This is a genomic window from Hymenobacter lapidiphilus (assembly GCF_003417065.2).
Classification (GTDB): domain Bacteria; phylum Bacteroidota; class Bacteroidia; order Cytophagales; family Hymenobacteraceae; genus Hymenobacter.
The window spans coordinates 1-55,836 of record NZ_QVLT01000021.1 but is presented as its reverse complement, the minus strand read 5'-3'; the positions used below and the strand labels follow the sequence as shown (position 1 = coordinate 55,836).

General features: G+C 62.7%; 50 protein-coding genes, 1 tRNA gene, 1 other RNA gene and 1 pseudogene. 18 read left to right on the top strand and 35 right to left on the bottom strand.

Going from position 1 to position 55,836, the window contains the following annotated elements; all coding sequences use genetic code 11:
* The first annotated feature begins 47 nt into the window (after window positions 1–47).
* Window positions 48–497, top strand: coding sequence for a type I restriction enzyme HsdR N-terminal domain-containing protein (locus D0N36_RS13160; RefSeq protein WP_116942155.1), 450 nt, complete (start codon window positions 48–50; stop codon window positions 495–497).
* Between the two features lie 150 nt (window positions 498–647).
* Here D0N36_RS13160 and D0N36_RS13155 read toward each other — a convergent pair whose 3' ends face one another.
* The 14 genes from D0N36_RS13155 to D0N36_RS13095 form a co-directional block, all read right to left on the bottom strand.
* Window positions 648–1,637 (bottom strand): aminotransferase class I/II-fold pyridoxal phosphate-dependent enzyme, encoded by a 990-nt coding sequence (locus D0N36_RS13155; RefSeq protein ID WP_242478912.1) that lies wholly within the window; start codon window positions 1,635–1,637, stop codon window positions 648–650.
* Complete coding sequence (locus D0N36_RS19680; RefSeq protein WP_242478911.1) at window positions 1,555–1,803, bottom strand: hypothetical protein; 249 nt, start codon at window positions 1,801–1,803, stop codon at window positions 1,555–1,557. Before D0N36_RS19680 ends, D0N36_RS13155 begins: the two co-directional genes overlap by 83 nt.
* A gap of 29 nt (window positions 1,804–1,832) precedes the next feature.
* Entirely contained in the window at window positions 1,833–2,096 is a 264-nt protein-coding gene (locus D0N36_RS13150; protein WP_116942153.1) for a hypothetical protein, read from the bottom strand.
* 100 nt (window positions 2,097–2,196) lie between these two features.
* A complete protein-coding gene (gene bioB / locus D0N36_RS13145; RefSeq protein WP_116942152.1) occupies window positions 2,197–3,204 on the bottom strand; it encodes a biotin synthase BioB in 1,008 nt (335 codons plus the stop codon).
* 160 nt (window positions 3,205–3,364) lie between these two features.
* A complete protein-coding gene (gene yiaA, locus D0N36_RS13140; RefSeq protein ID WP_116942151.1) occupies window positions 3,365–3,802 on the bottom strand; it encodes an inner membrane protein YiaA in 438 nt (145 codons plus the stop codon).
* Window positions 3,803–4,172: 370 nt separating this feature from the next.
* Window positions 4,173–5,300: a 23S rRNA pseudouridine(2604) synthase RluF gene (gene rluF / locus D0N36_RS13135; protein ID WP_116942150.1), complete on the bottom strand. Its 1,128-nt coding sequence runs from the start codon at window positions 5,298–5,300 to the stop codon at window positions 4,173–4,175.
* A gap of 225 nt (window positions 5,301–5,525) precedes the next feature.
* On the bottom strand, window positions 5,526–5,864 hold the full coding sequence (locus D0N36_RS13130) for a hypothetical protein (RefSeq protein ID WP_116942149.1): 339 nt from the start codon (window positions 5,862–5,864) through the stop codon (window positions 5,526–5,528).
* Between the two features lie 20 nt (window positions 5,865–5,884).
* On the bottom strand, window positions 5,885–6,283 hold the full coding sequence (locus tag D0N36_RS13125; protein WP_147320868.1) for a hypothetical protein: 399 nt from the start codon (window positions 6,281–6,283) through the stop codon (window positions 5,885–5,887).
* A 42-nt stretch (window positions 6,284–6,325) separates the two neighbouring features.
* Window positions 6,326–7,390 (bottom strand): proline iminopeptidase-family hydrolase, encoded by a 1,065-nt coding sequence (locus tag D0N36_RS13120; protein WP_116942147.1) that lies wholly within the window; start codon window positions 7,388–7,390, stop codon window positions 6,326–6,328.
* Between the two features lie 130 nt (window positions 7,391–7,520).
* The gene (locus D0N36_RS13115) at window positions 7,521–8,579 is read right to left on the bottom strand and encodes a serine hydrolase domain-containing protein (protein ID WP_116942146.1); all 1,059 of its coding nucleotides are present in this window, start codon (window positions 8,577–8,579) and stop codon (window positions 7,521–7,523) included.
* 192 nt (window positions 8,580–8,771) lie between these two features.
* Window positions 8,772–9,506: a YebC/PmpR family DNA-binding transcriptional regulator gene (locus D0N36_RS13110; protein ID WP_116942145.1), complete on the bottom strand. Its 735-nt coding sequence runs from the start codon at window positions 9,504–9,506 to the stop codon at window positions 8,772–8,774.
* Between the two features lie 107 nt (window positions 9,507–9,613).
* A complete protein-coding gene (locus D0N36_RS13105; RefSeq protein ID WP_116942144.1) occupies window positions 9,614–10,465 on the bottom strand; it encodes an SDR family NAD(P)-dependent oxidoreductase in 852 nt (283 codons plus the stop codon).
* A gap of 65 nt (window positions 10,466–10,530) precedes the next feature.
* Window positions 10,531–10,989 carry a hypothetical protein gene (locus tag D0N36_RS13100; protein WP_116942143.1) on the bottom strand — a complete coding sequence of 153 codons (459 nt, stop codon included), beginning with the start codon at window positions 10,987–10,989 and terminating at the stop codon, window positions 10,531–10,533.
* A 57-nt stretch (window positions 10,990–11,046) separates the two neighbouring features.
* A complete protein-coding gene (locus tag D0N36_RS13095; protein WP_116942142.1) occupies window positions 11,047–11,463 on the bottom strand; it encodes a SpoIIAA family protein in 417 nt (138 codons plus the stop codon).
* A 175-nt stretch (window positions 11,464–11,638) separates the two neighbouring features.
* Here D0N36_RS13095 and D0N36_RS13090 point away from each other — a divergent pair, with 175 nt between their 5' ends.
* The gene (locus D0N36_RS13090) at window positions 11,639–12,553 is read left to right on the top strand and encodes an arginase family protein (protein WP_116942141.1); all 915 of its coding nucleotides are present in this window, start codon (window positions 11,639–11,641) and stop codon (window positions 12,551–12,553) included.
* Between the two features lie 43 nt (window positions 12,554–12,596).
* Window positions 12,597–13,520 (top strand): DUF4097 family beta strand repeat-containing protein, encoded by a 924-nt coding sequence (locus D0N36_RS13085; protein WP_116942140.1) that lies wholly within the window; start codon window positions 12,597–12,599, stop codon window positions 13,518–13,520.
* Between the two features lie 181 nt (window positions 13,521–13,701).
* Here the strand turns inward: D0N36_RS13085 and D0N36_RS13080 are convergent, their stop codons facing one another.
* Window positions 13,702–14,691 (bottom strand): MBL fold metallo-hydrolase, encoded by a 990-nt coding sequence (locus D0N36_RS13080; RefSeq protein ID WP_116942139.1) that lies wholly within the window; start codon window positions 14,689–14,691, stop codon window positions 13,702–13,704.
* A 169-nt stretch (window positions 14,692–14,860) separates the two neighbouring features.
* Between D0N36_RS13080 and D0N36_RS13075 the strand changes: the two genes are divergently transcribed.
* A complete protein-coding gene (locus tag D0N36_RS13075; protein ID WP_116942138.1) occupies window positions 14,861–15,364 on the top strand; it encodes a cupin domain-containing protein in 504 nt (167 codons plus the stop codon).
* A 328-nt stretch (window positions 15,365–15,692) separates the two neighbouring features.
* Here D0N36_RS13075 and D0N36_RS13070 read toward each other — a convergent pair whose 3' ends face one another.
* From D0N36_RS13070 to D0N36_RS13020, 11 genes are all read right to left on the bottom strand, one after another.
* Window positions 15,693–18,662, bottom strand: a complete 2,970-nt coding sequence (locus D0N36_RS13070) for a M16 family metallopeptidase (RefSeq protein WP_116942137.1) — start codon at window positions 18,660–18,662, stop codon at window positions 15,693–15,695.
* Between the two features lie 87 nt (window positions 18,663–18,749).
* The gene (locus D0N36_RS13065) at window positions 18,750–19,823 is read right to left on the bottom strand and encodes a PLP-dependent cysteine synthase family protein (RefSeq protein WP_116942136.1); all 1,074 of its coding nucleotides are present in this window, start codon (window positions 19,821–19,823) and stop codon (window positions 18,750–18,752) included.
* Between the two features lie 122 nt (window positions 19,824–19,945).
* Complete coding sequence (locus D0N36_RS13060) at window positions 19,946–22,162, bottom strand: protein-disulfide reductase DsbD family protein (protein ID WP_116942135.1); 2,217 nt, start codon at window positions 22,160–22,162, stop codon at window positions 19,946–19,948.
* 192 nt (window positions 22,163–22,354) lie between these two features.
* Window positions 22,355–23,545, bottom strand: coding sequence for a TlpA disulfide reductase family protein (locus tag D0N36_RS13055; RefSeq protein WP_190242663.1), 1,191 nt, complete (start codon window positions 23,543–23,545; stop codon window positions 22,355–22,357).
* A 183-nt stretch (window positions 23,546–23,728) separates the two neighbouring features.
* The gene (locus tag D0N36_RS13050) at window positions 23,729–25,054 is read right to left on the bottom strand and encodes a RagB/SusD family nutrient uptake outer membrane protein (RefSeq protein ID WP_116942133.1); all 1,326 of its coding nucleotides are present in this window, start codon (window positions 25,052–25,054) and stop codon (window positions 23,729–23,731) included.
* Between the two features lie 12 nt (window positions 25,055–25,066).
* On the bottom strand, window positions 25,067–28,690 hold the full coding sequence (locus D0N36_RS13045; RefSeq protein WP_116942132.1) for a SusC/RagA family TonB-linked outer membrane protein: 3,624 nt from the start codon (window positions 28,688–28,690) through the stop codon (window positions 25,067–25,069).
* A gap of 68 nt (window positions 28,691–28,758) precedes the next feature.
* Window positions 28,759–30,045, bottom strand: a complete 1,287-nt coding sequence (locus D0N36_RS13040; RefSeq protein ID WP_116942131.1) for a FecR family protein — start codon at window positions 30,043–30,045, stop codon at window positions 28,759–28,761.
* A gap of 105 nt (window positions 30,046–30,150) precedes the next feature.
* The gene (locus D0N36_RS13035; protein ID WP_116942130.1) at window positions 30,151–30,744 is read right to left on the bottom strand and encodes an RNA polymerase sigma-70 factor; all 594 of its coding nucleotides are present in this window, start codon (window positions 30,742–30,744) and stop codon (window positions 30,151–30,153) included.
* 670 nt (window positions 30,745–31,414) lie between these two features.
* Window positions 31,415–32,422 carry a hypothetical protein gene (locus tag D0N36_RS13030; protein ID WP_147320867.1) on the bottom strand — a complete coding sequence of 336 codons (1,008 nt, stop codon included), beginning with the start codon at window positions 32,420–32,422 and terminating at the stop codon, window positions 31,415–31,417.
* Entirely contained in the window at window positions 32,419–33,132 is a 714-nt protein-coding gene (locus D0N36_RS13025; RefSeq protein ID WP_116942128.1) for a hypothetical protein, read from the bottom strand. Before D0N36_RS13025 ends, D0N36_RS13030 begins: the two co-directional genes overlap by 4 nt.
* An 84-nt stretch (window positions 33,133–33,216) precedes the next feature.
* Window positions 33,217–33,693, bottom strand: a complete 477-nt coding sequence (locus tag D0N36_RS13020; protein ID WP_147320866.1) for a hypothetical protein — start codon at window positions 33,691–33,693, stop codon at window positions 33,217–33,219.
* Window positions 33,694–33,915: 222 nt separating this feature from the next.
* On the opposite strand from D0N36_RS13020, the gene D0N36_RS13015 reads away from it, so the two are divergent.
* From D0N36_RS13015 to D0N36_RS13000, 4 genes are all read left to right on the top strand, one after another.
* Window positions 33,916–34,806, top strand: a complete 891-nt coding sequence (locus tag D0N36_RS13015; RefSeq protein ID WP_147320865.1) for an alpha/beta fold hydrolase — start codon at window positions 33,916–33,918, stop codon at window positions 34,804–34,806.
* A gap of 213 nt (window positions 34,807–35,019) precedes the next feature.
* On the top strand, window positions 35,020–35,826 hold the full coding sequence (locus D0N36_RS13010) for a phosphatase PAP2 family protein (RefSeq protein ID WP_116942125.1): 807 nt from the start codon (window positions 35,020–35,022) through the stop codon (window positions 35,824–35,826).
* A gap of 58 nt (window positions 35,827–35,884) precedes the next feature.
* Window positions 35,885–36,607: a phosphatase PAP2 family protein gene (locus D0N36_RS13005; RefSeq protein ID WP_116942124.1), complete on the top strand. Its 723-nt coding sequence runs from the start codon at window positions 35,885–35,887 to the stop codon at window positions 36,605–36,607.
* A 147-nt stretch (window positions 36,608–36,754) separates the two neighbouring features.
* Complete coding sequence (locus tag D0N36_RS13000; protein WP_116942123.1) at window positions 36,755–37,174, top strand: EamA family transporter; 420 nt, start codon at window positions 36,755–36,757, stop codon at window positions 37,172–37,174.
* A gap of 23 nt (window positions 37,175–37,197) precedes the next feature.
* Here the strand turns inward: D0N36_RS13000 and D0N36_RS12995 are convergent, their stop codons facing one another.
* The 6 genes from D0N36_RS12995 to D0N36_RS12970 form a co-directional block, all read right to left on the bottom strand.
* Window positions 37,198–38,154: an alpha/beta fold hydrolase gene (locus D0N36_RS12995; RefSeq protein WP_116942122.1), complete on the bottom strand. Its 957-nt coding sequence runs from the start codon at window positions 38,152–38,154 to the stop codon at window positions 37,198–37,200.
* Between the two features lie 213 nt (window positions 38,155–38,367).
* A complete protein-coding gene (locus tag D0N36_RS12990; protein ID WP_116942121.1) occupies window positions 38,368–39,840 on the bottom strand; it encodes a flavin-containing monooxygenase in 1,473 nt (490 codons plus the stop codon).
* Window positions 39,841–40,093: 253 nt separating this feature from the next.
* Complete coding sequence (locus D0N36_RS12985) at window positions 40,094–41,146, bottom strand: J domain-containing protein (protein ID WP_147320864.1); 1,053 nt, start codon at window positions 41,144–41,146, stop codon at window positions 40,094–40,096.
* A 24-nt stretch (window positions 41,147–41,170) separates the two neighbouring features.
* Window positions 41,171–42,070, bottom strand: a complete 900-nt coding sequence (locus D0N36_RS12980) for a histone deacetylase family protein (protein ID WP_116942119.1) — start codon at window positions 42,068–42,070, stop codon at window positions 41,171–41,173.
* 25 nt (window positions 42,071–42,095) lie between these two features.
* The gene (locus D0N36_RS12975) at window positions 42,096–42,617 is read right to left on the bottom strand and encodes an MOSC domain-containing protein (protein WP_116942118.1); all 522 of its coding nucleotides are present in this window, start codon (window positions 42,615–42,617) and stop codon (window positions 42,096–42,098) included.
* 59 nt (window positions 42,618–42,676) lie between these two features.
* Complete coding sequence (locus D0N36_RS12970) at window positions 42,677–43,402, bottom strand: VIT1/CCC1 transporter family protein (RefSeq protein WP_190242661.1); 726 nt, start codon at window positions 43,400–43,402, stop codon at window positions 42,677–42,679.
* A 129-nt stretch (window positions 43,403–43,531) separates the two neighbouring features.
* Between D0N36_RS12970 and D0N36_RS12965 the strand changes: the two genes are divergently transcribed.
* Entirely contained in the window at window positions 43,532–44,158 is a 627-nt protein-coding gene (locus tag D0N36_RS12965; protein WP_116942117.1) for a Dps family protein, read from the top strand.
* A gap of 61 nt (window positions 44,159–44,219) precedes the next feature.
* On the opposite strand, the gene D0N36_RS12960 is transcribed toward D0N36_RS12965, so the two are convergent.
* Window positions 44,220–44,726, bottom strand: a complete 507-nt coding sequence (locus D0N36_RS12960) for a low affinity iron permease family protein (RefSeq protein WP_116942116.1) — start codon at window positions 44,724–44,726, stop codon at window positions 44,220–44,222.
* 248 nt (window positions 44,727–44,974) lie between these two features.
* On the opposite strand from D0N36_RS12960, the gene D0N36_RS12955 reads away from it, so the two are divergent.
* Together D0N36_RS12955 and D0N36_RS12950 are read left to right on the top strand one after the other, a co-directional pair.
* Window positions 44,975–45,056 (top strand) — tRNA-Leu (locus D0N36_RS12955).
* 131 nt (window positions 45,057–45,187) lie between these two features.
* Window positions 45,188–47,116 carry a DUF4153 domain-containing protein gene (locus tag D0N36_RS12950; RefSeq protein WP_116942115.1) on the top strand — a complete coding sequence of 643 codons (1,929 nt, stop codon included), beginning with the start codon at window positions 45,188–45,190 and terminating at the stop codon, window positions 47,114–47,116.
* Between the two features lie 224 nt (window positions 47,117–47,340).
* On the opposite strand, the pseudogene guaA reads toward D0N36_RS12950, so the two are convergent.
* Window positions 47,341–48,872 (bottom strand): annotated as a pseudogene (gene guaA / locus D0N36_RS12945) (glutamine-hydrolyzing GMP synthase).
* Window positions 48,873–49,152: 280 nt separating this feature from the next.
* On the opposite strand from guaA, the gene ffs reads away from it, so the two are divergent.
* The 5 genes from ffs to D0N36_RS12920 all read left to right on the top strand — a co-directional run bounded on the left by ffs (window position 49,153) and on the right by D0N36_RS12920 (window position 52,300).
* Window positions 49,153–49,249, top strand: an RNA gene (gene ffs / locus D0N36_RS12940) — signal recognition particle sRNA small type.
* Between the two features lie 238 nt (window positions 49,250–49,487).
* Window positions 49,488–50,144: a fructose-6-phosphate aldolase gene (gene fsa / locus D0N36_RS12935; protein WP_116942114.1), complete on the top strand. Its 657-nt coding sequence runs from the start codon at window positions 49,488–49,490 to the stop codon at window positions 50,142–50,144.
* A gap of 104 nt (window positions 50,145–50,248) precedes the next feature.
* Window positions 50,249–50,452, top strand: a complete 204-nt coding sequence (locus D0N36_RS12930) for a fructose-6-phosphate aldolase (RefSeq protein ID WP_116942113.1) — start codon at window positions 50,249–50,251, stop codon at window positions 50,450–50,452.
* Window positions 50,453–50,588: 136 nt separating this feature from the next.
* Window positions 50,589–51,287, top strand: coding sequence for a cell division ATP-binding protein FtsE (locus D0N36_RS12925; RefSeq protein ID WP_116942112.1), 699 nt, complete (start codon window positions 50,589–50,591; stop codon window positions 51,285–51,287).
* Between the two features lie 122 nt (window positions 51,288–51,409).
* Window positions 51,410–52,300 carry a glycosyltransferase family 2 protein gene (locus tag D0N36_RS12920; protein WP_116942111.1) on the top strand — a complete coding sequence of 297 codons (891 nt, stop codon included), beginning with the start codon at window positions 51,410–51,412 and terminating at the stop codon, window positions 52,298–52,300.
* Window positions 52,301–52,420: 120 nt separating this feature from the next.
* On the opposite strand, the gene D0N36_RS12915 is transcribed toward D0N36_RS12920, so the two are convergent.
* The gene (locus D0N36_RS12915; RefSeq protein ID WP_116942110.1) at window positions 52,421–53,314 is read right to left on the bottom strand and encodes a DUF6565 domain-containing protein; all 894 of its coding nucleotides are present in this window, start codon (window positions 53,312–53,314) and stop codon (window positions 52,421–52,423) included.
* A gap of 228 nt (window positions 53,315–53,542) precedes the next feature.
* Between D0N36_RS12915 and D0N36_RS12910 the strand changes: the two genes are divergently transcribed.
* Both D0N36_RS12910 and D0N36_RS12905 read left to right on the top strand, forming a co-directional pair.
* Window positions 53,543–54,670, top strand: a complete 1,128-nt coding sequence (locus D0N36_RS12910) for a DegT/DnrJ/EryC1/StrS family aminotransferase (protein WP_190242660.1) — start codon at window positions 53,543–53,545, stop codon at window positions 54,668–54,670.
* Between the two features lie 66 nt (window positions 54,671–54,736).
* Complete coding sequence (locus D0N36_RS12905) at window positions 54,737–55,546, top strand: M48 family metalloprotease (protein WP_116942108.1); 810 nt, start codon at window positions 54,737–54,739, stop codon at window positions 55,544–55,546.
* Window positions 55,547–55,836 lie beyond the last annotated feature (290 nt).

Here is a 55,836-nt window from a genome sequence, read left to right as displayed (position 1 = left end):
GGAATGAAAAGCGGGAGACATACCCCGGGGCCGTACCTTTGTAGGTGATGCAAGAGTTGAATCTGCCGCCTTTCGAAGCCAAAGTTACACAAAGCGGCGAAAAGTTGCTAATCTGGGACGTGCTGCGCCGCCGCCACGTGGTGCTCACGCCCGAGGAGTGGGTGCGCCAGCATCTGGTGCATTACCTCATCAACCACCGCGGCTACCCCAAGGGGCTGCTGAGCCTGGAACGCGGCCACCAGTACAACCAGCGCCAGAAACGCACCGATTTGCTGGCCCTCGATGCCACCGGCCAGCCGCTGCTGCTGGTGGAGTGCAAGCGCCCCACCGTGCCCATCACCCCCGCCGTCGCCCACCAGATTGCCACCTACAACCTCACCATCGGCGCCCCACTGCTGCTGCTCAGTAACGGCCTGGAGCACTACTGCTGGCGCGTGGATGCGGTAAACCGCACAAACGAGCGACTCAGCGAAGTACCCGCTTATCTGAGTTGTTAGCGGAGAGCTAACCCAGGTTGGGAAGTAAGGGTGTCGGAACGACGTAGGGGCGGGGCTTGTCCCCGCCCGCCGTTGAACGATTATCGTTGAAGCGGCGTGAACGGCGGGCGGGGACAAGCCCCGCCCCTACAGCGCCCACCGCAACTTGGGTTAGTTAACAGCTAACCTTAGCACCGCCACCAACGCGTCAATTTCGGCTTTGGTGTTGAAGGAATGCACGATGAGCCGGAGCCGCTCGGTACCGGCGGGCACGGTGGGCGCTACAATGGGGCGCACATCGAAGCCGGCGGCCTGGGCGGCGGCGGCTATGGCGCGCACGGCGGCGGGGCCGGGGTTTTGGGTGAAGAAAACCGGGTGGATAACGTGGCTGGTGGCCGGCACGTGCAGACCCGGTACGGCATTGAGCGTGGCTTTTAGGTAGTCGGATAGCCGGAAAAGCTGCTCGCGGGCCGGCTGTAGCTCGGGCAGCAGCTCGTAGGCTGCCGCGAGGCCGGCTACGGTGGCGGGGGGCAGGGCCGTGGTATAGATGAAGGGCCGGCTGAAGTTGAGCAGGTAGTCGCGCAGCAGGGCGGAGCCGGCTACGGCCGCGCCCTGGCTACCAAGAGCCTTGCCGAAGGTGAGGATACGGGCAAATACTGCGTCCTCAAGCCCCAGCGCTGCTACCAGCCCTTCGCCGCGGGGGCCGTAGAGGCCGTTGGTATGGGCCTCATCGACCACTAAATACAGGCCCAGACGCTGGCAGAGGGCTGCCAGCTCGGCCAGCGGAGCTACGTCGCCGTCCATCGAATACAGCGCCTCCACGGCCACGAACACCGCCCCGGTGGCCCGCGCCGCCTTGCGTTCCAGGTCAGCCAAATCGTTGTGGCGGAAGCTCCAGGAGGTGGCCGGCGTGGCCCGGATGCCGTCCTTGACCGAGGCGTGGCTGGTTTCGTCGTAGAGAATGGTGTCGCCGCGCCGGGGCACGGCGCCGAACAATCCCAGGTTGGCCGCGTAGCCCGAGTTGAAGAGCAGCGCCGCCTCGGCCCCATGGAACTTGGCCAAGTGGGTTTCAAGGGCTTCAGCGGCGGCCGAGTTGCCGGTGAGCAGGCGCGAGCCGGTGCTGCCCGCGGGCAGTTGGGCCGCAGCCTGGACCGCCGCCAGTACCTGCGGGTGTCGGCTCAGACCCAGGTAGTCGTTCGAGCTGAAATCGACGAGGCCGGGTGCGGGCGGAGCGGGCAGGTGGCGGCGGGGTGGCGGCGGCCTCGCGCCGGGCCAGCTCGGCGGCCAGGCGCTGGTGCAGGGCAGAAGAAGCGGAGTCGGGCGGCATACGTAGTGGCGGAGCTATGCAGGGGGCAATCAGCCCGCAAACGGCCCCACCGAGAGCCACACGCTGCCATCCTGCCCGAAGGTGCGGGCGCTGATGACCAGCCACTCCGAATCTACCTCTACCCGGTCGCCGACGGCGGGCAGCACACCATGGCGCTGCATCACCAGCCCCAGGGCCGACCCAACCTTATCCTCCAGCTCCGAAATCAGGTCTTGGGCCTCGCGGGCCTCATGCTGCTGGCGGATGCTCTCGGCGTAGGCATAGTCAAGGTTGAGGTCGAAGGGGATTTCCATGGGAAGTGGTGAGGAAGAGAAGTCGGGAAGAAAAAACAGTGTTATGCTTTATCTGGCGCGCAGATAAAGCATAACACTGTTCTGGGGGCTGCTTCGGCGCTTACGCCTCTACCGGCGCCTTGCCGCGGCCCATCAGTACGGCGCCCTCGGGCACGTCCTTGAACGACTTGCGGGGCTTGAGGCCGAGCAGGGCGAACATCTGCTGGTCGGCGTCGAAGTCGGGGTTGGGGGTGGTCAGCAGCTTCTCGCCCGAGAAGATGGAGTTGGCACCGGCCAAGAAGCACAGGGCCTGCTCGGTAACGGGCATTTCCTGGCGGCCGGCCGAGAGGCGCACCATGGTGTTCGGCATCAGGATGCGGGCGGTGGCAATCATGCGCAGCATTTCCCACACGCTCACGCGAGGCTGGTCGGCCAGGGGCGTGCCTTCTACGGGCACCAGGGCGTTTACCGGCACGCTCTCGGGGTGGGCCGCCAGCGTGGCCAGCGTGTGCAGCATGGCTACGCGGTCCTCGTCGGTTTCGCCGAGGCCGATGATGCCGCCCGAGCACACCGAAATGCCGGCCTTGCGCACGTGCTCCAGCGTGTTCAGCCGGTCGTCATAGGTGCGCGTGGTAATGATGTCGTCGTACTTCTCGCGGCTGGTGTCGAGGTTGTGGTTGTAGGCGTAGAGGCCGGCCGTTTTCAGGCGCTCGGCCTGGTACTCGTTCAGCATGCCCAATGTGCAGCACACTTCCAACCCGAGGCCGTTCACCTGCTCCACCATGCCCAGCACGCGGTCAAAGTCCTTGTTGTCGCGGATTTCGCGCCAGGCGGCACCCATGCAGAAACGGGTGGAGCCGGCGTCGCGGGCACGCTGGGCCGAGGCCAGCACTTCGGCGTCGGGCAGCAGCTTGTGGGCCTGCACGCCCGTATGGTAGCGGGCAGCCTGGGGGCAGTAGGCGCAGTCCTCGGGGCAGCCGCCGGTTTTCACGCTCAGCAGGGTGCACACCTGCACTTCGCCGGTGGCCTGGGTTACGGCATGGATGGCGGCAGCCTGGCTGACGAGTTCCAGCACGGGCTGGTGGTAAATGGCGGTTACTTCGGCAAGGGTCCAGTCGGTGCGGAGCATGTTTTAGGCTATTAGCTGTTAGCTGATGGCTGTTAGCTTTCGGGGCATTGCTGTCAGGTGGAAAGCTAACAGCCAATAGCCAACAGCTAACAGCTAAAATGTAGCCGCAAGATACTCAGCGGCGCCAGAGTATCCGCTGCTTAGGTCGCCGAATTGCTGGCTATTCGGCGTTGAACCGGTTTTCCGGGGCCGAGGTGGCGGGCTGGTCGGAGCGGGCGTCGCGGGTGTTTTTCTGCACGGCAATGGCGGCAAACAGGCTCAGCAGAAACGACATGGCGTAAAAGCCTTTTTCGCTGAGCGTAAGCGTGGCGTTCCACAGGCCCACCGTGAGCAGGGCAATAGACAGGATGGTGGAAAACCAGCTCAGGCCGTAGTAAAGGTTGGTTACCGGAATGCCATCAAGCTGGTCGCGCACCGATTTCTGAAGCGAAATAGCCGAAAACAACCCGTACATCAGAATGGTGAAGTAGTAGCCTTTCTCGTTGAGCAGCATCTGAGCGTTCCAGAGGCCGATAATGAAGGCGGCCATGCCGGCAAGCAGGGCAAACCAGGAGGCGGCAACAAAGGCGTTGGAAGGTTTGGCGAGGGGAGCGTTCATGGTAATTGGTGTTAGAAGGATGGAGAGAGCAAATCCGGCGGTAACCCGTCCGACACCACAAACATACGCGGCCACCCCAGGCAAGTAGCCCCAAGGTTCAGCCATTTCAGACTTTACAATCATCCTTTATTCAGGTGATTTGGACGCTGATAAGTAGTTATGTGCAGAAGACAAAGGGTTCTATTGAAGGCCTGAAAGGTGTTTTGGCTGAAATAGAGCTTACTTTTCAGAGGGTTTGCTTAAAGTCATAAAACCGACTTCTTAATAGGCGCGATTCCTATCTGAATCGGCTCAATCGACGCCCAATATAGCGCAGATGCCCCCGACCTGTTGCCAGGTCGGGGGCGTCTGTGCTTAAATTCGGAAGAGGCTATCGGCTCCGGCTGGAACCGCGGCTGCCGCGGCTGCTGCTTTGGCCTTTGGCGGGGCCGCCGGCACCTTTAGCCGGACGCTTGGTGGCTCCTTTCGGACCACTTTTTGGACCGGCGGATTTGCCGGGGCGGGGACCGGCTTTATCAGTAGGGCGGCCCGAGCCGGCGGTTCGGCCGGCCGTAACCAGCCGCTTGGGCTTGGCTCCGGGACGGATGGAGTCTTTGTCGAGCCAGGTGCCGGCAGGGAGGGCTTTGGTTTTGCGCGGGGCCTCGTCGCCCATCGAAGGATCGGAGGGGAGGCGTACGATGTCGGGGCGGGTGGTAGCGCGGCGGGCGGTTTTGCGGCCCGGCTGGTCGCCCCACTGCTCGGCCGTCGATACCACTTTGCGGCGGCGCGGCGTGCGGCCGTCGTCGGTGCCGCTGGAGTTTTCAATCATCTCAAACAGCACCTTCAGCTCCTTGTCGCGTAGTTCGCGCCACTCGCCGGGCCCGAGGCCTTTGATGCTGATGTTCATGATGCGGATGCGTTCGAGCTGCACCACTTCGTAGCCGAAATGCTCGCACATGCGCCGTATCTGGCGGTTCATGCCCTGCACTAGCGTGAGCCGGAAAATGTAGGGCGTCTCCTTCACCACCTTGCATTTCTGGGTCATCACGCCCAAAATGGGCACCCCGTTCTGCATGGCCTCGATGAAGTCGTCCTTGATGGGCTTGTCCACCATCACCACGTACTCCTTCTCGTGCTGGTTGCCGGCGCGCAGGATTTTGTTCACGATGTCGCCGTTGCTGGTCATCAGCAGCAGGCCCTGCGACTCCTTGTCGAGCCGGCCGATGGGGAAGATGCGCACCGTGTGCTTGATGGCGCGGATGACGTTGTCCTTCACGCCCAAATCGGTGGTCGTGACGATGCCGGGAGGCTTGTTGTAGGCCAGGTACACCGCCTCTTCCTCGGGCCGGGGCTCGATGTGGGCACCGTTCACCACCACCCGGTCGCGGGTCGTTACCTGGTCGCCGATGGTGGCGCGCTTGCCGTTCACCGTCACGTTGCCCTGCTCGATGTGGCGGTCGGCTTCGCGGCGCGAGCACACGCCACTTTCGCTGATGTATTTATTGAGTCGGGTTGCCATGAGAGTAGAACGTAGTGCCGGGTACTTAAAGGGTGTCAGGGAATTGTCAGGCTGAGCCTGTCGAAGCCGCGTTTCTAGCAAATGCATTCCCGATTCCCGCTTTGGCCGGCGGCAAAAAAAAAGAGGCTGCCGGCCCGAGGTGGGTCAGCAGCCTGCAAAGGTACGCCGTATTCAGGACAGGGGTAGTGTCTCCTCATATAAGCAGCGGGCAGGCCCGGGCCGGGCTCACGCAAAAAACGCGAACAGTGCTGTTTCCAGCGCAGCAGGCAGCGTGGGTGGTGTGATGGTGCGCAGATGCAGCGTTGAGCCGCCCTCGGTGGGCGAAAAGGTGCCCTCGGTGGTGTTGAAACGCAGCTGGCCCTGCGTGAATTCGCGCAGGTGCTCGCCGGCTTCCGTGCTCATATCCTCGAAATCGAGCTGGCTGAGCTGGCCGCTGGCGTTATCGAAATACAGCCAGAAGTACAGGTGGCTGGGGTTCTTGCTCTGGATGTCGAGGCGCTTTACTTCGAAGATGGTGGCCGTATCGGCTTCAAACAGAAACAGGGAGCGGTAAGGGAAACTCATAGGGAAGGGGAAAATAGTGCTTACAACACGTACACGAGCAGCCCGAGCAGGGGCACGAAAACCAGCAGGCACAGTAATAGCGGCCGCCAGATGCTCCGGGCCGGGTGGTCCTGTTTGTTCAGGATAAACGAATCGGCGTAGGTATTGAGGCCGTAGCCGCCCGCCAGCCCGATGCCCGCGGCGTAGGCCCCGTAGGCAGAAGTATTGGGCAGAAAGGACACCAGCACCCCCATCAGGCCCATATACACCACACTCGCCCAGATAACCTTGCGCGCTTGCTCGGGCCTTCCTATTGCCCGCAAATTGCTAGCCGTGAGCGCACTGCCCGCTATGGTGGTGAATACGAGCGAAAACAGCCGGACACTACGCTGGGAATACAGAGGAAGGGTGGACGCGGAGTCGGAAGCTGGAACAGGCATCAGGAAAATTGGGCGTTTGCCGGAAAATGAGCGGCGTTCGGACTACAATTTTACCTCTTTTTTGCCCTGGTCCACGCCTTTCATCCACGTTATCAGGCCGCGCATATAGGTGGGCTGGTCGTCGTAGAAGCTCATGTGGCTGCCGTTGGGGCAGATGAGGGCGGTTCCGTGCTGCACTTTCTCGGCTACCATGCGCATGTGCTTGGGGTCCATGGTGTCGTGTTTGCCGCCGATGCTAAGCACCGGCACCGCCAGTTTCGGCAGGTCGGGCACGCGGTTCCAGTTCAGCAGCTTGCCGGATACGCCAAACTCGCTTGGTCCCTGCATGGTCACGTAGAGCGACTGGTTCATTTTGGCAAACGAGCGGTTCACCGGCTCGGGCCACTCGGCCAGGGGGCGGCGCAGAATATGCTGGGTGTAGAAGTTGGGCAGCAGCAACTCCATATAGCGCGGGTTCTGGTAATCCTTGCGCGCCTCAATGGCCCGGATTTCCTTGAGCACTTCGGGCTTGAACTGGGGCGCCAGCACTTCTTCGGCGTACTTGCCATAGGCCGGAATGCTCATCATCATGTTGGAAATAACGAGTCCTTTGAGGTGCTGCTGGTATTTGAGGGCGTATTCGGCCACCAGAATGCCACCCCAACTGTGGCCCAGCAGGTAGAAGTTGCTGCTGTCGAGCTTGAGGGCCTGGCGCACCTGCTCCACTTCCTCCACATAGCGCGGCAGGCTCCACATGGCCGTGTCCTTGGGGTTATCGGAATTGCCGCAGCCAAGCTGGTCGTAATAAATAAACTCGATACCCTCGCGGGGCAGAAAGCTTTCCATGCACTCGAAATACTCGTGCGTGGCCCCCGGCCCACCATTCAAAAGCAGCAGCTTGATGCGCGGGTTGCTCCCAAACCGCTTGGTCCAGACGTTGAACGTGCCTTTGGGCGTGGTAATGGGCACCATCTTCACGCCGCCATCGGCCAGCGCGGTGGTATCGGGGGTAGGAAAGTAGGTGGTGAGGGCCGGTGCGGCGGCGGCATCGGGCGCAGCTGTAGGGGCGTTGGAACAGGCGGCGACCGTGAAGCCCAGTAGGGCGGCGGCGAGGAGACGTTTCAGCATCCGGCAATATATTCAGTTGTCAGTTGTGGAGGGCGCTGTAGGGGCGGGCTGTCCCCGCCCGCCGGTGAACGGAGTCGTTGCAGCGGCGCGAGCGGCGGGCGGGGACAAGCCCCGCCCCTACGTCGTTCAATTACTCCGTCAGCCACTGGCTGGCCCGGTACTCACCCGGCCCGACGAACAGGCGCAGCAGGTCGTTGGTGAGTTGGAGGCCGTTGGCGCTGTTGGTGAAGAACAGCAGGCTCTCGCGACGGCCGGGCAAAACCATGAAAAAGCCCTTAAAGTCGCCGTTGTCGCCCCAGTGCCAGAGAGCGGGGCCGGTGCTGGTGGTGGCCAGGCCCAGGCCCGTAGCCCAGGCCACGAACGGGTCGGCGAGGCCGGGTGGCCGGCCGCAGCGGTCGGCCGGGTTGGCGGGGGTGGCCAGGAGTTGGGCAGTGGACTTCTTTAAGCCCCGGCCGGAGCGCAGAGCCTGCAGAAAGCGGTTGTAGTCGGGAGCGGTGGTGAGCAGGCTGTAGGCTGCGTAGGGCTCGGTGAAGCGGCGCACTTCGGTGGGCTGGCCAGATTTATCGTGGCCGCAGGCAGCGTTGCCCACGAACCGGGGCTGCCACCGGAAGCTGCTGCGGTCCATCTTCAGCGGCCCGAAAACCTCCTGCTGAGCCAATGCTTCCAGCGGCTCGCCGGTGAGGTGCTCCAGCGTTTGCTGCAGCCACACGAAGCCTTCGCCCGAGTAATTCCAGCAGCTGTCGGGCGCAAACCGGAACGCGAGGGGCGAAGCTGCCCAGGCGGGGCCGAGCGGGTTGTCGGCCCAGTTGGGCAGGCCGGTGGTGTGGGTGAGCACCATACGGGCCGTTACGCGGGCGGCGTGGGGCTGGCCCTGCACCCGCGGATACGGTGCGTAGCTGAGCAGCGGCCGGTCGAGGTCGAGCCGGCCCTGGTCGTGGAGCCGCAGCGTGAGGTAGGCCAACACCACCTTGCCCAGCGAAGCCGCCTGAAACACGGTTTCAGCAGTCACAGCCGCAGCTGAATCCTGCCGAAGGTGGCCCAAGTTGTAGGTCGTAACGCGGGAGCCTTTGGTATGCACAAGCTGGAGGCCCGGCACGTTGTGTTGGGCCAGCAGCGCCGCCAACTCGGTCTGCTGAGCGGCGGCAGTTAGGCTAAATAGCAGCAGGGACAGGAGAAGCAGCAGTTTCATCGGGACCAAGGAAGCCGGCCGCAGGTTTGCGGCCGGGACGGGTACTTCGGCAGATGTGGGAATTGGGACAGCGGTTGCCCATTTCAAAACTAAAACGGGCCGCCCCGAAAAGAGCGGCCCGCTAAATGAACTGAATCGGATACAACCGAGGGACAGCGCAGCTAAATCCGTGAAATTCGTGCTAATCCGTGATCAGCCCAACGTGTGGTACACGGCCTGCACGTCGTCGTCGTCCTCAAACTTCTCGATCAGGTTCATCACTTCTTCCAGTTCGTCGCCTTCGAGGTGCACGGTGGTGTTGGCCACGCGCTGCAGCTGAGCCGATACCACGTTGAGGCCCTTTTCCTCCAGCGCCTTCTGCATCTGGCCGAAGTCGGTAAAGGCAGTTTCCACCACGATATAATCCGCGACTTGGCCGTGCTCGTCTTCTTCCTGGTCGGCGTACACATCCTCCGCGCCGGCGTCAATCAGCTCCAGCTCCAGCTCTTCCAGCTCCAGGCCTTCGGCAGCCAGCTTGAACACGCCCTTGCGGGTGAAGATGTAGTCGGAGGAGCCGGCGGTGCCCAGCGCGCCGTTGCCGCGGTTGAAGTACATGCGCACGTTGGCCACGGTGCGGGTGGGGTTATCGGTGGCGGTTTCGACCACCACGGCCACGCCGTGGGGCGCGTAGCCCTCGTACACCACCTCCTGGTAATCCTTTTCCTCGCGTGAGGAAGCCCGCTTGATGGCGGCGTCCACCCGGTCTTTGGGCATGTTCACGCCCTTGCCGTTCTGCATGGCCGTGCGCAGGCGCGAGTTGGTATCGGGGTTGGGGCCGCCCTCCTTCACGGCCATCACAATTTCGCGGCCGATGCGGGTAAAATCTTTCGACATCCGGTCCCAGCGCTTCATTTTGCGGCCTTTCCGGAATTCAAACGCGCGTCCCATCTATGGTGATTTAGTGAAATGGTAAGTAGTAAGTGGTCGTTCGGGCGCGGGGCCGGAACGGGGCGCAAGTTAACAGAAAGCCGGCCGGGGCGCAACGGCAGCCCGGCTCACGCATTCCCTGGCTTCAGGCCCAACCCGCGCGCCAGCAGCCAGTCGAGGGCACGGGCGGGCAGCAGGCGGGGCACGATGTAGGCGCGGAACACGTCGGCGGCAATGGTGTAGCGTAGTTTGGGGCGGGGCGTTTCCAGAATCTGCACCAACCGGCCGGCCACATACTCGGGCGTCAGACCCTGCTCACGGGTTTTGTTGATGAAACCCAGGAAGCGTTGGGCCGGGCCGTGGTAGGGCGTGTGAGCGTAGGGCGCAAGGTCGATGCCCTTGTCCCAGATGGGGGTTTGCGTGACGCCCAGGCCGATGAGTACTACCGGAATACCGAACAGTTTCAACTCGCGCCGCCAGCTGCCCGTTACGCCTTCCAGCGCGTGCTTGCTGCCCACGTAAGCCCCCAGAAACGGCGACGCCACCTGTCCGCTCACCGAGCCCATGTTCAGCACCCGGCCGGGGCGGTCCGTAAAGCCGGGCCGCGCCCCCAGCAGCGGCAGAAACGCCTGCGTCACGGCAATCAGGCCCAGCACGTTCACCTCGAAATGCTGGCGGATTACCTCCAGCGGCTGGTGTTGCAGCGGCCCGCCAAAGGCCACGCCGGCATTATTGAGCAGGCCCGTCAGCGGCTCCGGACCCAGAGCCTGGGCCACCTCGGCGGCGGCCCGGGCCACGGCTTCAGCGTCGGTTACGTCGAAGATCAGGGGTGTGAAATCGGGGCCGAGCTCCGCCTGCAGCCGCGTGGCATCAGCGGCGGTGCGCAGGCTGCCGAATACCCGGTAGCCCCGGTCCAGAAATGCCCGCGCCGCTGCCAGACCCACCCCGCTCGATACCCCGGTAATAACGATTGACTGCATCAGATGAGAAGAGGTAAGCTGAAAGGTTACTCGTGTCGTAAGCAGCCCGGGCCGGGCGCCTGCCGCTACTGCCGCCGTAGCGTGTAGGTGCTCTGGTTGCCCACCGGGAAGCCCGCCACTACGATGGTAAGCTGGCCTTTATCCAGCCTAAAAGTGCCTTCGTCGGTGCGCGGGCGGCCTTTTTTGTCGGTGTGCGTGAAACTGATGCGGCCGGGCGCGAACGTATAGCGGCCGTCCTGGTCGAAGCGCATGGGGCCGCCGTTGGCCGTCAGCGTCAGGCGTTTCTGGTAGGTGCCGTCGGGGCGCAGCGTAAGGGTGCCGCCCACGCCCTGGGCCAGTATGGGCTCGGGGCTGCTTTCCCGGTCGAGGATGGTGTAGCTGAGGTAGGTGTAGGTGCCGAAAAACGCAGCAGGCGCAACCGGGCGGGGCGCTGGCTGCGCCCGAGCGGGCCGCTGGGCCGCTAGTGGCAGCGCCGACAGTAGCAGCAGTGAAAGTAGAGGCAGCAGGTGACGACGGACGTTCATGCCGAAAGATAAGCGCCCTTCAATGGATTGCGCACGTTAGGGTCGCCCGGCTGGCCTTCAGTCCTTGATACTCAATACCCAGGCCAGCGCGGTATCCGCCTCGTCAAAATCAAAGGTTTTAATGGGCAGTTCCTGCGTGAGCGAAACACTGCAGGCCACCGCGTCGCGGGAGGGCCAGTCCATGGCATTTATCCAGGCTACGGCCCGCACGCCGCGGGCGGCCAGGGCGGGTGCCAGTACCCGCCCAATCCAGTCGCCGGCCTCCAGCCACTCGCCAAATGCTTCGCTGCTGTCGTTAATCATGCGGTGCACGGGCTGCGTGGAGGGCAGGCTGGCCAGCATATGCAGGCACTGCTGCTGGGCCAACGCCGCATCGAAGCGGCCGCGCCACTGGGCCTGTACCAGCTTGTACTGGCTGCTGTAGCTCACCAGCAGCGTGGGCGTGTCGAGCAAGATCTGGTCAAAGTAAACCATGCTTCTCAGGGTAGGGGCGAGGGTAGAGGCGCCGCCGGCTGGCAGCCTGCGGGTACATACGGTACTTGGGGCCTAAAAGTAAGCGTCGCCGGGGGATTGATACAGGAAAAATGTGGCGGAGCGAGGCACAATAAACCTGGCGGTTTGATTGGCCGCCAATCCGTTACTTTGGGCTATGGCTGATTTTCTGCGTGAACTGATTTGCCCGGCTGCCGAGCTGCCCGTGGCCGACGTGTGTCTGGTAGGTCTGCCGCTCGATTTCGGGACGGTGCTGGAAGGCGGCCGGGGCGGGGCCGCGCACGCCCCGAACGCCATCAGGAGCGAGCTGCGGCGCTACCACAAAACCTACAACCTCGAACACAACACCGACCTGCGCCGGCTGCGCATAGCCGATGCCGGCAACTTACCGCTACGCGCGGCCCGCCACACCGATAACCACGAAACCATTGCCATCGAGCTGGCCCGGCTGCTGGCGCAGTATCCGCGGGTAGTGGTGCTGGGCGGCTCGCACGATGGCACCTACAGCACCGTGCGGGGCCTGCACGCCGCTACCGGCGGCCAGCCGCTGGGCGGCATCAACCTCGATGCCCACGCCGATGTGAAAGACCGTCCCGGCCTGCTCAGCAGCGGTACCCCCTTCGGAAATCTGCTGCGCGAAGGCTTGGTGGCCGGAGCGGGTTTCACTGAAATCGGGCTGCACTCCAACCTCAATATGCAGGCCGATATTGACTTTCTGCACCAGCACCAGGCCCACATAGTGCGATTGGCCCAGGTGCAGTCCGATGGTATGTCCGGGCATATGGGCCGGGCCCTGGCGCGGGCTACGGCGGCCGGGCCGGCCTTCGTGAGCTTCGATATCGACTGTTGTGCCCAGGCCTATGCACCCGGGGTAAGTGCGCCCAGCGCCGACGGCCTGACGCCCTGCCAGGCTACTGAGGCCGCCTGGCTGGCCGGCGGTGCCGCCGGCGTGCGCCTGTTCGAGGTAATGGAGCTTAATCCGCTATTCGACCGCGACCAGCAGACGGCGCGGCTGGCAGCTACCGTTGTGGCGGCGTATCTTACGGGAGTGGCCGCAGCAACGGGCCGGTAGCACCCGCTGCCCCGGCCGGCCTTTCGTCTCTTTCTGCCCTACTATGAAAACGACCCTGCTATTCCTTCTATTCGTGCTGGCGGCTGCGGGCCCGGCCATGGCCCAGAAAACGACGCCCCCCAAAGCCGCTGCCGCCAAAAAAACTTCTCCTACAACTGCTGTCCAGCCGGCCGGGCCTGCCCCCACCTTCCTGCTCGACTGCGCCACCGACCTGCCGCCCGCCGGCCCGCTGCAGAAAATGCACTGCGAAACCCGGCACCTGACGCTGCCCGCCCCACCCGCCGACACGCCCCTGACGGTGGACGCACGCACCAATGGCGGCATTACCGTGCGGGCCTGGGCCGGGACCAATGTGCGGGTGCGGGCTCGTATTACGGGCAAGGCTGCCACTGCCGAAACAGCCCGGGCGCTGGCCGCCGCCGTGCGCCTGAGTACCACCAACCATACGCTGCGGGCTGCGCTGGCCAATGGTTCGGTAGAGGGCTGGGCCGTGAGCTACGAACTGCTGGTGCCAGCCCAGACCAACCTGGTACTGACGGCCGTGAACGGGGCACTGACGCTGGAAAACGTGCGTGGCCAACTGCGCCTGACCACCACCAACGGACCGCTCGTACTACGCGGCGTTTCCGGCGACGTGCGCGCCCAGACCACCAACGGCCGCATCGACCTGAGCCTGAGCGGAGAAACCTGGACTGGCCCGGGGCTGGAAGTGAACACTGTGAACGGCGACATCAGCTGGGAGCTGCCGGCCGAATACACGGCTACGGTACTAGCCCGCACCACCCGGGGCCGGGTAGCCGCCGAACTCAACACCAAGCGCCTCAACCTGCTGCCCCACAACCTGGCCGCCACGTTGGGCAAAGGCGGGGTTCAGCTTAAGGCCAGCACCGTAAACGGCAATGTGCGGGTAACGCAGCCACGACCCGCCCCAGCCGCCGCCCCGGCAGACTCCCTCGACGCGGAGTAGCCAGGGCGGCAACCGCCTTCGTGGCCAGCTTGGTGTGCGCAGCTACCCCGGTTTGTGAGTAGCCACTGCCTGCACCCGGTTGGGCTCGCCACTCATGCCCGTAGTGCCATGCAAGCGCTCTTCAACCACTGCCAAACGCGTAAACAGCCACGCCGCCAACCCAAGAAAAATACCGGGCTCTTTAGCGCGCTACTTCTTCGGTGCGGAAGCGCTTGGGTTCACCGGCTTTAGGGCGCGGGTATTTGTTTTGTTGCTTTTTCTGGTACGATTTCACCAGCCAGGCTGCGCCCACCAGCCCGCCAAGGGCCGCCGCCGCCAGGCCAAACTTCGCCCGAATAGGGTCGTGGGGTGCGGGGGGCAGATAGGCTACGCCATTGGCATCTAGGCGGGCGGGGTGCTGTACGTAGCGCCCGTGGGCCGGTATGCGGAACTCGTCGGCCAGTTGGCGAAGGCCCGCGCCCGCACCGGGCCCTGGCATGGCCGGACCGTGGCCGCAGCCAATGGCCTCGGGGCGCAGGTCGGCTAGCTGCCGGATAGATTCGCCCACCTGTTGCCAGTTGTAGTTGAACGGGGCGCCGGCAATGCTGATGCCTTCCAGCTGCAGCAACACCGCCGGCACCGACTCGTGGTTACAGGTGGCAAAAGCGTCGGCCCCCAGCAGCGTACGGTCTTTCTCGCGGAACAACGCAATCTGGCCCGGGGCGTGGCCGGGTACGTGGTGCCACTGCCAGTCGGGCAAAAAGGGCGGGTCGAGGTCGTTGGCGGGCAGCTGCTGCACGTAGTCGGAGAGCTGAAACGACTGGGGCGGGAAAAACCGGGCCGCAAAGGCCAGCGAGCCACCGCCGGCCACCGTGGGGTCGGCGGGCGGATACACGGCCCGGGCCGTAAGGAAGGGCAGCTCCAGCGGGTGGGCCAGTATCGGTACCTTCCAGTGCTCGGCCAGCGCCTGCGCCGAGCCGGCATGGTCGAGGTGGCCGTGGGTGAGGATAATGGCCTCGGGGTGAGTGCCAGGATAGAACAGTTCGTTGGCGGCCGCCACTATGGCCTGCTCCGAGCCCGGCAGACCGGTATCAACCAACACCCACTCGCCGGGCCGGCCGGTTTCAATAAAATACACGTTAACAAAACGCTGAATAGTAAGCTGATGGACGCCGGGAGCTACTTGTTTCATAAGAGGGCTGTGAGGTAGAAGGACGCAATTAATACGCGTCCGCACCCGATTTTGATTTACCGTCCCGGCTCCGCAGATCAGTCTGCACAATGATTCAAATCGGACAATCCGCTACTTTAGTGCCTTCACCCGGCCGCCAAGTCCTCATATGGGCGGCTCTAAGGCATCTATGGTTACCAGTTCCGACAAAACAGCCCGCTTCCTGGAAACCCGCCAGCAGCTGGAATTTAATGGTTTCCGAATCAGACACGAGGACCCGGCCCGGCCCTGGGGCGGTTTCTTTGTGCTCGATGAAACGCAGACGCAACGGTTCGCTAACCAATATTTTGCCGGTATGGCTATAGACGAACTACGGATTGCTGGCCAGCTAAGCCCCAAAATTCTGCTGGTAGCCCCGCAGCAGCGCCTTTCGTGGCAGTACCACCACCGTCGGGCCGAAATCTGGCGCGTCGTCAGCGGTCCGGTGGGCATTATCATCAGCGACACCGACCAGGAAGGGGAGCTGAAAACATATGGTGCCGGTGACCAAATCACGATCCGGCAAGGCGAGCGGCACCGCCTCGTGGGCCTCGGCAACTGGGGTATCGTGGCCGAAATCTGGCAGCACACCGATGCCACCCACCCTTCCGATGAGGACGACATTGTGCGTGTGCAGGACGATTTCAACCGCTAAAACCACGGCTCCGGCCGGCTACCCAAACCAATAAGGCAGTACGCAAAAGCGCCCCGGCTACTACAGCCGGGGCACTTTTGTCTGGTAGCAGCGGGCCGCGCCAGCCCCAGTCATTTTCGACCAGGTAGCGCACAGTATTGAACCGGGTGTGCACCAACTTGCTGCCTTTGCCTTACTTCACCTTGCCATGTTATAATAAATTCCAAAACTGCGCGACACGGAAGAAGCGCTACTGATAGAAATTCCACCTATGGTAGGGGTGGTTGCTGAGCCGCTGCTTTGGATTTTCATGGTGCACGCACTTGCCTGCGGGAGTTCTGTGAAAGCCTTACTTTTTGCGCTTTGTCTTTTGTTTGCCAACAGGTGGTTCTGCCGAAGTAGGCGCAACAGTGTCCGTAACTGGCGCAACGGCCAGCGGCTCGCCATTAATATCCAGCTCGACTATCTCATAGCCCAGCGTCTGTAAGGCGGGTAGCTGGGCTTTGTCGCCAACCACCACGTAGTAGAGGTTTTCGGGTAGGTACTGCCGGGCCGCGGCCTGCACATCGGCTTGCGTCAGACTCTTCAGAATGGCGGCCTGTTGGGTTACGTAGTCAGGCGGCAGGTTGTAGTCGAGCAGGCGGTTTAGAAACAGGGCTTTCTGCAGGCCGGTTTCGTACTTGAGCGCATCACCCTGGCCTACCGAGGTTTGCAGGCGGGCCAGTTCCTCGGGCGTGATGCCTTGGCGGAAATTCTTGATTTCATCTACCATCTCCTGCAGTGCTGGGGCGGTGGCATCGGCGCGGACGCTGGCCTGGGCCGTAAACGGGCCAGGGGAGAACGTGCTCTGAAAGGAAGAAAACGCCCCGTAGGTATAGCCCTTCTTTTCGCGTAAGTTGGAGTTGAGGCGCGAGTTGAAGGCCCCACCCAGGGGATAGTTGGCCAGATAAGCGCGGTAGTAGGGTCCGGTAGCATCATAGGGGAGCTCGGACAGGTAGCCGACCCGGATTTCCGACTGCGGCGCGCCCGGTTTGGCCACAAAGTACAAGCGGGCCTTATCGGGCTGGGGTAGGGCGGCCAGGGTAGGGGGCATTTGTACGCGCTGGCGCGGCCAGGCTTTCAGGAAGGCCAGCTGGGGCAGTACCTCCGCCTCCGTCACATCGCCTACTACCACCAGCGCGCCCACGTTGGGCGCGTAGTTGAGCTGATAAAAGCGCTTCACATCATCCAGGGTCAGGCTGGAAACGGAGGCTGCGGTACCCGAAGTGAACACGCTCATAATGCTGGCCGGCCCGTAGAGCAGGCGGCCGTACACCTTGTCGGCAATGGTACCAGGCTGGGTGGTTTGGTCGGCAATCTGCTGCAGGGTCTGCTGCTTGAGGCGGTCAAAGTCGGCCTGGGCGAAGCGCGGGTGCAGCAGCAGCTCCTGTAGCAGGGCCAGAGTAGCGGGCAGGTTTTTGGTCAGCGACTTCACGTAAACCAGCGTTCTGTCGTCGTCGGCGCTGGCCGAAACGGTGCTGCCCATGCGCGTGAGCATGGCGCTGAACTCTTCGCCCGTGTACTGCTGGGTGCCCTCGTTGAGCATCCGGGCCGTGAGGTCTGCCAGGCCCGCCTGGCCTAAGTTGGCTTGCTGCAAGCGGTGTCCCCCACGCATACTCAGCAGCAAGGTAACGGAGGGAATCTCGGTATTGCGGGTGCCGATGATTTTAAGGCCGTTAGCCAGCGTATCCTGCCATAGAACCGGCACCTGCACGACCGGGTTGGGGCCGGGCTGGGGCCGCTGGCTGCGGTCAAACGTGTCGCGCGCCTTCTGGTAGGTGAGGCCCGCGTATTCGTCTTTGGGGGCGCGGTAGTTAGCGGAGTTCACGGTGTAGTTGTCGGCGTGGGCCACCAGTTCCGGCTTGCTGCTGGGCACTACGCTCAGCACGACGGCATGCTTGCCTTGCACGTACTTCGTAAATACGCGCTGCACATCGGCCGCCGTCAGCGCCTGCAGGCGCTGCTGCTTCACCACGAGGTAGTTGGGGTTGCCCGTAAACGTCTGGTTGGCGGCCAGCCGGCTTACCTTGCCACTCACGCTGGCTAGGCTGCCCACGAGCTGAGCCTCGCGGTTGGCCTTGAAGCGCTGGATGGCCTCGGCGCTGGGGCCGGTGCGGGCAAACTCCGCCAGCGTGCGGCGCAGGCGGGCTTCGGTGCTGTCGAGGCGCTGGCCTTCCGGGGCCATGGCGAGCAAGGTGAACTCGCCGGCAAGCTCCGAGGAGCTGTTGTAGGCCGTCGCCTCCACCGCCAACTGGGGCTTTTCCAGGTTTTTGTAGAGCAGCGAATTATTGCCCTGCCCAATGATTTCGGCCAGCGCTTCCAGCGGCAGCTCGTCGGGGTGGTTGCTGGGTACGCTCGGGAACACCATCTGCAACATCGGGTACAGCACCTCGTCGGGGTAGCTCACGTACCGGTCCTGGGCCAACACTGGCTCGGGCACCTTCATGTTCTGCACGGCCGGACCGCGATGGATGGCGCCGAAGTACTTCTCTACCATCTTCACCACCTGGGCCGTCTGCACGTCGCCGCCCACCGTCAGCGTGGCGTTGTTGGGACCGTACCAGCGCAGGAAGAAGTTCTTCAGGTCGTCAACATTGGACTTATCCAGGTCTTTGAGGTAGCCGATGGTGGGCCAGGAATACGGGTGCCCATACGGGTAGAGGGCCCGTTCCAGATACTCGCTAGCCTGGCCATACGGCTGGTTATCGATATTCTGGCCGCGCTCGTTCTTTACAGTCGCGCGCTGAATCTCAAATTTTTCCTGGGTCACCGCATCGAGCAGAAAGCCCATCCGGTCGGCTTCCAGCCACAGCACCATTTCCAGCTGGTTGCTGGGAATGGTTTCGTAGTAGTTGGTCCGGTCGCGGGTGGTAGAGCCGTTGAGCGTGCCGCCGGAGCCGAAAATCAAGCGGTCGAACGTGCCCTTGGGCGCGTTGTCGGAGCCCTCAAACATCATGTGCTCGAAGAAGTGGGCAAAGCCTGACTTACCAATCTGCTCCCTAGCCGAGCCCACGTGGTAGGTTATATCCACGTGTACCAACGGGTCGGAATGGTCCTCCGTCACGATCAGGGTCAGGCCGTTGGGCAGCACGTACTTACTGTACGGAATCAGCAGCTGGCCGGCCTTGGCCGAAACGCGCTCTACGAGCCGGGCCCCGGGGGCCGGGCTGGGCGTGGCTTTGGCGCTGCGGACGGCCGGCTTTTTGGCCTGGGCCGAAGCCGAGAAAGGGGTAGCCAGCAGCGCGCCGGTTACGAGCACGAAAGAGAAGGTACGAAGCATACGAGTGGGAAGGCAAAGCCAGGCAGGCCGGACTTTTAAAGTGAAAAGAAGGAAAAGTTGAGCTAGGAGCGGGGTGGGTGGGTCAACCTAGCGGCCCGGCATGGCGGCCGCCGCCAGCCGGTCGATGGGCTGGTAATGCATCCAGGTCAGCTCGGGGGCCAGATAGCCGGAGCGCACGGGCTCCTCGCGCAGTAGGTCGGTGCTGAGGTACTTTTTGTTGCTGTCGCAGAGCAGCGTTACCACGGTCGCCTCGGGGCCCAGCTCGGCCGCCAGTCGGATGGCACCAATCACGTTGGCTCCCGACGAAATACCGACGGCCAGCCCCAGCTGCCGGGCCAGCTGCTGGGCCACCAGAATAGCATCGCCATCCGAAGCCTGCACTACTGCGTCGAGCTCATCGAGCTGCACAATGGCCGGAATAAACTCGTCGCTGATGCCCTGAATGCGATGCGAGCCCACCTTATGGCCGGTGGTCAGCGTGGGCGACTCGGCCGGCTCCAACGGATGAATCTGTACCTGAGGAAAGTGCGCCCGCAGGTAGCGCCCCACGCCCATCACCGTGCCGCCCGTACCAACGCCGGCCACGAAGGCCGTGGGCTCCCGGCCCACGCTGGCCAGCTGGGCCGCAATTTCGGGGCCGGTGGTGCGGGCGTGGGCTTCGGCGTTGTAGCAGTTCTCAAACTGGCGCGTCAGAAACACGCGCGGGTCGGCGGCCGCCATATCCTCCGCCAGCTCGATGCTGCCCAGAAAGCCCCCCTGGGCCTTGCTGATGAGCGTGACGTCGGCCCCGAGCGAGCGAATAATATCGATTCGCTCCCGGCTCAGCCAGTCGGGCATAATAATGAGCACCGGATGGCCCAGCGCCCGACCCAGGGCGGCGAAGGCAATACCGGTGTTGCCGCTGGTGGCCTCCACAATCGTGTCGCCGGGCTGAATCTGGCCCAGCTCGTAGGCCTTTTGCAGAATGTAAAGGGCCATACGGTCCTTGAGGCTGCCCGTCAGGTTGTAGTGCTCGCACTTGACGTAAATGGTGCCCGCCTCGCCCTGGTGGCGGTAGTGCAGCGCCAGCATGGGCGTATTGCCCACCAGCAGCCACAGCCGGTCAAAAGTGGTCTGTAACTCCGTTGCCAGGCCGGCAGCGGCAGTAAGTTGGGTTGTCATGTTTTTAGCGCGTAGAGCTTGGTTAGTAGAGCTTAGGCAATAGGGTCCGGGAGTGGAAACGGGCGTTGTGCGCAGCGTAGGAAAGCCGCCGCAAAAAGCGCGATTTGGGCCCCGCGGGTAACTTATTTGCCGAACGCCCGCAGGCCGCTGTCAAGGAAGTTCACGAAGTTGTCGGCGTCGTAATTAGCCCCCTGGGGCGGGGTGAGGACGCGTTCGGTGGCGGGGTCGAGCAGCACATAGTAGGGCTGGGAATTAGCCTGGTAACGGCTGGCCTGGAAGTCGCTCCACTTGTTGGCAATGGTGCGGATGGGCTTGCCGCTGAAGACCGACGTGGTGTGCTCGGCCGCTGGCAGTTCCGTTTTGTCATCCACGTAAAGCTGCACCAGCAGGTAATCCTGGCGCAGGCGCTGGAGTACGCGCGGGTCGGGCCATACCGTCGCTTCCATCTTGCGGCAGTTCACGCAGGCGTGGCCGGTGAAGTCAATCAGCAGCGGCTTGCCGGCAGCCTGGGCGGCGGCGCGGGCCTCGTCGTAGTCGAAGTAAGCATCGAGGCCCAGCGGCGAGTGGAACAGGTCGCCGTACTTATGGGCGGTGCGCGGCGCAGTGGGCGTGGCCGAAGTAGCCGGGCCGCCGCCGAGCGTGGGCGTATAAAGGTCGAAATCCTGGGTGTGCTGGGGCGGCAGGAAGGCGGCCACGGCCTTGAGCGGCGCCCCCCACAGGCCCGGCACCAGGTAGATGGTGAACGAGAGCGTGAAGATGGCCAGCATCAAGCGCGTTACCGACAGGCCGCCCGCCGGGGCGCTGCCGTCGTGGGCCAGCGGCAGCTTGTCCAGCAGGTAAAAGCCCAGCAGACCGAAAATGATAATCCACAACGCCAGGAATACCTCGCGGTCGAACCACTCCCAGTGGTAGGCCAGGTCGACGTTGGAGAGGAACTTGAGGGCCAGCGCCAGTTCCAGGAAGCCCAACACCACCTTCACCGAGTTCAGCCAGCCGCCCGACTTGGGCAGCGCCTTCAGCCAGGCCGGAAACAGGGCAAACAGCGTGAAGGGCAGCGCCAACGCCAGCGAGAAGCCCAGCATGCCAATGGCCGGCCCCAGGTACTGGCCGGTAGTAGCCGCCTGCACCAGCAAGGTGCCGATGATGGGCCCGGTGCAGGAAAACGACACCAGTGCCAGCGTGGCGGCCATAAAGAACAGACCAGTCAGGCCGCCCTGGTCGGCGCGGGCATCGGCCTTGTTTACCCAGGAGCTGGGCAGCGTGAGTTCGAAAGCGCCCAGAAACGAGGCCGCAAACACCAGCAGCAAGGCAAAAAACACGAAGTTGAAGATGCCGTTGGTGGCCAGCTCATTGAGCGCATCGGCCCCGAACAGCACCGTAATCAGCAGGCCCAGGGCCACGTAAATGACGATGATGCTCAGCCCGTAGATAACGGCCCGGCCCACGGCTTTACGGCGCGAGTGGTCCTGCTTGGTGAAGTAGCTGACCGTGAACGGTAGCAGCGGAAAGATGCAGGGCATGAGCAGCGCCGCCAATCCGCCCACGAAGCCCGCTATAAAAATGGCCCACAACGAGGAGGGAGTTCCTGCGGCGGTTGGCGCATCAATAGCCACCGTAACTCCGGCCACCCCCGACGACGCCGTTGCAGCGGCGGCATCGGCGGTAGCCGGGACGGTGATAGTATCGGTAGTAGCGGCAGCCGCTACCGGCTCAGCCGAAGCAGCGGTGGTTGGCGCTGTAGTTGGCGTGGCGCTGGTAGCCGCAACGGCCGGATTGGTTTTGGTTGGCGCGGCTGCACTGGTGGTGGCAACGGCGGTGTTCGGCACGGCAGGTTTAGCGGTGGCTTTAGGGTCCGGGGCCGGGGTATTGGCCAGGGCGCTGGACGGTACCGTTACGGTGATGCTGAACGGCACGTCTTCGGGCGGAAGGCAGCGCTGGTCGTCGCAGACCATGTAGGTAACCGTGCCCTTGATGGTGGTCGTGGGGACCGTCAGGCGCACGGCCTGGGTGAAGGTGGCCTGCTCCTCAAACGAGGAGATTTCCATGCCGAACAGCTCCTCGTAGGCCGTGTGGGGCTTGGTGGCCTCCACGGGCTTGCCGGTCAGCACGTAGCCGGTCCCTTTCTCGAAGGAAATCGAGGTAGCCACCGGCCCGCCTGGCTTCACCGACAACGAATAAATGTGCCAGTTGGGGTCAATATTGGCCGTGAAGCTCAGTGTCGCATTAGCACCGCCGGTAGGCTTGGCCCCAAAACTCCACTTCACGGGCCGCAGAATCTGGGCCTGGGCGGTGAGACTGGCCGTGAGCAGCAGACAGAGCAGCAAAAACAGTTTTTTCATGCGGGCAAGGAGGTAGGCGAGCGGAAGGGCAAAGAGCGGGTAAGGGCGGAAGAAGGACCAGCTGAGTAGCCAAATAGATAGGCACGTCATGCTGAGCTTGCCGAAGCATCTCTACCGCTTCGTAGCAGTCATTCAACGAAGCGGTAGAGATGCTTCGGCAAGCTCAGCATGACGTGCTGGTTATTCGATGGCTCAGATTTTCAGATCCTGGAGGGTGGCGTCGAGGTAGGCACCGCGCATTTCTACGCGCATGATGCGGCCTTCCTTGTCGAGCATCAGGCTGAAGGGAATGGCCAGAATGCCGTAGGCTTTGGAGATGTCGCCCTCGAACCCTTTGGGGTCCACCAGCTGGGGCCAGATCATGCCCTCTTCCTTCATGGCCTTGCGCCAATCGGCGTCCTTATCATCGAGCGAAATGCTCACAATCTGGAAGCTCTTGCCTTTGGTGTCGTACACGTTGCGCAGGTGCGGAATCTCGGCCCGGCAGGGGCCGCACCACGAGGCCCAGAACTCGATGAGCGTGTACTTGCCCTTGGGCACGAGGCTCGACAGCTTCACCTGCTTGCCCTCGGGCGTGGTAAGCATGAAATCCTGGTACTTGGTGCCGATGGCGGTGCGCTTGGCTTTCTCGGCCTTGGCGTTGAAGGCGGCCATGCGCGGCGTACCGGCCCAGCCTTTCTCCAGCAGGGCCTGCAGCTCACTGATCTGCGGCACAGTCATGTCCACGAACATGCCGCCCAAGAAGTAGCTGGCCTGGTCGTAGGCCACCACCGATGACGGGTTGGCCTTGATGAAATCCAGCTTACGCTGGCGCAACTGGTCGTCAAGGGCCCACTCCTGTTTGGCCAGCTTGATGCCCACGGGGGTATTGAACTTGCCTTCGAGCGAGGGCAGATGGAACTCGTCGGTGTACTGTTTGTTGGTGGCGGCCAGCTGCTTGCTGAGCGGCGCAATCGACTGGCGGAACGCCACGGCCTGGTTTTCGGTGGCCGAGCCGGTGATTTTGGGCTGGGCTACCACCCGGTTGCGCTTGTAGTAAAAGGTGGGCAGGCTGTCGAGGTTGCCGGCGTAGATGATGGGCGAATTTTCCAGATAGAAGCTCGACATCAGCCAGTTGCGCTGCGACGTCTTCTCACCGGCCGGGGTCTTGTCGATGATGATGCGGTGCAAGTCGGGGCTCGCCAGTTTGCCCTTGAAAGCGAAGCGGCCGTTCTTCATCACGGTGCTGTCCACCATGTTCGACTCGGGCCACTGGGTGTCCTGCAGGTACACTTTCAGCCCGTCGGGGGCGTTGGCCACGCGGCCGTCAATGGTATACTGGCCCTGGGCCAGGGCCGCGCCCGTAGTCAACAGGGCCGCCGTAAGCAGCAGTAGGTTTTTCATGTAGGAAGGGATTGGGGGGATTTGCGGTAGGGAAAGGATAGAAAGAAGCGTGTCATGCTTCATCTGGCGTCCGTGAAGCGAAGCGCAGTAGAAGCATCTCTACCGCTTTGTTGCAGCCGACTGGGTTAACATTGCGGTAGAGATGCTTCGACAGGCTCAGCATGACCTTTCCTTCTGTCTTAATCACGGGTTGTTGCGCACCATCCCGGGGTTGAAGCGCAGCACCCGCGCCGGAATTTCGAAGGTGTAGCGGGGGCTTTGCGGGGCCAGCGTTTCCAGCACCTGGCCATCGGGTCCAATGCGCTGCACGGCGGGCATGCGCTTCTGCTGGTCGATGCGCTTCATGTCCTGCCAGCGGGTGCCGCGGAAGGGCAGCTCGCGGCGGCGCTCCAGCAGCACGGCGTCCAGGGCTTCGGGACCGGTGCCCACTTCCAGTGGCTCGTAGCTACCAGCATCAATGCGCTTCTCGCGGAGCGTTTCCAGCACCGCCAAGGCTTCAGCGGCCTGCCCGGCGCGGGCCAGGGCCTCGGCCCGAATCAGCTCCATCTCGGCAAAGCCGATGCCATGAATACCGTAGTCAAACCGTCCGTAGGCAAAACCCGTCCCGATATCGAACGCCAGCAGCTGGGGCCGTAAATCGTCGGGCTCGAACAGGGCCAGCAGTTCGGGCGAGTAAGTCAGGTAGAAAATAGTGCTTACGTCGTCCGCCTGCCGAATCCAGAGCAGCTCCGGGTCTTCCGAGTCAAGCGGAATCACAAACTCGTTGTAATCGTTGATTTTGTGGGGGGCCTGCAGGGCGCTTTCGGCGTAGCGCTTGGCCCCGGCGTAGTCCTGCATGTACAGGCTGATGCGCGCCAGCAGGCCGTAGGCCACGTATTTGGTTACGCGGGCCCGGCTGATGTTGGTGGGCGGCAACACGGCGGCAGCGCGCAGCAGGTTCTGGCGTAGCGTGTCGAGCACCGTCTGCACCGGCGCGCGGGGCGGGGCGGTGTCCGTCACGTCGATGCCCGTCACGAAGGGTACGCCGGGGTCGGTGGCCGCCGTGGCCGGGTTGTAGGCCTTGGCAAATACCGTGAGCAGGTTGAAATACAGGTCGGCCCGCATCACCAGCGCCTCGCCCAGCACCTGTTGGCGCTTGAGCGGCGTGCCGTCGGTGGCATTCAGCACCTGGCCGATGATGACGTTGGTATTATAGATGGAGCGGTAGGCCGTGCCCCAAATCAATGGGCTCGACTCCTGCTCCACATCCAGGCTGGGGTTCCAGAAGTAGGCGTTGGCCAGCGTTGTGCCCGATTGCCGGGTGAGGCTGAGGTCCTGGCCATCGTCGCTCATGTAGAGTAGCGCCGAGGGAAACGTTTGGGTCAGGGCCGGCGAGTTGAGAATCAGCTCGTAGTCGGTTACCTGCTGAGGGACTACCAAGCCCTTGGGCTTCACGTCGAGGAATTGCTCACAGCCCGTCAGAGCCAGGGCCGCCAGGGGCAATGCAGCCAGTAAACGAAGGTTTTTCATGGTCGGGCGGGCTTAGAAGTTGGCGTAGAGCGACAGGCTGTAGAAGGGCTTGGGCCGCAACGTGCGGGTGCCATCGCGCCGGTCAATGGCATCGGGGTCGATGTCGTTGCCGCTGAAGGTGTAGTTGAACGCGTTCTGCACCTGACCCCGCAACTGGGTGCGCTCCAGGCCCAGGTTGGTAAAGAAGGCCGACTTGAGGTTGTAGCTCAGCACGATGTCGCGCAGCCGGATATTGTCGGCTTTGCGCACGAAGTCGCCGGCAAACGTGTAGGCCGAGCGGGTGTAGCTGTCGTAGGCGCCGGGCGTGCCGCCCACCGGGAAGCCGGGGATGTTGGTGGTTTGCTCGTCGCCGGGCTGTTGCCAGTAGTTGTTGGCGCCCGCCAGCACCCGGCCCGCGCCGCCGCCCAATTGGGCTTTTAGCGGGTCGGGGGCCTCCACGCGCATCACGTAGCCGCCGTAGTACATGAACAGGAAGTACAGGTCGAAATTCTTGTAGCTCAACTGGTTGTTGAGGCCCAGCACATAGCGCGGCGTGGTGCTGCCCTTGTACTCCAGGTCGGCCAGCGTAATATTCTCGCCGCCGCTGGCCGATATGGCCAGCTGCCGCCGGGTGCCGTCCTGCCCGAATATCTCGGGCTGGCCCAACTCATTCAGGCCCGCGTAGCGGTAGGCAAACAGTGAGTTAATGGGGTAGCCCTGCTGCAGGCTCAGCACCGAAATCAGCGGGGCGCCGTCAGCGGTGTTGGTCACGGTTTTCACCTTCGTTACCTCGTTTTTGTTGAACGAAGCCGTCAGCTGGGTGCGCCACGAGAAGTCGCGGGCCCGCAGGTTGAGGCTGTTCACACTGAACTCCAAGCCCTGGTTACGGATGGCCGCCGTGTTGGCGCGGTACTCATTAAAGCCCAGCGTGGGGTCGGCCGAGTACTGCCCGAAAATGTCGTCCGAGTTCTTCAGGTAGTAATCAACGGCGCCAAACAAGCGGTTGCCGAACAGCGAGTAGTCGAGGCCGGCATTGTAGTTCTTGGTCTTCTCCCAGCGAATCGACTGGTTGCGGGGCGAGAGCACATCGTAGTACTGCTGCACCGGGTCGAGGTAGTAGTTCAGGTCCGACGTGAGCACCAGGAAACGGCCGCTGTTGCTGGTGGGCACGTTGCCGTTCAGGCCGTAGGCCACACGCAGCTTCAGCTCATCCACCCACTCGGTATCCCGCAGGAAATCTTCCTGCTTGAGCCGCCAGTTGGCGCCCACCGAATAAAACGGATTGTTGCGGTAGCGCGGGTCGGTGCCAAACAGGTTCGACTTGTCGAGCCGGATGCTGCCGGTGAGCGTGTAGCGGTCGAAGTAGGTGTAGGCCGCGTTGCCGTAGAACGACACGAAGCGCTGGTCGTTGTAGTTCTCGTCGAAGTAGCGGTTGAACTGGAACGTGGCCGGGCTGCTGGCCGGCAGGGTACTGAACGCCGGCCGCCGGAAAGTGGTGAGGTTGGCCAAGTTCACGGGCTTCACGATGAGCGTCTGCCCGTCGTAGCCAAAGAAGGTGTTGGTGAAGTCGGAGTTCGTGACTTTACGCACCTCCATGCCCGCCAGGCCGGTAAGCGTATGCTTAAGGTTTTCACTGCTGTGGTCCGCGTTCAGCTGGCCGCGCAGGGTATAGCTCTTGGTCTGCCCGTTCACGCGGGTCAGGAACGAGCCGCGGGGGAGGTCCGAAAACACCGGCGTACCGTTTACCGGGTCCTTGCCGGCCTTGTAGTTGAGCAGCCGGCGCACCGCCAGCGCGTCCTCATTCAGCAGCCGCGACTCAGTCGAAGGCTGGTCTTCGTACACGCTGCCCAGGTCCAGATTCAGCCAATTGGTCAGGTCGGCCCGCAGCCGCCCTTGCAGGCGCAGCGTGGTCGAGTTGATTTTGGTGGTGCTGGCCGTCAGCTCTTGGTAAGGGAAATAGCGGCCGTCATAGAGGCCCAGGGCCACGTTTTGCTCGTTGAAGCCGTTGGTGATGCCCTGGTTGGGGTTGCGGCCCGGGCCCAGCGTTACGGGCAGCGCCTGGCCGTTTTCATCCACCAGCCGCTCGTAGGGCAGGAAATTGTTGAGGTACTCGCCCGCAGTATTGCTGGCCGAGTTGAAGGGTGCCCGGGTGGTCGTGTTGGCGTAACGGCCCCGAAACTCGAAGCTCAGCCGGTTGGTAAACCGGTGGGTGCTGGCCAGATTCAGCAGAATCCGCTCGTTGCCGGTGCGCACGTTTTGCGCGTCTTCGCCCAGGTAGTTCAGGCCGATGAGGTAGGTGTTCTTGTCGCCGCCGCCGCTCATGTCAAAATCGACCTGGCGGGCCTGACGGGCACGGTAAAACAGCTTCTCGTATTCCTTCAGGTTGTCGTAGCTGCCGATGTCGCCCACGCGCTGGTCGAGCACGCTCCGCTCAATTTTGCCGGCCTTGAAATCGTACACCGCATCGGCCACCGGCGACACTGGCACGCCGGGGCGGGTGCTGGCCCGGTTGAGCGTAGAGGAGAGTAGGTAGTCGCGCTCCAGGTTGGCGTAGTCGGCGACGCTGCCGTAGTTGAGGTAGTCGAAGTTGGAGCGCGGCTGCACGCCATAGGTAGCGCGCAGGCTGAACACCGGCGCACCCGATTTGCCGCGCTTGGTTTCAATCACAATCACGCCATTCGAGGCGCGGGTGCCGTAAATCGAGGCCGCCGCGGCGTCCTTCAGCACGTTCACCGAAACAATGTCGTTGGGGTTGATGCTCCGGATGTCAATCTCGGTGGGAAAGCCGTTGAGCACAATCAGCGGCTGCTTCACGGCATCAAACGTTGAGACGCCCCGGATGGCCAGCTCGCCGGTCTGGCTGTTGTAGAGCAGGCCCGGCACCTTGCCTTCGAGGCTTTCCAGGAAGTTGCCCGTTACGGCCACGCGCTGGTCGTACTGCTCCCGGTTGAGCGAGGAAACCGAGCCGGTCAGGCGCTCCTTTTCAATCTCCTGGTAACCGGTCGCCACCACTTCCACCTCGCCCATCTGGTTGCTGGTGGGTTGCAGGGGAATGCTAAAGGTGGTGCGTCCTGCCGCCACCCGAATCTCCTGGGTGATGTAGCCTACGTAGCTGAAAGCCAGGATTTCGCCCACTTCCGCCTCCAGCGTAAACCGGCCGCTGGCGTCGGTGGTACTGCCGCGGCTGGTGCCCTTCACCGACACCGTTGCGCCCTCCAGCGGCTTCTGGTCGCTGCCGCTGGTTACAATCCCGCTGATGGTTTGCCGCGCCTGCTTTGCCGAGGTCGTCGGCGCCTCCTCACGGGGCTTCACTACAATGGTGTTGTCGGTGATGACGTAAGTCAGCGGCTGGTTGGCGAAACAGGCGGCCAGCACCTGCTCCAGCGGCTGCTGCCGGGCCGATACCGTGACTGGTCGGGCCTTGCGCAGCAGTTCCTCATTATAAATGAAGAGGTAGCGGCTCTGGCGGTTAATTTCCTTGAACACTTCGGAAAGCGGCGCGTTGCGCACTTCCAGGTTGATGTTCTGGGAGTATGCCAGCGCGTGCACCTGCAGGCAGGCGGCCAGCGAAAACAGCACCGTGGTGCGGGCCACCCGGCCGGCCCGGCCCGGGCTACCGGTAGCCGCTGGTTTGAGGAAGCGTAAAGGGTACTTCATAAGCGAGGGGAAGCAGTTGAAGTGAGGAAAAAGAGCGTAGGAATTGAAGGCGAAGAAGTGGAGGCCGGCTAGCGACCGGGGGCCGGCGTTTTCGGCTCGACGCGCACGGTGCGGCCGGTTTGCTCGAAGCGCACCTCACCGGTCAGGGTCAGCATTTCCAGCACTTTGGGCAGCGTGCTCCGGCGCGAAATCAGGCCGCTGTAGTGGCTTTCGGGCAGCGAGGCCGCGTATTGCACGTCCACGTTGTACCAGCGGCCCAGCTGGCGCATCACCTCGGGCAGCGAATGACCCCGGAAGGCGAACAAATCCTGTTTCCAGGCTACGGCGGCCTCCACATCGGCCGGCCCAACAACTATGCTGGTGCTGCCCAGCGCGCAGGTGGCCTGCTGGCCCGGCCGTAGCCGCGCCGTCCGTCCGTCCCGCTCGATGGCTACTGAGCCTTCGAGCAGCGTGGTGCGCACGCCCGGCTCGTCGGGGTAGGCCATCACGTCGAAATGGGTGCCCAGCACCTGCACCGTGGTGCCGTTGGCTTCCACCCGGAAGGGCTGCCGCTTGTTGGGTGCCACCTCAAAATAGGCCTGGCCCGTAAGCTCCACCCGGCGCTGGGCACCGGTAAATGCCGTGGGGAAGCGCAGCGACGAAGCCGCATTCAGCCACACCCGGCTGCCATCAGGCAGCACCAATTGGTAGCGGCTACCGCGCGGGGCGGCCAGCGTGTGGTAGGCAACTGCTGCGCCCGCTTTGGCAGGCCCCACCGACTCGTACTGCACCACTCCACCGCGCTGCGCCACCCGAATTCCGTCGCCGGTCCAGACACTGCCGTTACGCAGCTCGTCGAGGTTGAGTACCTGCCCGTTGGCCAGCTTGAGCTGGGCGCGGGCACTGGCCGGCTCGCCAGCGGCCGGAGCCGCCGGAACCGGAGCTACGGCTACTGCTGAAGGGGCAGCTGGGTGGGTAAGCTCGTAAGTAGCGGTGCCCAGACCCAACAGCAGGGTCGCGGCCGCTGCCACGCGCCAAGCCGTGCGCTGCCACCAGGCGGGCGCGGGCTTATCGGTTGTAAATAAGTTGCCGTCTTGTGCGGGCGTGTCGTCGGAGAAAGGCGCTAACGGGCGCACCGTTGGCTGGCCGGTCTGGCGGGCCACATGCTGCCAGGCAGCGTCGGGCTTGAGGGCCGCGAAAAAGGCCAGCTCGGCGCGCAGCGCGTCGGCATCCTGCACCTGTTCGAGCAGGGCGGCGTTGCGCGGGTCGGCGGCCAGCCACTGCCCGAACGCCTGGGCCTCAGCGGCCGTCAGCTCGCCGCGCAGGTAGCGGCCGAGCAGGCGGGCTTCTTCGAGGGCTAGTTGAGTTGGTTTCATGAGAAAGGAGGGGTATTCCTTTCTAAGAAACGCGAGCCGGATAAAGGGGTGAAAGAGAGGTAGAAAAAAGGTTTATTTTTTTCTGGCGTGGGGAGTGGTAGGGCTTTAGGCCGCTGTGCGGGCCAGTAACAGCAGTGCCAGCAGGGTTTCGGGGCGCAACCGCAGGCGCAGCAGCTGCAGCCCCCGCTGCTTCTGCGTCTTCACCGTATTCACCGATATGCCCAGCTCCGCGGCTATTTCGGCGTTGCTCTGGTTTTCGAGGTAGCCCAGCCGGATAATGGTGCGGCAGCCGGCCGGCAGCGTTTCCAGGGCTTCGTAGATTTCGGCTACCACTTCGGCCTTAATCAGCGTCCGCACTACATCGGGCTCCGCTTCCGGCACTACCGGGGCGGCCTGGGCCTTATCGTGGTGCAGCTGCACCACTTTGGCGTGGCGCACGGCGTTGAGGCTGGCGTTTCTGACGGTACTGTACAAATAGGCCTTAATGGCCGCTTCCGAAGCCGCCACTTCCTCGCGCTGGTGCCAGTAAGTGATGAATGCTTCCTGGGCAATATCTTCGGCAGTAGCCTGCTGGCCGGTTATCTGATACGAGAAGTAAACCAGCCGGGAGTAGAATTTCGTGAAAAGCTGCTCCAGTGGCTGGGGGTGCTCGGCAGGTACTTCCGGAATACCATCTGGCGGGAGGAAGCTGGCGCCCATAATCTTATCTGGCAGGACAAAGCAGAAGCAAAACAGCGAAAAGAAAGCAGTATTTATGACCCGAAGTCAGTCAGGTCTGGGAAAACCTCCGACCAAGATAGAAATTTAATTACTGGATATAGTAAGCAATGGGTGATGAACGCGCGGGTGGATAAAGCAAACTATCGAGCTATTTGGGGAAGGAATTTTACTGCACTTCACTCAGAAAGAATAGCCGCCTATATCACGGGTTGTTTGGCCTGAATGAGGGATGCTTAATAAGTTGTTTTTCTCCGATAATAGACAGGCTAAACCTGATTGCGGGGTTGGCGACAACGCGTACTAAAGGGGCCTGTTTTCCGACCACCGCGCCTCAGCATACCGGCAAGAATTTATCAGGACTTACGCACAGAGGTTGCGCGAGTATGTAGCGCGAGGCTCCGATTTCGCGCATCGTTGAACCTATTCGGTTAGCCGTCAGCAACGATGCGCGAAGCTGGAGCTTCGCGCTACAGTCTCTTTGCGCAAGCCCCATATAGTCCAGGCCGCAGGGTAGAATGGACAAAAAAGGCGAGAGGATGTCTGCACTGTACACCGGGCCGCAAGCCTTTGCTTACTTTGAGAAGACCATAAGAAAAAAGCGCCCCGGCTACTACAGCCAGGGCGCTTTCGTTTGATAGCAGCAGGCAGCCTATACCAGCACCTGCTTCAGGCGCTTCAGCAACTCGGCCAGGCCGGCCTCGGTGTTGCCGCTACCCAGATGCACCCGTAGCGTGCGGCGGCCATAGTCCTGCAGGGCCTGCAGGTCGCCGGCGGCCTGGGCATTCTGGAAGGTGCCGAAGGTGTAGGGGCGGCCGGGCAGGGGCAGATCCTGGGGGTGGTCGGTGGTGAGCTGCAGAAAAAGGCCGGTATCGGGGCCGCCCTTGTGGTACTGGCCGGTAGAATGCAGAAAGCGCGGCCCGTAGCCAGCCGCCGTAGCCAAGTGCAGGCGCTGCTGCACGAGGACACGAAGCGCATCGAGCTCAGCATTGAGGGCCGGCGTTTCCATCAGGTAAGCCTGCACGCAGAGGTAGTCGCCGGGTTTGGCCTGCCCGAAAAAGGCCTTTAGCACGGCTTCGGCGCTGGTGCCGCTTACGCTGGCGTAATAATCGAGGCCGTTTTCGGAGGTGACGGGGGCGCTGGTCTGGGGCAGCTGGCCCTGCTGCTCCACCACTTCCATGAGGCGGTTGGTGGCGGTTTTGGCGGCCTGCACGTTGGGCTGGTCGAAGGGGTTGATGCCCAGCACCGCGCTGGCTACGGCTGTGGCCACCTCCCAGCGGAAAAACTCGGCGCCCAAATCCAGCGCATCGCGCAGCAGAATAGTGATGGTGGGGTGGCCGGCAGCTTGCAGGGCAGCTACTTTTTGGCGGTTTTCTTCATCGGGCTGGTTTTCGTAGCTCACATGTACAAACACCCGGTCGGAGCCGTACATGGCCGGGGCGCTGAGCGGGTCGCCGGCCAGCGGCAGGATGCCGGTGCCCTGCTTGCCGGTGCTTTCGGCCACGAGCTGCTCCAGCCACAACCCAAAATCCGAGAGGTTTTCGGGTACCACCAGCGTCAGCTTGTCGCGGCCCTGCCGGGCCAGTACGCCCAGGGCCGCGCCCAGCTCCAGGCCGGGGTTGTATTCCGTCGGGCCTTCGGCTCCGCAGGCTCGCATCATGCCTGGGCGCGCTCCAGCAGGGTTTTAATATCAATACCTAGCAGGGCGGCGGGCACCAGGCCGAAGTAGGAGAGGGCCGAGAAGCGGCCGCCCACATCGGCGAAGTTGAGGAAGATGCGGCGGTATTTCTGCGCCGTAGCCTGCGTTACGAACTGCGAGCCGGGGTCGGTGATGGCCACGAAATTCTCGCCGGCCTTGTCGCCCTTCAGCTCCTGCATCCGGGCGTAGAAGTAGTCGCCGAACGCCAGCGGCTCGGCCGTGGTGCCCGATTTGGAGGCTACTACAAACAGCGTTTCGGCCAGCGGCACGGCCTCTTCAATCTCGCGCACTGAGCCGGGGTTGGTGGTGTCGAGCACCGACAATGGCAGGCCGCCGGCCAGCTGCCCGAACGCTTGGCGCAGCACAATGGGCGTCATCGAGCTGCCGCCCATGCCCATTACCACCACGTGGCGGAAGCCGGCCTGCTTCACGTCCTGCACAAACTGCTCTATTTCGGACACGGCGGGCAGCATCTCGTCTACCACCCGTAGCCAGCCCATGAAACTGCGGATACTTTGCTGCCCCTCAGCGTCGGAGACCCATAAATCGGACTGTTTCTGCCAGAAGCCGGTTGTGAAATTCTGCGCCTTGAAGCGGGTGAGCTGGGCCTCGGCAGCAGGCTGAAACGGGCCAAGCAGCAGGGTTTGGGGGGCAATAGCGGAAGGAGTCATCGGGAGAGAATAAGCGGGCGGAACATAGGTACGCGGGCTGGCTGGTGGGCCGGCCAGGAAGATAGCAAAGGTAAAGAAGCCAGCTTACCCGGCCGGAAGCAGCACGTCGGCGCTGGCCCATTCCTGCTCCAGCGCCGCTTGGGCGGCTGGGTTCTGGAAGCTGAGCAGCCAGTCGAGGGCGGCGGCCGAATGGTGGAAAAACTGCACCTCGCAGTGGAACAGATGCCGCGTGGCCCGGTGCAGGGCCTCCACCGTCATCTGGTTATAGAGGCTATTTTCAGGGATGATGAAGGCGACGTGCTGCACCGCCGCCACCGCTACCCGCGGTAGCCACTGCGCCAGCAACCACAGCTGCTGGCCGATGGTCAGGTCGGGCAAGCCGTGCAAATCGATAAGGCTTTCGGCCACCGTGTGCTGCTCGACCAGCTGCGCCACCGCCCCCAGGCTACGCTGGAACGAGGCCAGATTAGCCGGAGGCCGGCGAAACTGCAGGCGCAGCAGGGCCACGGGCGGGGCGTACTGGACGCGGATATCATGAAAATATAACAGTATAGAAACCACGGGAGCCCATCGAACGAGACGACGGGGAAATCATAGCGCGAACCAATAAGGATTGGATAACGGCCAAAAATAGCCCGCTGCCTCAGGTAATGGCAACTCAAACCAAGGCAAAACGACGAAGGTTTGATTATCAGCGGGCTTTTTTGCTACCCGCCCCACCGCAACCGGCCCGGCGTGGGCGGTTGCCGGCCCGACCCGGCGAAAAGCCGGATATTTGCAGCCATGACAATGCTTAGCACACCGCCCCAGTCCGTCGCCGCCCCCATTTTGCCGCCCGGCGTAAAGCTGTTGCGCCTGCAGTTCCGGCTGCTGGCCGCTATTTCCACCGAATGGGCCTTCCGGGCGGCCTGGCGGCTGTTTACCACCCCCCGCCGCCTGCCCGAAAAAGCCTGGGAAGCTGCCGTCCTGGCCGATGCCCACCGGTTTGCAGTGCCCGGCCCAACCGGCGCGCTGGCGGCCTACGAGTGGAATTCGGCCGGCGCGCGCATGGTGCTGCTGGTGCATGGCTGGGAGCATCGGGCCAGTTTTTGGGGCGTGCTGGTGCGGGCGCTGGTGGCGGCCGACTACCGGGTAGTGGCACTCGATGCGCCGGCCCACGGCGCCTCCGAGGGGCGCCGCCTGACGCTACCGGCCTACGTGCGGGCCGTGCAGGCCGTGGCCGATACGCTCGGCCCCCTGCACGCCGTGGTGGCCCACTCGCTGGGCGGGGCCACGGTGGTGGGCGGGCCGGTGCACTTCAATGCCGCTACGGGCGGGGGGCTGCCGCGGCTGGTGCTGCTGGCCGTGCCCGGCAGTACGCCCGCCGTGGCCCGCCGTTTCGCCGATATGCTGGGCCTGCCGCCGGCCGTGCTGGCGCGCATGAGCCGCTATATCCGCGAGCAGCACGGCCGCGACGCCGAGAGCTTCAGCCTGACGCAGGCCGGGCCGGTTTTTCCGGTGGGGCGGGCCCTGTTGCTGCACGACGAACACGACGAGAGTATTCCGTTTGCCGAGGCCCGGGAGCTGGCCGCCGCCTGGCCCGACCTGGAATTCGGGGCTACCAGCGGCCTGGGCCACAACCGCATCATGCGCGAGCCGGCCGTATTGGCCCGTATTGTAATGTTTCTGAGCTGAGCTGGTGTGCCCATCGGGCAGGAGCCGGGCAGCAGGAAAAGCGTCAGATTCCCGACAGAATTTGCGGCTACCTTGCCCGAAAATCAGCCTGGCTGTTTAGAAAGTCCAAAGAGTGTCAAGCTGCATCTGACGTTCTGTTTATAGCTGCCGACTTTCCAAACAGCTTCAGTAGCTCACTCCGGTTTTATCCATTCACTTAGCTGTTCTTATCCGGTGCTTAAATCGTTCTTATTCCGTCTGGTGCTGGCCTTCTCGCTGGGTAGCGCCGCACTGCCGGCCGGGGCCCAGGTGCCGCTGGCCACCCCCACCGATACCACTATCAACAAGTACCAGACCCCGGCCGGAGCTGCCAAAAAGCCCTGGTACAAGGGTAAGCTGGTACGGGCCACTATCGTGCCGGCCGTACTTATTGGCTACGGGGCCATTACGGCGCAGGGTAACGCGGGCGTCAACCGCGACGCCCGCACGTTCGTCCGGCAACAGTTCCGGCCGGTAAGTACCAGGTTTGATGATGCGCTGCTTTTTGTGCCGTATGCCGAGCTGGGCGTGGTGGCACTGGCTGGGGTAGAGTCGCGCTCCGACCGCATCAATACGCTGCTGGTTATTGCCAAAGCCGAGGCTATTATGCTGGCCAGCGTGTTTGCGGTGAAGAGCCTGAGCCGCGAAACCCGGCCCAACGGCTCCGATAATCTCTCGTTTCCGTCGGGGCACACGGCGCAGGCGTTTCTGGCGGCCAGCATTGTACACACCGAGTTTCGCGACAAAAGCCAATGGTACGGCGTGGGGGCCTATACTATTGCCACGAGCGTGGCGGCCCTGCGCATGATCAACGACAAGCACTGGCAGAGCGACGTGGTAGCCGGTGCCGGCTTCGGTATTTTATCGGCCCACCTGGCTTACCTCACGCACCGCAACCGCTGGGGCCGCCAGCCCCGGCTTCTGCGTGAAACCAGCTTCTCGCCCACCTATGTGCCCGGTGGTGGCATGGGCCTGGGGCTGGTGTGGCGGCCCCGCCGGTAGCGCCCAGCTTTACTACGCATTGTAAGGTGGGCTTTCAGCCGCCACATTATCTTCCTGCATGAAACAGCTGCTGGTAGCGCTTTACCGGTTTACCCGTGAGTTACTGGCCGCATTGTACCGGGGCTTGCACGGCCACGGCCACCTGGTGGGGGTGTTGCTGTTGGGCATAGCCGTACCGTGGCTGATATTTTTGAACGTGGCCGAAGATATCTGGGAGAGTGGCGGTTTCGTCGGCGACCAGTCTATTTTGGAGTGGCTGCATGCCCGTCAGGCTCCCGGCCCCGACCAGCTGGCGCTGTTCTTTTCCCGGGTCGGCGGAACCAGCATCATGACCGTTGTGAGCCTGGGTATCGGGGGGCTGCTGCTGTGGCGGCGGCAGTGGTCGGCGGCCTGGTTTTTTGCCCTAGCGGTGGGCGGGGCAATGGCGCTCAATATAGCGGCCAAGCTGCTGTTCGGGCGGGCCCGGCCGGCCCTCTGGGAGTCGATTGCGCCAGAAGGATTCTACAGCTTTCCGAGCGGGCACGCCATGGGCTCGGCGGCACTGGCCGCCGCAGTGGCATTTCTGGTGTGGCATACGCCCTGGCGCTGGCCGGCCGTGGTGCTGGGTACCCTGTTCGCGCTGGGCGTGGGCCTCTCGCGCATGTATCTGGGCGTACACTTTCCGTCCGATGTGCTGGCTGGCTGGTTCTGCTCGGTGGGCTGGGTGGCTAGTCTGTACGTGCTTTTCTCGCCCTATCTGGTCCAGCTTCGGAGGTGGTGGCGGCAGGTGCGGGGGCGATAGTGAATGGTTGCGGCGGCGGTGCCGGCGGGCAAGTCGTGTGCCCTCCGGAGCCTGATTATATTACACCAGGCCAAAGTCAGCCCACAGGCGCTGCCGAAGCACCCGGGAAAGCCTTCCTTATCTCATCACCATTTCACCTGCTTGCATATGTGGTGGATTTACGCGCTCCTCTCAGCCCTCTTTGCCGCCCTTACGGCGGTGCTGGCTAAAGTCGGTATCAGGGGCGTCGACTCTAACCTGGCCACGGCCATACGCACGGCCGTGGTGTTGGTGCTGGCCTGGGGTATCGTATATTTTCGGGGCGGCCTGGAGGGTGTTTATAGCCTCACCCGCACCAACTGGCTGTTTCTGGGGTTCTCGGGCGTGGCAACGGGGCTTTCGTGGCTGTTCTATTTTCGGGCGCTGCAATTGGGTAAAGTATCCCAGGTTGCGCCGGTCGATAAGCTGAGCGTGGCGCTGGCCATTGGGCTCTCGGTGCTGTTTCTGGGAGAGAAGCTGACGCTGCACACCGGCATCGGTGCGGGCCTGATAGTCCTCGGTACGCTGGTGCTGATTTGGGGGCAGTGAGGGCGGCGGCGCCAGCCTGATATTTACCCCGCTATTTCTTCTCCCACTACTTCGCCACGCACAAAACGGGCTACCAGATCGGGCTGGGTAATGGGTAGCATGTGGCCGCCCTCAACCAGCTGCAGGGTGGCGCCGCGTACGCTCCCGACCAGTGCCTGGCCGTTGGTGGTCCAGTCGAGCACGGCATCGTGGCGGCCGTATAGCACGCGCACGGGCAGCTGTAGCTCGGGCAGGCGGGCCGTGAGGGTGGGCAGATAGGTGGGCAGGGCTTCCAGATCGGCAATGGTTGCCAGAAACTGGGCGGGCTGCAGGCTGAGCATACCGCCCGCTTTGGTGGCATAGTCGTGGGGCGGAGTTTCGGGTCCGAACAGGACCTTCATTACCTGCGGGCTGCGGCGCATGGAAAGCGGCGTGGCCACCGTCCAGGCGACGAGCTGCCGCTGCCAGCGCGACGGAATCATCAGTCGCTGAAACATGGGCGGCACCGTTTCGGGCAGCGCCGACAGCGGCGCAACCAGGGCCAGGCCCGCCACGCGGCTGGGGTGGTTGAGGGCCAGCGCCAGCGCCACGGCACCACCCATCGAGTGGCCCACTACCAGCGGCCGGCCCAGGTCCAGCTTGTCAATCAGGGCCGCCAGCGTGTTGGCCTGGCTAAGCAAATCGGCGCTGGCGGGCCGCTGCGAGTAGCCCGAGCCCGGCCTGTCGACCACCACCACCCGATAGTCGGCCGCCAGCTTTTCTACCACCCGGTACGTGAACTGGCCCATCTGACCGCCCAGCCCATGCACCAGCAGCAGTACCGGCCCCGCGCCCTGCTCGCGCACGTGCAGCCGCCCACCGGGCAAATCCACGAACGAGCCGCTGGGCGGCAGCGCCGCCCGCACCTTGCGGGCCGTGCGATGCGTAAACAGCACCAGCCCGCCCAGCGTTGCGCCGCCCAGGGCCAGAATCGAGTAGGCAGTAGTTTTGAGAAGCTTCATGTTGGGTTTTCTAAGAGGGGAAGTTCTTTGGTAAAAGGAAGCTGTTTAGAAAGTCAAACGACCGGTCATGCTGAGCGCAGCCGAAGCATCTCTACCGCTTCGTTGTAGTAGTAATTCAAAGAAGCGGTAGTGATGCTTCGACTGCGCCTCCGGCTACGTTCAGCATGATGTTCTTTTGACTTTCTAAACAGCTTCAAGGTCTTCAGTTAAGCGCTAAGTGCCCGGCATTCGCCCGGCTGGTCCTATTTGCAGCGTGCCGTCGTTGATGCGGGTGTAGCGGATATTGAGCAGGTCTTTGAGGTAGTTCTGATGGACAAACCAAGGGCGGCGGGAGCCCTGTTGGGGCAGCTCGCCGGTAGCCCGTTGCACGTAGCCCGACGAGAAATCGAGCAGCGGCCGGGCCAGCAGGTCGTTGGGGCGGCGCGGTACGGCAATGGCCAGCTGGTGGCGGTCGAGGTAGCGCAGCAGGCGGCAAAAGTAGTTGGCCGTCAGGTCTACTTTAAGCGTCCAGGAGGCGTTGGTGTAGCCGAACGCCATCAGCAGATTGGGCACGCCGCTCAGCATCATGCCCCGGTAGCTAAGGGTTTCCGATGGCTGCACCGGCTGGCCATCAACGGTGAGCTTAATGCCGCCCAGCAGCTTGATTTTGAGCCCGGTGGCCAGTACCACCAAATCGGCGGGCAACTCCCGCCCCGATTTCAGCCGCAGGCCGCCGGGCGTAAACCGCTCCACCTCGTCGGTGACCACCGCGGCCCTGCCCTTGCGGATGGCCCGGAACAGGTCGCCGTCGGGCACTAGGCAGATGCGCTGGTCCCAGGGGTTGTAGCGCGGCGTAAAATGGGTGGCTACATCGTAGTCGGGGCCGAGCTGACGGGCTGCCAGGCGCACGAGCTGCTGCTTAACCAGCGCGGGCCGGCCCCGGGCAACGGCATACTGCACAATGCCCAGCAGCACGTTTTTCCAGCGCGTAAGCCGGTGGGCGAGGCCGCCGGGCAACCACCGCCGGAGCCAGTTGGCCAGCTTATCTTCGGAAGGCTGGCTGACCACAAACGAAGGGGAACGTTGCAGCATGGTAACGTGGGCAGCCACTTTTGCCATGGTAGGAACCAGGGTAACGGCCGTAGCCCCGCTGCCCAGCACTACCACCCGCTGGCCGTCGTAGTTCAGGTTTTCGGGCCAGAACTGGGGCTGCACAATGCGGCCCCGGAAGTCGGCTTCGCCGGCAAATTCGGGTCGGTGGGCCTGCTCATAATCGTAGTAGCCGCTGCAGGCGTACAGAAACCGCGCCTTTAGGCTCTGTTGCTGCCCGTTGTGCTCAACCGCCACGGTCCAGCAGGCGTCCGCACTCGACCAGGCGGCACTCAGCACCTTATGGCCGAACCGAATGTGCCGGGTAATACCACCTTCTTCGGCCGTTTCGCGCAGGTAGTCGAGGATGGCCGGACCGTCGGCAATGGCCTTGGGGTTGGTCCAGGGCCTGAACGAGTAGCCCAGCGTGTGCATGTCGGAATCGGAGCGCACCCCCGGATAGCGGAACAGGTCCCAGGTGCCACCCAGCGCCGGGCGCGCCTCCAGAATCTGGTAGGTTTTGCCGGGGCAGCGCCGCTGCAGCACATGCGCCGCCCCAATGCCCGACAGGCCCGCGCCCACTATCAGCACATCAAGCAACTCGTTTTCTGGGGTCATAGGCGCTGTTTTAGACTTTCGTTCTAACGCTTAGTGGGCAACGGCTCAATAACCGAAAAAATATACCGGCCCGCCTATCGCCTCGGTCGGGTAGGAAAACGAGCTGATGTTGCCCTTTGCCAAATACCGCATAGCCGGCAGTCGGTAGCCAGCACCTATACGAGAGCTGTTTAGAAAGTTAGCAAACTCAAGTTGCACAGCACGATGTGGGGGCGGGGCAAGCCCCGACATCATGCTGCGCAACTTGGGTTGGTTATACTGTGTCGTGGCCCTCGGTGGCCAGCTCGCGCAGCAGCTGGCGCAGGCCCGCCGGCTCCTGCAGCAGCCGCAGTACCTGGGCCAGGTACTCGGCCTCCGCTTTCAGGTGGCGCTTAAGCTGCCGGATTTCCTGTTCGCGCTTTTTGCCGGTGGTAGCGCCCAAGCCGTTCTCACCGTATTGCAGCGCCTGAATCTGCTGTTTTAGCTCGGTTTGCTGCTGCTGCAGGGCCTGGGTATAGCGAGCCAGCAGCGTGTCGTTGGTCTGGTCGGGGGGGGCGGTTTCGGCCAGCAGCTGCAGCAATGTGTACAGGTCGTTGGCTTCGTAGGCCTCCGTAATGCGCTGCATAAGCTGGGTGCGCTGCCCATGGGTGCTTTCGTCGCGGCTCAGGTCGGGATGATGGGCGCGGGCCAGCTGGCGGTACAGGGTTTTGGTATTGGCCAGCAGCGCCTGCTCCTGGGTACGCGCTGCCTGGGCGGCAGCTTCCTCGGTTCGTTGCTGCTTGGTTTTGCGCCGGGCCCGGGCTGCTTCGGCGGCCTGCTCGTGCGGGGCCTGCCCGGTTGCGGCGGCTGGCGGCGGCCCGGCCGTTTCCGGGGCCTGCTGCTCGTCTTCGTCCGCATCAGCGGCGCTGCGGCGCGGGGCGTATTTGCGCAGCATTTCGGCGGCATCTTCCCCAAACCGGTCCTGCAGGGTGCGGGCATTACCCAGCAGCAGGGCTGTAATCTGCTGCTGCTCCAGGCGGCTGAAATAGTCCAGCAGCAGGGCCTCTTCCAAGGGTGAAAACAGCTCCTGCCGGGCCTGTACCACAGTTTCGGCGGCCGGGCCTACCTGCTGCCAGTAGCGGCGGCGCGCCTCGGTCTGTGCCGCCTTCAGCTCCCGCAGCCGCTGCCGCAGCCCTTCTACCCGCGCCACGGCATCGGCAAAGGCCTGTTGCGCCGGCGTACCGGGGGCCGCCGCCGAAGCCGGAGCAGGCAGCGAATTGGCCGCAGGCAGATCGGTGTAGGGGTTGTGCAGGTGCATGGTGAGCGGGTAGTGGAGTGAGCAGGGCAAAGATACTGTCATCCTTTCGCCGCCTCATCCCCACAGCTCATACGCCACCCGAAACGTGTTGCAGTGCGCGTCCACAATGTCGGCCAGCCGCTCGGAGTAGCCGCCGCCCATGCTCACGGCCACAGGCAGCTGGTGTTGGTAGCAGCGGCCGAGCACGTACTCGTCGCGCTGGCGGCAGCCGGCGGGAGTGAGGGCCAGCTTACCAAGCTTGTCGGTGGCCAGCACGTCTACGCCGGCCAGGTAAAACACGAAATCGGGCTGTACTTCGGCCAGCAGCCGGGGCAGCGTGTCGGCCAGCACCCGGAGGTACTCGGTGTCGGTGGTGCCCAGGTCCAGGGCTACGTCGAGGTCCGATTGCTCCTTGCGCAACGGGTAGTTGGCCCCGGCGTGCATCGAAAACGTAAACACCCGCGGCTCATCCCGGAAAATGCTGGCCGTGCCGTCGCCCTGATGCACATCGAGGTCCACGACCAGCACCTGCCGGGCCAGCCGGTGATGAAGCAGGTGGGCGGCGGCAATGGCTATGTCGTTGAGCACGCAAAACCCCTCGCCCCGGTCGCGAAAGGCGTGGTGGGTGCCCCCGGCCAGGCTCAGCCCAACGCCCTCCTGCAACGCCCACTGCGCCGAGGCCAGCGTACCGGCCGCACTGCTCAGCGAGCGGCGCGTTAGCTCCGGACTTTGCGGCAGGCCCAGGCGGCGCACCTCGGCCGCGCTCAGCTGCTGGTCGCGCACCTTATGCCAGTAATCGGCCGAGTGCACGCGCAAAATGTCTTCTTCGGGACAGAAGCCGGGGTCGTAAAAATCAGCTTCGGCGGCTATGCCCTGCCACAGCAGCTGCTCCCGAATCAGGCCGTATTTGGCAATCGGAAAGCGGTGGCCGGCCGGCAGGGGCAGCGTGTAGCGGTCGGAAGTAGCGAGGTGCATACAGGATGGCTGGCTCCGGCTGCGGTTAGGGCTGGGGCAACACGGCCACCGCATCGTCGACGTGGATGAGGCCACCCTGGATGATGCGGGCAGTGAGGCCGCCGTGGCCGCGCATGGCGTTGTAGCCACCGGGCCCGAGCTCCTCTTCCATGCGCGAACAGGGGTGGCACTCCCCCGTAATTTCGAGAATAACTTCGGCACCGATGCGGATCTGCCGGTTTTTCAGGGCCAGCAGGTTCAGGCCGCTCACTACCAGGTTGCGGCGCAGCCGGGCCGGATCGAGCGGCCCGGGCAGACCCAGAAAGCCTGCCACGGCGGCCAGGTGTTCGTGCTGAATGAGGGTGATTTGACGCTTGCCGCCGGGGCGGGGGCGGGCATGGTCGCCCAGCAGGTGGCGGTCGGTTTCAGCCTCGGCCTTTGCTGCCACCAGCATGGCTTCGCGCCGAACCGGGCGCAGGCCAATCCATTCGATGCGGCCTTGCTGAGGCAGCGTGCCCAGCAGCCGGGCAATGGTCGATTTATCGTCGCCGAAGAAAGGAAAGGGCATTTTGTAAACGCAGAAATTGAAAACTCAGAACGATGGGCAGCTTTTCCGTGCAACCCAATCTACAACCCTAAAAAATCCCAACCTGCAATTAACTTGGCTACCCCGTAGGCCGCCCCGGCAGCCAGCGAGCCGACGCCGGCCATTTTGAGTGCCCCCCACACGGGCGGCTGGCCGGTGAGGCGGCTGCGCAGGTAACCGAAAACCAGCAGGCACACCAGCGTTATCAACGCCGACCAGATCAGGCCTTCGGTGGGCGTGGGCGTGAAAAAGTAGGCACTCAGCGGAATCAGGCCGCCCACCACGTAGGCCCCGGCAATGGTATAGGCGCTTTTGGGCGCCTGGCGTGGGTCGGGCTTTTCGAGGCCCAGCTCGTACTTCATCATAAAACGTACCCATTGGTCGGGGTCGGCAGTCAGCTCGCGCACGGCCAGGGCGCGGGTGCTTTCCGACAGGCCGATTTCGGCCAGTAACTCGTCTACCTCGGCCCGCTCTACCTCGGGCACGGTGGCTACTTCGGCGTACTCGCGTTTCAGCTCAGAATCGTAATGTTCCACTTCGGTGCGGCCGGCCAGGTAGCCCCCCAGGCCCATGGCAATGGAGCCGGCCACTATTTCGGCCAGCCCGGCCGTAATCACAAGGCCCGATGAGTCTACGGCCCCGCTCAGGCCGGCGGCCAGCGCGAACGGCACCGTCAGTCCGTCGGCAAGGCCGATAACAATATCCTGGAGCATGGCCGAACTGCTCAGGTGGCTTTCGTCGTGTGGGTGGATGTGCGGGTGTGGCATACGCAACGGTTAGGAAGAGGATAAAACGTGTACCGGATAACTAACCTACGCCTACGTCCTACGTATGCTAAACCAACCGGACGGATTCGTGCCGGCATTATTCTCTGATTTTTTCTGACCTCTTTACTTATGGCTAAATCAAACGCCACCACCACGGCAAAAAGCGCTAAAACCAAAGGCCCTGCGTCCAGCATCCAGCCCATCCTCAACCAGCAGTTCGATGCGCCCAAGCCGCTCCAGAAGTACGGCACCGTATCGCAGCGGCTGCCTATTGGCCTCGACGAAAAAACGCGTCAGCAGAGTGTAACCCAGCTCAACCAGCTGCTGGCCGACACCATGACGCTGCGCGACATGTACAAAAAGCATCATTGGCAGGTAGTAGGCCCCACGTTTTACCAGCTGCACCTGCTTTACGACAAGCACTACGAGGAGCAAAGCACTATTGTGGATACCATTGCCGAGCGCATCCAGATTCTGGGCGGCGTGGCCATTGCCATGGCCCACGATGTGGCCGAGCTGACCACTATTCCGCGTACGCCCCGCGACCGGGAGGAGGCCCCCATTCAGGTGTCGCGCCTGCTTGAGGCGCACCAGATCATCCTCAAAAACTGCCACGACTATGCCAAACAGGCCGATGAGGCCGGCGACGATGGCACCAACGACGTGGTGGTAAGCGATGTGATGCGGACCAACGAACTACAGGTGTGGTTTGTGTCGGAGCACATGGTAGACACACAGCTGGTTCGTTCCGAATAAGTATTGCCTGCTGAGTAAGTGAAAAAGGCTTCTTCCCGCTGTGGGAAGAGGCCTTTTTCGCTTATTCAGCAGGAAGTGTGGGCTGGCCGCCCCGACGGTGGCGGCGGTGGCGGCGCTTTTTTAAGTGGTTTTCCTCGGCTTCCTCTACCGAATGCGTCCGGCCGAGGTTGTGGTCCCGACGTGCCTTTTCGGCCAGCAGGCAGAAGTAGTTATGGAGCATGTGGATTTCCTCCTCCGAAAAATCCTGCGCGTTGATGAGGCGGTTGCTGGCTCCTTTATGGGATGCCAGTAGCTCGTTGAGCTTGAGGTGCAGCACCAACGAATCTTTGTTCTGGGCCCGCTGAATGAGAAATACCATCAGAAAGGTGACAATCGTGGTGCTCGTGTTGATGACCAGCTGCCAGGTTTCGGAGTAATGAAACAGCGGCCCTGTAGCGGCCCAGGCCAGTATGGTAGACAGCGCCAGGCAAAAGGCCGCCGTGCTGCCCGACCAAGTGGTGACTCTGGCGGCAAACCTGGCAAAAAAGTGCGTGGTGCCCGCCGGCGCTACGGAAGAAGGGGGCTGCATACGAGAAAGATAGGAGAGGCGGCAGAAGCAGGAGTTATTACTAAATATAAGTCCATTAAATGAATGCGGAACGAAATTTTTACGCCTGACAATGAGCCCTAAGCAGTGTGCCGATGCATTATCTGACGGAAAAACGCGGTCCGTGCTTGCACCCTGACTTCCGACCCCCTACTTTTGTCATCGATTCGCCGCCTCAGCGAGTCCGGAGGCTTCGGCTTTCGAATAAGAAAGAGTGCTTGCCAACAACTGCGCACGTGGTGAAACTGGTAGACACGCCATCTTGAGGGGGTGGTGCCTTCGGGTGTGGGAGTTCGAATCTCCCCGCGCGCACTCTTGCAGGAAAATCCGCTTCGGCTTTGGCCGGGGCGGATTTTTTGTTTCTGGGCCGGCCAGGAGTTGAGGGTGGCCGAAAAACTTTGGCTTTCTTGGCGCGGCAAACTACATTTCTCCCCGCCTTCACCATGCAACTGCCTTCCCTGCAACACCTGGCGGCCGAAACGGCCCGGGTGGCCCGTCGCTTCCCACTCACGCTGCTGTGCGCTTTCGTGCTGTGCGGCGCGGGTTTCTACCTAATTCAGCGCGATACGTCCGCAGGTCCGCAGGAAAACGAATTGTCATGGCTGTTTCCACTGCTGTCGGCGGCGGGACTGGGGCTACCGCTCACGCTGGCCCTGGCCCTCATGGCCGAGCGGTACGGGTGGCGACCGGGCACACATGCAGTTGTGCAATTGGGGGGACTGGGGCTGTTAGGGGTTTGGTACGCGCTGGCGCCTGCCGAGCCCAACCTCATCTGGGTCCTGCGGCTAGTGCTGCTGCTGCTGGCGGCCCACTTGGCCGTGGCGGCCGGTCCCTACCTGGCCGAGCTGCGCGGCGCGGCCGATACGCCGGGCTTCTGGCGCTATAACGAAACGCTGTTCCTGCGCATTCTCACGGCGGGGCTGTATTCGGGTGTGCTGTTCGGGGGCTGCGCGCTGGCGTTGCTGGCCATTGATAACCTGTTTGGGGTGAAGCTGGACGGCCGTTGGTACGGTTACCTGTTCGTGGGGCTGGCCACGGTGTTCAACACCTGGTTTTTCCTGGCCGGCGTGCCCGCTAGTTTTGCGGCCCTGGAGCAGCCGGCGCCCTACCCCAAGGGCCTGAAGGTGTTCACCCAGTTCGTGCTGCTGCCGCTGGTTGTGCTCTATTTCGCGATTCTCTACGCCTACCTGGGCCGCATTCTGCTCACCTGGACGCTGCCGCAGGGCTGGGTTTCGGTGCTGGTGCTGGCCCTGGCGGTGGCCGGCATCTTCGCGCTATTGCTCATTCACCCCATCCGTCAGGCGGCCGAAAATGCTTGGATAAGCACGTTTGCCCGCTGGTTCTACCGGGCGTTGTTTCCGCTGCTGGGGCTGCTGGCCGTGGCCATCGGCACCCGCATCAGCGAGTACGGCATTACGGAGGAGCGCTACTTCGTGCTACTGCTGGCCGGCTGGCTGCTGGGCATGGCCGCGTACTTTCTGTGGCGCCGGGGCCAGGGCATCATCTGGATTCCGGCCTCGCTGGGGCTGCTGGCGCTGCTGGCCGCCGGCGGACCCTGGGGTGCGTTTGCCGTGGCCGAGCGCAGCCAGCTCGGGCAGCTGCGCGACCTCAGCCAGCAGTTCAACCTACTGCAAAACGGCCACCTCGACGGCGCGGCCCAGCGGCAGCCGAATCTGCCCTTCAAGGCGCGGCAACGCCTAAGCTCCGTCTTTGAATTTTTCGCCAACCGTGACGCGCTACCGCGGCTTCAGCCGCTATTCGCGGCCTCGCTCACGCCGCCCGATTCGATGCGTAACCTTCCGCGGCAGCAGCAGCGCCTACCAAGAACCGACTGGAAGGAGCGCCCATTCACGCTTACGGGCTACGACCGGATTTCGCGCTACGCCACCGAAAAGGACTCCCGCGAGTCAGTCCAGCGAGTGAACTTCGGGACGGAAAGAAGTGGCGATACCAATGAAGTGTACGACTTGGGCAACGGCCGCTATTGGATCAACGACATCAACGTGTACGAGTACAACGGGTTCGCTGCGGCTGGTAAGCCGGTGGTCTGGATTCCGTTGGCAGATAATAGCAGTTTCCGGCTGCGGGTGCTTCGTTTCGGGCAACAGCTGGTGCTGGAGCAGCGTCAGGGCCCTGGCCAGTGGCAGCAGCGGCTGGCCGTGTCGCCGGGCGCGCTGGCCGATTCGCTGGCCACTGTCCATGGCCGCAACCCCGCCGACTACCGGGTCAACCTAACTACCAAAAACCTTACGCTCCGCGCCACCAGCCCAACTCTCACCCTGCAACTCTACTTAAACGATTTAACCCGCGAGCAGCGAGGCGACACGGTGCGCTACAACTACTCGGCCCGCGCGCTGCTGGAGGTGAGGTAAGCCAATGCCGGGGCGGCGCAGAACGACGTAGGGTGCGGGGCTTAGCTGCGCTGTCCTATGGTTGGCCCCGCCCGCTGTCAGAACGCTTCACGTTAAACAGAAACCGTTGCCTGTCGTAGGCCCAGATTCGTGTTCTAACGGTTCGTTCAACGGCGGGCGAGGCCAACCAAAAGGCAGGGCAGCTAAGCCCCGCACCCTACGCCAAACCTCAGCTCACTTCTACTTTACTCCCACTCAATCGTAGCTGGTGGCTTCGAACTGATGTCGTACACCACGCGGTTGATGCCGCGCACCTGGTTGATGATGCGGTTGCTGACTTCGGCCAGGAACTCATAGGGCAGGTGGGCCCAGTCGGCCGTCATGCCGTCCACGCTCGTTACGGCGCGCAGGGCCACCACCTGCTCGTAGGTGCGCTCGTCGCCCATTACGCCTACGCTCTGAATGGGCAGCAGCATCACGCCGGCCTGCCACACCGCGTCGTAAAGGTTGTGCTCTTTGAGGCCGTTGATGAAGATGGCGTCGGCGCGCTGGAGCAGGTCTACTTTGTGGGGCGTGACGTCACCCAGAATGCGGATGCCCAGGCCGGGGCCGGGGAAGGGGTGGCGGTGCAGAATGTGGTCCGGCAGCCCCAGCGCCGCGCCCACCTCACGCACCTCATCCTTGAACAAGGCCCGCAGCGGCTCCACAATCTTCAGGTTCATCTTATCGGGCAGGCCGCCCACGTTGTGATGGCTCTTGATGGTCACGCCGGCCCGTTCACCGACACCGACTCAATCACGTCGGGATAAATTGTGCCTTGGGCCAGCCAACGGGCCCCGTCTACGCGCTGGGCCTCGCGGTCGAACACCTCGATAAAAGTGCGGCCAATGGCCTTGCGCTTCTGCTCAGGGTCGGTGAGGCCTTCGAGAGCTTTATAGAACTCGGCGCTGGCATCCACGCCGCGCACGTTCAGGCCCAGGTCGCGGTAGGAGTGGAGCACTTCCTCGTACTCGTCCTTGCGTAGCAGCCCGTTGTTCACGAAAATGCCGTGCAGCCGCTCGCCAATGGCGCGGTGCAGCAGCAGCGCCGCCACTGACGAATCGACCCCGCCCGAAAGGCCCAGAATTACCTGATCCTGCTCGCCAATGGTGGTTTTTAGCGTCGCTACCATGCTGTCCACGAAGTGCTCGGGCGTCCAGTCCTGAGCGCAGCCGCACACGTCCACCACGAAGTTGCGCATCAGCTGCTTGCCGTCGGTGGAGTGCGTCACTTCGGGGTGGAACTGGATGCCGTAGGTCTGCTGGCCCTCAATTTCATAGGCGGCCACGGCCACGTCGGGCGTGCCGGCAATGGCCAGGAAGCCCGCCGGCAGCGTTTTAATCGTGTCGCCGTGCGACATCCATACCTGCGAGCCGGGCGCCAGGCCGTGCAGCAGCGGGTGGTGCTGGTTGATGTGGCTGAGGCGGGCACGGCCGTACTCGCGGATGGTGGCCGGCAGAACCTCGCCGCCCTGCTGGTGGGCCAGCAGCTGCGCGCCATAGCACACGCCCAGCACCGGTACTTTGCCTAGGTAGGCGCTCAGGTCGGGGTTGGGCGAGTCGGCGTCGCGCACCGAGCAGGGCGAGCCCGAAAGCACGACGCCCCGGATGTCCTCAGTGAGGTCCGGGGCGTGCGTAAACGGGTGAATTTCGCAGTAAACATTCAGCTCCCGAATGCGCCGGGCAATGAGCTGGGTGTATTGCGAACCGAAATCGAGGATAAGAATTTGTTCAGGCATAGGCAAAAGTAGCGCTCCGATTCCAGACCCGCCGCACCCGCCCGCCCTTTTTTTCGGCACCTGCTTTCGGCCTGGCAAACCTGCTGTAGCAGCCGGGCACCCAGCAACGAATCAACCTTGGGGCTTCGTTCAATAGAAAAACAGACCTGTCGGCCCCGAGAAGCAGGTTCGGAATACCGCCACGACAAATAAACGGCCTGATAGCCTTACGCATAACGGCCGGGCCGGCAAAATTTCGGTGGCCGAGGCAGAAGCCAGCGAAACTGTAGCTACCTTTGTCATGGCGAGTCAGAACGACCAGCTCCTACTAAATTCCCCCAGGACCGGAAGGTAGCAAGGGTAGGTGGTTGAGCGGTGCGATTTTGGCTCGCTTTTTTTTGCACTTTGGATTAGCACGGTTTTCGTGGTCGGGCTTCTCTCATTATATAAGTGTCAGCAATAGCTGCTGGCGAATAATTTCAGTAAAACATAAAAGGCGGCCTATTTGGGCCGCCTTTTTGTTTTTACGTACTTTGCAACGCCGGCCGTTGCCGGCGCCGGACGCGTAGCGGGCGAGTGGACAACTGTTTCCAAAACCCGTGAAATCCGTTAAAATCTGCGCTAATCCGTGATCTGATGAAGTTTTTTCTCGATACCGCCAACCTCAAGGAAATTCAGGAAGCCGTAGAGTTGGGCGTACTTGATGGCGTGACCACCAACCCCTCGCTGATGGCCAAAGAGGGCATCAAAGGCACTGATGCCGTGATGAGCCACTACCGGCAGATTTGCGAAATCGTAGACGGCGACGTGTCGGCCGAGGTAATTGCCACCGATTTTGAGGGCATGATTCGCGAGGGCGAGGCGCTGGCCGAGCTGCACCCCAACATCGTGGTGAAAGTGCCCATGATTAAGGAAGGCATTAAAGCCATTCGCTACTTCTCCGACAAAGGCATCAAGACCAACTGCACGCTCATTTTCTCGGCCGGGCAGGCTCTGCTGGCTGCCAAAGCCGGCGCTACGTACGTGTCGCCCTTCGTGGGCCGCCTCGATGATATCGGCCACGACGGCCTGCAGCTGGTGCAGCAGATTGTGGACATCTTCAGCAATTACGGCTACCCCACGCAGGTGCTGGCCGCCTCGGTGCGCCACGTACCCCACCTGATTCAGTGCGCCGAGTTGGGTGCCGATGTGGTTACCTGCCCGCTGAACGTTATTATGGGCCTGCTTAACCACCCGCTCACCGACAAAGGCCTGGCTACCTTCCTAGCCGACCACAAGAAAGTAAATGCCTAAGGGATTTTAGGGTTTTGGTTTGTTGGGGTCCTGGATGACGTTCAACAGCTTTCTGCAGGAACGTCATCCAAGGCCCCAACAAACCAAGACCGCAAGCCCCCATCATGTACATCATCAAAGTAAAGGGCAAGGCCAAGATTCCGGACTACATTCAGTTGCGCGACCAGGAATTTGTGCTCATTGCCTACTTCCGGGCCGACCGGCCGCTGAAGGATTTGCACCGCTACGGTCTCGAAGGCAAGGAAACCGAGCTGGCTGGCGTCATCAGCGGCCTCGAATTCGGCCGGCTGCAGAAGCTGGAAATCTAGTCTTTAGACATTCGGTGAGGGTTTGTCATTCTGAGCCTGCGAAGGACCTATACAGCCAAGCTGATTTCAGTTTATAGCTTCTGTATAAGTCCTTCGCACGCTCAGGATGACAGACTCATCCCAAGACTCCCACACTATGACCGTTATTGAGCTGCACGACGCCTACATTATGCAGGACGTGAACACGGTACTGCAGAAGGTGACGTTTGCGCTGGAAAAGGGCGAATTTGCCTACCTGGTGGGCCGCACGGGCTCAGGTAAAAGCTCGCTGCTGAAAACGCTGTACGCCGATTTGCCGCTGCCCGCCGGTACCGGCTCGGTGGTGGGCTTCGGGCTGCCCAGCAGCATGGGCAGCAGCGGCAGCGACAAAGTGCCCTACCTGCGGCGCAAGCTGGGTATCATCTTTCAGGATTTTCAGCTGCTTTTCGACCGCTCGGTGGCCGATAACCTGCTGTTCGTGCTTAACGCTACCGGCTGGAAAGGCAAGGCCCGCAAGCAGCAGCGCATATCGGAGGTGCTCATGCGCGTGGGGCTGGCCAGCGTGGCCGGCAAAATGCCCCACCAGCTTTCGGGTGGCGAGCAGCAGCGGGTGGTAATTGCCCGCGCCCTGCTGAATGAGCCGCTACTACTGCTGGCCGACGAGCCCACTGGCAACCTCGACCCCGACGTATCGGACAGCATTATGAAGCTGTTCGTGGAAATCAACAACGCCGGTACAGCCGTGCTCATGGCCACCCACAACTACCAGCTCATCGAGCAGTACCCGCACCGGGTGCTGAAGTGCGAGCAGGGCCAGCTGATTGACTCGGCCGTTACGCCCTTTGCGCTGAGCTAAGCCCGTTCGGCCCAAAAAAACGGCTTCCGCTGACAACCAATCGGGCCGATTGGGCCTCTAATGGTAGGCAGCTAGTTTGCCCACCTGCCACTTTCCCACCCGCAAGCCCCTACCCGTCGCGCATGATTGGGCTCTCCGTGCTGATTCCGGTGTTTAACCACGATGTGCGGCCGCTGGTGCGCGCGTTGCTGGCGCAGGTACCCGATTGGCACGGTCCCGTCGAAATCCGCTGCCTCGACGATGGCTCGCAGGAATCGTTCCGGGTGCTGAACCGCGAGCTGGCCGAGCTGCCCGGCGTGGTGTATGCCGAACTGGAGCGCAATGTGGGCCGGGCGGCCATCCGCAACCAGCTGGCGGCCACCGCACGCTATGCCTGGCTGCTGCTGCTCGACAACGACAGCCGCCTGCCTGACGACCAGTTTCTGGCCCGCTACCGGGCGGCCCGCCAGTTGGCCCCAGTGCTGGTGGGCGGTACCTGCTACGAAACCAGCCCGCCGCCCGATGCCGCCCTGCACCTGCGCTGGCTGTATGGCTGCCGGCGCGAAGCCCGCCCGGCCGCCGTGCGCCAGCGCGCCCAGCACGGCCAGCTCACGCTCAACAACCTACTCATCCAGACTAGCATTTTCCGGGAGCTGGGGCTTGATGAAAGCCTCACGCGCTATGGCCACGAAGACACAAAATTCGGCTGGCTGCTGCGCCGCGCTGGCATAACCGTATGCCACCTCGACAACCCCGTGCTGCACGACGGCCTGGAAGCCGCCCCGGTATTTCTGCAGAAAACCCACGACGCCGTGCGCAACCTCGTGCAGCTTTACCGCGCCGAGGGCCTGGGGGCCGATACCCGCCTACTGGGGGCCGCCCTGCGCCTGCAGCGCTGGGGCCTGAGCGAGGCCGTGCGTACCACCTTCAGCCTGCGCCAAACCCAGGTGCAGCGCAACCTGCTCTCGGCCCGCCCCAGCCTGCGCCAACTCGACGCGCTCAAGCTCTATTGGCTGCTGACTGAGCTGCGCTGAACGGAACCGGCGGTGAGGTAACCTGAAATTCGGTAGGATAGCCGTAGCGGAACCAACGTAAAAGCGCCGGCCCTTCCGAAGAAGAGCCGGCGCTTTTACGCTTGTGCTGATGGCTGCGAATTAATCGTTGTCGGTGTTTTTAACTTCCGACTTCACTTCTTTGTAGGCACCTTTCACGGCTCCGCCTACTTTCTTACCCACGTTGGCGGCGCCTTTGCCAACGTCTTTACCCGCCTCTTTTACATCGGAAGCGGTATTGCTGACGGCACGACCTACGGCCGAGCGCTCGTCCTGGGTTTCGTTGGCTACTTCATTGGCCGCGCCTCCAATGGCGTCGGCTCCCTGTGCTGTGCGCGCTTCGGCCTTATCGAATGATTTGAAGGCGGCGTACTTCAGCTTTTCCTTCTGAATCTCGGCCAGATCATTAACCGGAATGTCGCCTTTTACTTTGTCGTAGGCCTCATCGAGCGCCCGCCACTCAGCGTTGATGTTGCGCCAGTCGTTGATGTCGTATTTGTCCTCGTTCTGCTTGATATCATTAACGAACGACTCGTACGTCTGGCGGGCGTTGGCAGCCGTTACGCGGGTGGCCGGCGAGCTGCGCTTGTAGTACTTGCCCAACTGCATTTCGCCCGCCGAAGCCATGCCCGAACGGCTGGTCCAGGAGGCCTCGCGCTTATCATAGGCCGTGGTGTAGCGATTGCGCAGCTGCTCGATTTCCTGACGACGCGTGTCGTCATACTGGTCGGCGTATTTGTCTACGGCTGCCACCCGGCTGTCGAAATCGGCCTTCATCTGGGTTGTTTCGCGGTTGTAGTCCTCCTCGGTTGCATTGGCCGCAGCTTCTGCTCTGGTCTCGGCGTCGGAAACGAAGGTCTGAAAATCGTTGTAGGCCTGGTCTTTATCGGCGGCCATTTCGGTTTGCTGAGCGTTGCTGCAGCTGGTTTGCGTGAACATACCGCCGGCCAGCAGCAAGGCCGATAAGGCCGGGATGGTGAGGGTTTTGCGAAGCATAAGAGTGGGTTTAAAGAGGAAAGGGAAGTTGCCGGAGAGAGCAAAAATGGCCGGAGCCTTTGGGGTCTAACGCAAACCTGCAACCTGCGGTTGCGGTGGTTTGGGGTGCGGGTACGTTGGGCACAGTCCGGTGTGGCGCGCTGTATATTTACCACTCCGGTTGCTTTTTTTTTGATTTTGCCTTTGTCTGTTTCGCCCTTGCCTGCCGTGCCATCCGTCCCCATTCAAATGCTCGATTTACCAGCCCAGCACGCCCCACTGCAAGCCGAGCTGATGGCCGCCGCCGCCGCCTGTCTGCACGAGGCCGCCTTTATTCAGGGGCCGGCCGTGGGGCAGTTTGCTGAGGAGCTGAGCCAGTATCTGGGTGGCCCGCACGTGGTGCCCTGCGCCAACGGCACCGACGCGCTGCAGTTGGCCCTGATGAGCCTAAACCTGCCGGCCGGGGCCGAAGTCATTGTGCCGGCCTTCACCTATGTAGCCACCCTGGAAGCCGCCGCCGTGCTGGGCCTGCGCCCCGTGCCGGCCGATGTGCTGCCTGGCACCTTCAACCTTGACCCGCAGGCTGTAGCTGCCGCTCTCACGCCCCGCACCGGCGCCATCGTGGCCGTACACCTGTTCGGGCAGTGCGCCGATCTGGCTGCCCTGCGCCAGCTGGTCGACCAGCACGGCGTGGCGCTCATCGAAGATAATGCCCAGGCCATTGGAGCTACGTTTCGGGCTGAAAATGGGGCCATCTGGGTAGCGGGCACGGTGGGAGAGGTGGGTACCACGTCGTTCTTCCCGAGCAAAAACCTGGGTGGTTTTGGTGATGGGGGCGCGCTGTTTACGCGTGATGCCGGGCGCGCCGACTACCTGCGCCAGCTAGCCAACCACGGCCAGACCCGCAAGTACCACCATCAGCATGTGGGCCTCAACTCCCGCCTCGATACGCTACAGGCGGCTCTGCTGCGCGTGAAGCTGCCGCACCTGCCCGCCTGGACCGCCGCCCGCCAGCGCGTGGCCGCCCGCTACGATGCGCTGCTCGGCGGCCTGCCGGGCCTTTCGGTGCCGGCCCGCGACCCGCGCAGCACGCACGTTTTCCACCAGTACACACTTACCCTAGCCGACAAGCCCGGCCGCCGCGATGCGCTGCAAGCGTTTCTGGCGGTGCGGGGCGTGCCCACGGCCGTTTATTACCCGCTGCCTAACCACCTGCAGCCCGGTTACGAGTACTTGGGCTACCGGGCCGGGCAGTTTCCGGTGGCCGAGCGCCTGTGCCGCACGGTTCTCTCGCTGCCCATCCACCCCACACTTACCGACGAGCAGGTGGCCTACGTAGCGGCGCAGGTGCGGGCGGGGCTGGCCGGATTGGAATAGCGGCTTGGCCCGGTTTTTTCTCTCCGCGCTGGCAGTTCTAATTTTTTCCTCCTGATTCTTTCGCATATGCGCGCTTCCTTCCTGACTATTTTACTGCCGCTGGCCGGCGTGGCTTCCCTTACCACGGCCGCCATCAACAAGCCTGCGCAGGGCTTCAATATTTTCTCGGTGCAGCAGGATATCGAGCTGGGGGCCCGAGTGGCGCGCCAGACTGATTCGCTCTATCAGGCCAAGGGCCAGCTGCTGAGCCGCTCCGGTAACCCGCGCGCCTACCAGCTGCTCGACGGCGTGGTAAAGCGCGTGCTCGACAGCGGCCAGATCAAGTACCGCAAGGAGTTTCCGTGGGATGTGAAAATCATCAAGGACGACAAGACGCAGAACGCCTTTGCTACGCCTGGCGGCCACATTTACGTGTTTTCGGGGCTGATTAAGTACCTCGACAACGAGAACCAGCTGGCTGGGGTGCTGGGCCACGAAATTGCCCACGCCGACCGCCGCCACAGTACTCAGACAATGCAGAAGCAATATGGTACCACTATGCTCCTGGGGCTGCTGCTGGGCAACCGCTCCAACGGCCAACTCGTGCAGATTGCCGCCGGCCTGGGCCAGCTCAAGTTCAGCCGCAGCTATGAAATCGAGGCCGACAAGTACTCGACCATTTACCTCAACGGCACCCGCTACTACGCCTGCGACGGCGCGGCCGGCTTCTTCATTAAAGCCGAAAAAGAAGGCGGCGCCCGCTCCCCGGAGTTCCTAAGCACCCACCCCAACCCCGGCGCGCGCGTCCAGAATATCCAGCGTAGCGCCCAGCAGTTGGGCTGCACCGGCCGCACCGTGAGCAACAAGAACTTCGAAGAGCTGAAGCGGGTGCTGTAGCGCACGTCCGGGACCGGAGGGTACTCCTTTGGAGCGAGACCACCTTACTCGCCGACTTCGGCATTAGACCCGGTTTTGGGCATTTGGTATGAGGAAAATAGCTAACCCAAGTTGCGAGGTATAAATAAGGCCAAAAAAAGTCTGTTCGGCGTGAACAGACTAAGTTTGAAGTATTCGACCCCTTCAAGCCCTGCCGACCATGCGCGAACAGACCGTTGCAATGTACTGTGTTCTCGATGATTTGATTCGTTTTACCCGCCCCACCGGGACTCCGCCCCCGCCCTCGGGCC

What these genes read in the sequence shown, in the direction of transcription:
- D0N36_RS13105 (WP_116942144.1), bottom strand. Translation starts at nt 10,465, where the DNA reads ATGCAGTCAATCGTTATTACCGGGGTATCGAGCGGGGTGGGTCTGGCA.
- D0N36_RS12930 (WP_116942113.1), top strand. Translation starts at nt 50,249, where the DNA reads ATGTACATCATCAAAGTAAAGGGCAAGGCCAAGATTCCGGACTACATT.
- D0N36_RS12905 (WP_116942108.1), top strand. Translation starts at nt 54,737, where the DNA reads ATGCGCGCTTCCTTCCTGACTATTTTACTGCCGCTGGCCGGCGTGGCT.
- D0N36_RS13115 (WP_116942146.1), bottom strand. Translation starts at nt 8,579, where the DNA reads ATGAAACTGCTGCTTCTCCTGTCCCTGCTGCTATTTAGCCTAACTGCC.
- D0N36_RS13070 (WP_116942137.1), bottom strand. Translation starts at nt 18,662, where the DNA reads ATGCTTCGTACCTTCTCTTTCGTGCTCGTAACCGGCGCGCTGCTGGCT.
- rluF (WP_116942150.1), bottom strand. Translation starts at nt 5,300, where the DNA reads ATGGCAACCCGACTCAATAAATACATCAGCGAAAGTGGCGTGTGCTCG.
- D0N36_RS13050 (WP_116942133.1), bottom strand. Translation starts at nt 25,054, where the DNA reads ATGAAAAACCTTCGTTTACTGGCTGCATTGCCCCTGGCGGCCCTGGCT.
- bioB (WP_116942152.1), bottom strand. Translation starts at nt 3,204, where the DNA reads ATGCTCCGCACCGACTGGACCCTTGCCGAAGTAACCGCCATTTACCAC.
- D0N36_RS12910 (WP_190242660.1), top strand. Translation starts at nt 53,543, where the DNA reads ATGCTCGATTTACCAGCCCAGCACGCCCCACTGCAAGCCGAGCTGATG.
- D0N36_RS13000 (WP_116942123.1), top strand. Translation starts at nt 36,755, where the DNA reads ATGTGGTGGATTTACGCGCTCCTCTCAGCCCTCTTTGCCGCCCTTACG.
- D0N36_RS13075 (WP_116942138.1), top strand. Translation starts at nt 14,861, where the DNA reads ATGGTTACCAGTTCCGACAAAACAGCCCGCTTCCTGGAAACCCGCCAG.
- D0N36_RS12975 (WP_116942118.1), bottom strand. Translation starts at nt 42,617, where the DNA reads ATGCCCTTTCCTTTCTTCGGCGACGATAAATCGACCATTGCCCGGCTG.
- D0N36_RS12925 (WP_116942112.1), top strand. Translation starts at nt 50,589, where the DNA reads ATGACCGTTATTGAGCTGCACGACGCCTACATTATGCAGGACGTGAAC.
- fsa (WP_116942114.1), top strand. Translation starts at nt 49,488, where the DNA reads ATGAAGTTTTTTCTCGATACCGCCAACCTCAAGGAAATTCAGGAAGCC.
- D0N36_RS12960 (WP_116942116.1), bottom strand. Translation starts at nt 44,726, where the DNA reads ATGCAGCCCCCTTCTTCCGTAGCGCCGGCGGGCACCACGCACTTTTTT.
- D0N36_RS13090 (WP_116942141.1), top strand. Translation starts at nt 11,639, where the DNA reads ATGGCTGATTTTCTGCGTGAACTGATTTGCCCGGCTGCCGAGCTGCCC.
- D0N36_RS12950 (WP_116942115.1), top strand. Translation starts at nt 45,188, where the DNA reads ATGCAACTGCCTTCCCTGCAACACCTGGCGGCCGAAACGGCCCGGGTG.
- D0N36_RS19680 (WP_242478911.1), bottom strand. Translation starts at nt 1,803, where the DNA reads ATGCCGCCCGACTCCGCTTCTTCTGCCCTGCACCAGCGCCTGGCCGCC.
- D0N36_RS13080 (WP_116942139.1), bottom strand. Translation starts at nt 14,691, where the DNA reads ATGAAACAAGTAGCTCCCGGCGTCCATCAGCTTACTATTCAGCGTTTT.
- D0N36_RS13055 (WP_190242663.1), bottom strand. Translation starts at nt 23,545, where the DNA reads ATGAAAAACCTACTGCTGCTTACGGCGGCCCTGTTGACTACGGGCGCG.
- D0N36_RS13035 (WP_116942130.1), bottom strand. Translation starts at nt 30,744, where the DNA reads ATGGGCGCCAGCTTCCTCCCGCCAGATGGTATTCCGGAAGTACCTGCC.
- D0N36_RS13120 (WP_116942147.1), bottom strand. Translation starts at nt 7,390, where the DNA reads ATGCTGAAACGTCTCCTCGCCGCCGCCCTACTGGGCTTCACGGTCGCC.
- D0N36_RS13150 (WP_116942153.1), bottom strand. Translation starts at nt 2,096, where the DNA reads ATGGAAATCCCCTTCGACCTCAACCTTGACTATGCCTACGCCGAGAGC.
- D0N36_RS13005 (WP_116942124.1), top strand. Translation starts at nt 35,885, where the DNA reads ATGAAACAGCTGCTGGTAGCGCTTTACCGGTTTACCCGTGAGTTACTG.
- D0N36_RS13100 (WP_116942143.1), bottom strand. Translation starts at nt 10,989, where the DNA reads ATGAACGTCCGTCGTCACCTGCTGCCTCTACTTTCACTGCTGCTACTG.
- yiaA (WP_116942151.1), bottom strand. Translation starts at nt 3,802, where the DNA reads ATGAACGCTCCCCTCGCCAAACCTTCCAACGCCTTTGTTGCCGCCTCC.
- D0N36_RS13095 (WP_116942142.1), bottom strand. Translation starts at nt 11,463, where the DNA reads ATGGTTTACTTTGACCAGATCTTGCTCGACACGCCCACGCTGCTGGTG.
- D0N36_RS12915 (WP_116942110.1), bottom strand. Translation starts at nt 53,314, where the DNA reads ATGCTTCGCAAAACCCTCACCATCCCGGCCTTATCGGCCTTGCTGCTG.
- D0N36_RS12990 (WP_116942121.1), bottom strand. Translation starts at nt 39,840, where the DNA reads ATGACCCCAGAAAACGAGTTGCTTGATGTGCTGATAGTGGGCGCGGGC.
- D0N36_RS13125 (WP_147320868.1), bottom strand. Translation starts at nt 6,283, where the DNA reads ATGCCTGTTCCAGCTTCCGACTCCGCGTCCACCCTTCCTCTGTATTCC.
- D0N36_RS13160 (WP_116942155.1), top strand. Translation starts at nt 48, where the DNA reads ATGCAAGAGTTGAATCTGCCGCCTTTCGAAGCCAAAGTTACACAAAGC.
- D0N36_RS13065 (WP_116942136.1), bottom strand. Translation starts at nt 19,823, where the DNA reads ATGACAACCCAACTTACTGCCGCTGCCGGCCTGGCAACGGAGTTACAG.
- D0N36_RS13040 (WP_116942131.1), bottom strand. Translation starts at nt 30,045, where the DNA reads ATGAAACCAACTCAACTAGCCCTCGAAGAAGCCCGCCTGCTCGGCCGC.
- D0N36_RS13015 (WP_147320865.1), top strand. Translation starts at nt 33,916, where the DNA reads ATGACAATGCTTAGCACACCGCCCCAGTCCGTCGCCGCCCCCATTTTG.
- D0N36_RS12920 (WP_116942111.1), top strand. Translation starts at nt 51,410, where the DNA reads ATGATTGGGCTCTCCGTGCTGATTCCGGTGTTTAACCACGATGTGCGG.
- D0N36_RS13130 (WP_116942149.1), bottom strand. Translation starts at nt 5,864, where the DNA reads ATGAGTTTCCCTTACCGCTCCCTGTTTCTGTTTGAAGCCGATACGGCC.
- D0N36_RS13110 (WP_116942145.1), bottom strand. Translation starts at nt 9,506, where the DNA reads ATGGGACGCGCGTTTGAATTCCGGAAAGGCCGCAAAATGAAGCGCTGG.
- D0N36_RS13030 (WP_147320867.1), bottom strand. Translation starts at nt 32,422, where the DNA reads ATGATGCGAGCCTGCGGAGCCGAAGGCCCGACGGAATACAACCCCGGC.
- D0N36_RS12970 (WP_190242661.1), bottom strand. Translation starts at nt 43,402, where the DNA reads ATGCCACACCCGCACATCCACCCACACGACGAAAGCCACCTGAGCAGT.
- D0N36_RS13085 (WP_116942140.1), top strand. Translation starts at nt 12,597, where the DNA reads ATGAAAACGACCCTGCTATTCCTTCTATTCGTGCTGGCGGCTGCGGGC.
- D0N36_RS13045 (WP_116942132.1), bottom strand. Translation starts at nt 28,690, where the DNA reads ATGAAGTACCCTTTACGCTTCCTCAAACCAGCGGCTACCGGTAGCCCG.
- D0N36_RS13060 (WP_116942135.1), bottom strand. Translation starts at nt 22,162, where the DNA reads ATGAAAAAACTGTTTTTGCTGCTCTGTCTGCTGCTCACGGCCAGTCTC.
- D0N36_RS12995 (WP_116942122.1), bottom strand. Translation starts at nt 38,154, where the DNA reads ATGAAGCTTCTCAAAACTACTGCCTACTCGATTCTGGCCCTGGGCGGC.
- D0N36_RS12980 (WP_116942119.1), bottom strand. Translation starts at nt 42,070, where the DNA reads ATGCACCTCGCTACTTCCGACCGCTACACGCTGCCCCTGCCGGCCGGC.
- D0N36_RS12965 (WP_116942117.1), top strand. Translation starts at nt 43,532, where the DNA reads ATGGCTAAATCAAACGCCACCACCACGGCAAAAAGCGCTAAAACCAAA.
- D0N36_RS13025 (WP_116942128.1), bottom strand. Translation starts at nt 33,132, where the DNA reads ATGACTCCTTCCGCTATTGCCCCCCAAACCCTGCTGCTTGGCCCGTTT.